Source organism: Cohnella rhizosphaerae, from assembly GCF_029525575.1.
Lineage (GTDB): Bacteria > Bacillota > Bacilli > Paenibacillales > Paenibacillaceae > Cohnella > Cohnella rhizosphaerae.
The window spans coordinates 2187737-2245407 of sequence record NZ_JAPDIA010000003.1 but is presented as its reverse complement, the minus strand read 5'-3'; the positions used below and the strand labels follow the sequence as shown (position 1 = coordinate 2245407).

45 protein-coding genes and 1 pseudogene (1 of these 46 cut by a window edge) are annotated in these 57671 nt (G+C 55.3%); 10 read left to right on the top strand and 36 right to left on the bottom strand.

Annotated features, from left to right (window positions below):
- The 15 genes from OMP40_RS15695 to OMP40_RS15625 form a co-directional block, all read right to left on the bottom strand.
- Positions 1–1257, bottom strand: the 5' portion of a protein-coding gene (locus OMP40_RS15695) for an ABC transporter substrate-binding protein (RefSeq protein WP_277532613.1). Its footprint begins 432 nt before the window's first position; 1257 of the gene's 1689 nt are visible here — the first part of the coding sequence; its start codon is at positions 1255–1257; the stop codon falls past the left edge of the window.
- Positions 1258–1274: 17 nt separating this feature from the next.
- A complete protein-coding gene (locus OMP40_RS15690; protein ID WP_277532611.1) occupies positions 1275–2174 on the bottom strand; it encodes a carbohydrate ABC transporter permease in 900 nt (299 codons plus the stop codon).
- 12 nt (positions 2175–2186) lie between these two features.
- The gene (locus OMP40_RS15685) at positions 2187–3137 is read right to left on the bottom strand and encodes an ABC transporter permease (protein WP_277532609.1); all 951 of its coding nucleotides are present in this window, start codon (positions 3135–3137) and stop codon (positions 2187–2189) included.
- A gap of 355 nt (positions 3138–3492) precedes the next feature.
- The gene (locus OMP40_RS15680; protein ID WP_277532607.1) at positions 3493–4800 is read right to left on the bottom strand and encodes a helix-turn-helix domain-containing protein; all 1308 of its coding nucleotides are present in this window, start codon (positions 4798–4800) and stop codon (positions 3493–3495) included.
- Positions 4757–5854 (bottom strand): cache domain-containing protein, encoded by a 1098-nt coding sequence (locus OMP40_RS15675; protein WP_277532605.1) that lies wholly within the window; start codon positions 5852–5854, stop codon positions 4757–4759. The genes OMP40_RS15680 and OMP40_RS15675 overlap by 44 nt, the downstream gene beginning before the upstream one ends.
- 337 nt (positions 5855–6191) lie before the next feature.
- Complete coding sequence (locus OMP40_RS15670) at positions 6192–7517, bottom strand: MFS transporter (protein WP_420871941.1); 1326 nt, start codon at positions 7515–7517, stop codon at positions 6192–6194.
- A gap of 356 nt (positions 7518–7873) precedes the next feature.
- A complete protein-coding gene (locus OMP40_RS15665; RefSeq protein ID WP_277532601.1) occupies positions 7874–8356 on the bottom strand; it encodes a MarR family transcriptional regulator in 483 nt (160 codons plus the stop codon).
- A gap of 148 nt (positions 8357–8504) precedes the next feature.
- Entirely contained in the window at positions 8505–9101 is a 597-nt protein-coding gene (locus tag OMP40_RS15660; RefSeq protein ID WP_277532599.1) for a glycoside hydrolase family 2 protein, read from the bottom strand.
- The gene (locus OMP40_RS15655) at positions 9004–9375 is read right to left on the bottom strand and encodes a hypothetical protein (protein ID WP_277532597.1); all 372 of its coding nucleotides are present in this window, start codon (positions 9373–9375) and stop codon (positions 9004–9006) included. The genes OMP40_RS15660 and OMP40_RS15655 overlap by 98 nt, the downstream gene beginning before the upstream one ends.
- A gap of 13 nt (positions 9376–9388) precedes the next feature.
- The gene (locus OMP40_RS15650) at positions 9389–11074 is read right to left on the bottom strand and encodes a glycoside hydrolase family 2 protein (protein ID WP_420871982.1); all 1686 of its coding nucleotides are present in this window, start codon (positions 11072–11074) and stop codon (positions 9389–9391) included.
- Positions 10959–12347 carry a helix-turn-helix transcriptional regulator gene (locus OMP40_RS15645; RefSeq protein WP_277532595.1) on the bottom strand — a complete coding sequence of 463 codons (1389 nt, stop codon included), beginning with the start codon at positions 12345–12347 and terminating at the stop codon, positions 10959–10961. Before OMP40_RS15645 ends, OMP40_RS15650 begins: the two co-directional genes overlap by 116 nt.
- A complete protein-coding gene (locus OMP40_RS15640) occupies positions 12235–12828 on the bottom strand; it encodes a response regulator (protein ID WP_277532592.1) in 594 nt (197 codons plus the stop codon). The genes OMP40_RS15645 and OMP40_RS15640 overlap by 113 nt, the downstream gene beginning before the upstream one ends.
- 23 nt (positions 12829–12851) lie before the next feature.
- Complete coding sequence (locus tag OMP40_RS15635) at positions 12852–13655, bottom strand: sensor histidine kinase (protein WP_277533221.1); 804 nt, start codon at positions 13653–13655, stop codon at positions 12852–12854.
- Positions 13561–14556 carry a hypothetical protein gene (locus tag OMP40_RS15630; protein ID WP_277532590.1) on the bottom strand — a complete coding sequence of 332 codons (996 nt, stop codon included), beginning with the start codon at positions 14554–14556 and terminating at the stop codon, positions 13561–13563. The genes OMP40_RS15635 and OMP40_RS15630 overlap by 95 nt, the downstream gene beginning before the upstream one ends.
- Positions 14557–14654: 98 nt before the next feature.
- Positions 14655–16379, bottom strand: coding sequence for a type 2 periplasmic-binding domain-containing protein (locus OMP40_RS15625; protein ID WP_277532588.1), 1725 nt, complete (start codon positions 16377–16379; stop codon positions 14655–14657).
- Positions 16380–16721: 342 nt separating this feature from the next.
- Between OMP40_RS15625 and OMP40_RS15620 the strand changes: the two genes are divergently transcribed.
- Together OMP40_RS15620 and OMP40_RS15615 are read left to right on the top strand one after the other, a co-directional pair.
- Positions 16722–17579, top strand: coding sequence for an ABC transporter permease (locus tag OMP40_RS15620; RefSeq protein WP_277533219.1), 858 nt, complete (start codon positions 16722–16724; stop codon positions 17577–17579).
- 21 nt (positions 17580–17600) lie between these two features.
- Positions 17601–18479, top strand: coding sequence for a carbohydrate ABC transporter permease (locus tag OMP40_RS15615; RefSeq protein WP_277532587.1), 879 nt, complete (start codon positions 17601–17603; stop codon positions 18477–18479).
- A 1229-nt stretch (positions 18480–19708) separates the two neighbouring features.
- Here OMP40_RS15615 and OMP40_RS15610 read toward each other — a convergent pair.
- From OMP40_RS15610 to OMP40_RS15570, 10 genes and pseudogenes are all read right to left on the bottom strand, one after another.
- A complete protein-coding gene (locus OMP40_RS15610) occupies positions 19709–20278 on the bottom strand; it encodes a hypothetical protein (RefSeq protein WP_277532585.1) in 570 nt (189 codons plus the stop codon).
- Complete coding sequence (locus OMP40_RS15605) at positions 20214–21200, bottom strand: hypothetical protein (protein WP_277532583.1); 987 nt, start codon at positions 21198–21200, stop codon at positions 20214–20216. Before OMP40_RS15605 ends, OMP40_RS15610 begins: the two co-directional genes overlap by 65 nt.
- On the bottom strand, positions 21187–22302 hold the full coding sequence (locus tag OMP40_RS15600; protein WP_277532582.1) for a GH39 family glycosyl hydrolase: 1116 nt from the start codon (positions 22300–22302) through the stop codon (positions 21187–21189). Before OMP40_RS15600 ends, OMP40_RS15605 begins: the two co-directional genes overlap by 14 nt.
- A 393-nt stretch (positions 22303–22695) precedes the next feature.
- Positions 22696–23878 (bottom strand): annotated as a pseudogene (locus OMP40_RS15595) (IS256 family transposase).
- A 286-nt stretch (positions 23879–24164) separates the two neighbouring features.
- Entirely contained in the window at positions 24165–24809 is a 645-nt protein-coding gene (locus OMP40_RS15590) for an S-layer homology domain-containing protein (protein ID WP_277532580.1), read from the bottom strand.
- A complete protein-coding gene (locus OMP40_RS15585; protein ID WP_277532579.1) occupies positions 24712–29124 on the bottom strand; it encodes a fibronectin type III domain-containing protein in 4413 nt (1470 codons plus the stop codon). The genes OMP40_RS15590 and OMP40_RS15585 overlap by 98 nt, the downstream gene beginning before the upstream one ends.
- Positions 29125–29368: 244 nt before the next feature.
- A complete protein-coding gene (locus OMP40_RS15580) occupies positions 29369–30844 on the bottom strand; it encodes a 3'-5' exonuclease (RefSeq protein WP_338131127.1) in 1476 nt (491 codons plus the stop codon).
- Complete coding sequence (locus tag OMP40_RS40145; protein WP_338131126.1) at positions 30816–31253, bottom strand: NERD domain-containing protein; 438 nt, start codon at positions 31251–31253, stop codon at positions 30816–30818. Before OMP40_RS40145 ends, OMP40_RS15580 begins: the two co-directional genes overlap by 29 nt.
- 433 nt (positions 31254–31686) lie before the next feature.
- A complete protein-coding gene (locus OMP40_RS15575) occupies positions 31687–32280 on the bottom strand; it encodes a P-loop NTPase family protein (RefSeq protein WP_277532578.1) in 594 nt (197 codons plus the stop codon).
- A gap of 987 nt (positions 32281–33267) precedes the next feature.
- Entirely contained in the window at positions 33268–34293 is a 1026-nt protein-coding gene (locus OMP40_RS15570; RefSeq protein WP_277532576.1) for a hypothetical protein, read from the bottom strand.
- 81 nt (positions 34294–34374) lie between these two features.
- Here OMP40_RS15570 and OMP40_RS15565 point away from each other — a divergent pair, with 81 nt between their 5' ends.
- Positions 34375–34800: a PH domain-containing protein gene (locus OMP40_RS15565; RefSeq protein WP_277532575.1), complete on the top strand. Its 426-nt coding sequence runs from the start codon at positions 34375–34377 to the stop codon at positions 34798–34800.
- 6 nt (positions 34801–34806) lie between these two features.
- Positions 34807–35544, top strand: coding sequence for a hypothetical protein (locus OMP40_RS15560; RefSeq protein WP_277532574.1), 738 nt, complete (start codon positions 34807–34809; stop codon positions 35542–35544).
- 96 nt (positions 35545–35640) lie between these two features.
- Here OMP40_RS15560 and OMP40_RS15555 read toward each other — a convergent pair whose 3' ends face one another.
- On the bottom strand, positions 35641–39684 hold the full coding sequence (locus OMP40_RS15555) for a DUF4073 domain-containing protein (RefSeq protein WP_277532572.1): 4044 nt from the start codon (positions 39682–39684) through the stop codon (positions 35641–35643).
- Between the two features lie 85 nt (positions 39685–39769).
- Complete coding sequence (locus OMP40_RS15550) at positions 39770–44440, bottom strand: choice-of-anchor Q domain-containing protein (protein WP_277532570.1); 4671 nt, start codon at positions 44438–44440, stop codon at positions 39770–39772.
- Between the two features lie 291 nt (positions 44441–44731).
- Here OMP40_RS15550 and OMP40_RS15545 point away from each other — a divergent pair, with 291 nt between their 5' ends.
- The 3 genes from OMP40_RS15545 (at position 44732) to OMP40_RS15535 (ending at position 46896) form a co-directional block, all read left to right on the top strand.
- A complete protein-coding gene (locus OMP40_RS15545) occupies positions 44732–45715 on the top strand; it encodes an aldo/keto reductase (RefSeq protein ID WP_277532568.1) in 984 nt (327 codons plus the stop codon).
- A gap of 331 nt (positions 45716–46046) precedes the next feature.
- Positions 46047–46190: a hypothetical protein gene (locus tag OMP40_RS15540; RefSeq protein ID WP_277532567.1), complete on the top strand. Its 144-nt coding sequence runs from the start codon at positions 46047–46049 to the stop codon at positions 46188–46190.
- 289 nt (positions 46191–46479) lie between these two features.
- Positions 46480–46896: a VOC family protein gene (locus tag OMP40_RS15535; RefSeq protein ID WP_277532566.1), complete on the top strand. Its 417-nt coding sequence runs from the start codon at positions 46480–46482 to the stop codon at positions 46894–46896.
- 32 nt (positions 46897–46928) lie between these two features.
- On the opposite strand, the gene OMP40_RS15530 is transcribed toward OMP40_RS15535, so the two are convergent.
- Complete coding sequence (locus OMP40_RS15530) at positions 46929–47456, bottom strand: hypothetical protein (RefSeq protein WP_277532563.1); 528 nt, start codon at positions 47454–47456, stop codon at positions 46929–46931.
- Positions 47457–47779: 323 nt separating this feature from the next.
- On the opposite strand from OMP40_RS15530, the gene OMP40_RS41810 reads away from it, so the two are divergent.
- The 3 genes from OMP40_RS41810 to OMP40_RS15520 are packed head-to-tail and all read left to right on the top strand — an operon-like array spanning position 47780 to position 49234.
- Positions 47780–48028 (top strand): DUF6444 domain-containing protein, encoded by a 249-nt coding sequence (locus OMP40_RS41810; RefSeq protein WP_420871910.1) that lies wholly within the window; start codon positions 47780–47782, stop codon positions 48026–48028.
- Positions 47916–48578: an IS66 family transposase gene (locus OMP40_RS15525; RefSeq protein ID WP_277532561.1), complete on the top strand. Its 663-nt coding sequence runs from the start codon at positions 47916–47918 to the stop codon at positions 48576–48578. The genes OMP40_RS41810 and OMP40_RS15525 overlap by 113 nt, the downstream gene beginning before the upstream one ends.
- A 20-nt stretch (positions 48579–48598) precedes the next feature.
- On the top strand, positions 48599–49234 hold the full coding sequence (locus tag OMP40_RS15520; RefSeq protein WP_277532559.1) for an IS66 family transposase: 636 nt from the start codon (positions 48599–48601) through the stop codon (positions 49232–49234).
- Positions 49235–49879: 645 nt separating this feature from the next.
- Here OMP40_RS15520 and OMP40_RS15515 read toward each other — a convergent pair.
- From OMP40_RS15515 to OMP40_RS15480, 8 genes are all read right to left on the bottom strand, one after another.
- Positions 49880–50305, bottom strand: coding sequence for an SRPBCC family protein (locus OMP40_RS15515; RefSeq protein WP_277532555.1), 426 nt, complete (start codon positions 50303–50305; stop codon positions 49880–49882).
- A gap of 76 nt (positions 50306–50381) precedes the next feature.
- Positions 50382–51350 (bottom strand): sigma-70 family RNA polymerase sigma factor, encoded by a 969-nt coding sequence (locus OMP40_RS15510; RefSeq protein WP_277532553.1) that lies wholly within the window; start codon positions 51348–51350, stop codon positions 50382–50384.
- Between the two features lie 164 nt (positions 51351–51514).
- Complete coding sequence (locus tag OMP40_RS15505; protein WP_277532549.1) at positions 51515–53368, bottom strand: GH39 family glycosyl hydrolase; 1854 nt, start codon at positions 53366–53368, stop codon at positions 51515–51517.
- 345 nt (positions 53369–53713) lie between these two features.
- Positions 53714–54139 carry an HD domain-containing protein gene (locus tag OMP40_RS15500; RefSeq protein WP_277532547.1) on the bottom strand — a complete coding sequence of 142 codons (426 nt, stop codon included), beginning with the start codon at positions 54137–54139 and terminating at the stop codon, positions 53714–53716.
- A gap of 116 nt (positions 54140–54255) precedes the next feature.
- Positions 54256–54357, bottom strand: a complete 102-nt coding sequence (locus tag OMP40_RS15495) for a nuclease-related domain-containing protein (protein WP_277533217.1) — start codon at positions 54355–54357, stop codon at positions 54256–54258.
- A gap of 300 nt (positions 54358–54657) precedes the next feature.
- On the bottom strand, positions 54658–55614 hold the full coding sequence (locus tag OMP40_RS15490; RefSeq protein WP_277532545.1) for an endonuclease NucS domain-containing protein: 957 nt from the start codon (positions 55612–55614) through the stop codon (positions 54658–54660).
- Positions 55615–55924: 310 nt separating this feature from the next.
- On the bottom strand, positions 55925–56662 hold the full coding sequence (locus tag OMP40_RS15485; RefSeq protein WP_277532543.1) for a hypothetical protein: 738 nt from the start codon (positions 56660–56662) through the stop codon (positions 55925–55927).
- A gap of 13 nt (positions 56663–56675) precedes the next feature.
- Positions 56676–57194, bottom strand: a complete 519-nt coding sequence (locus tag OMP40_RS15480) for a hypothetical protein (protein ID WP_277532541.1) — start codon at positions 57192–57194, stop codon at positions 56676–56678.
- Between the last annotated feature and the right edge of the window lie 477 nt (positions 57195–57671).

The following is a 57671-nucleotide window of genomic DNA, read 5'->3' as shown; positions in this document are numbered from 1 at the left end:
GCCGATCTCGCCTTTTTCCGCCCAGCGCCAGTCGACGTCCGGCTCTCCGATCGTGGAGCGAAGCGTGATCTCGCGGTCGTACAAGGCGTCGGCGAAGCGGAAGGCCGCTTCCGGATTTTTCGCTTCCTTCGTGATGACGAACTTGCCGGGAGCGACCTGGTACGGATCGTATTGGGTGAGCTGCACGCCGCCCGGTCCCTTCAGCGGAGGTACGGCGACGTACTCCTTCCAGCGTCCGCTCGCTCCGTTCAGCTGCGTGATGACGCTCATGTTCGGACCGGAGGCCGCGCCGAGAATGACCGTATCCGGATTCTCCCCGAGCTGAACGAGCTGCGCCGGGTCGCGCGTCAGCGCCTGCGGATCCATCAGGCCTTCCGCGTACAGCTTGTGCAGGTACTTCATGCCTTCCTTCCAGCCGTCCTTGGTGAACGGCACGTCGACCTTGTCCTGCTCGTTCACGTAAAGGCGGGTGAACGGCGCGTAAGTAAAGGAATTCATCAGGAAATTCTCGACGCTCGTCGTGAGCGTGGAGCCTTGCGATTGCGCCGGCGCGCCCGAGAACGGAATCTCGTCCGCCTTGCCGTTGCCGTTCGGGTCCTGCTCCTTGAACGCCTTCAGGACGTTGTAGAACTCGTCGGTCGTCGTCGGCATCTTCAGGCCGAGCTTGTCGAGCCACGGCTGGTAGATCCACATCTTCTGGCGCATCGAACAGTGGTAGCATTCGTTAGGCGCGGGCAGCGCGTAGATGTTGCCGTCGGCGGACGTGATCGTCGGCTTGACGAGCGGGCTTTCCTCGAACATCTTTTTCGTATTGACGCCGTATTTCTCGATATAATCGTTAAGCGGAAGCAGCACGCCTTGCTGTCCGTACAGCGCCTGCTGCTCCGGCGTCACGTCCATCATCATGACGACGTCCGGCAGGTCGCCGCTGGCCAGGGCGAGGTTAAGCTTCTCCGCGACCATGCTGCTCGGCACGATCTCCCATTCCACGTGGATGTTGGTGAGATCCTCGAAGTACTTCGTGAATTCGTTCGTGTTGAAGTCCTCTACGGCGGGGTTGGCCCCCGTCATCACCTTCAAGGTGATCTTATCCTTCACGATCGGGAATTCCCCGGCCGGCGCGACCGCCGCTTGCGTGCTCGCGGAAGCCCCTCCGGAGGCTGCGTTCGAATCGGAGTTGCCGCCGCTGCAGGCTGCCAGAATCGTAACCAGCATGACCAGGGCGAGCCCCATCGAGACCATCTGTTTGATTTTCATCGTATCTATCCCCTTCTTTATCCTTTTAATGAACCGATCATGACGCCTTTGACCAGATATTTCTGCACAAAAGGGTAAACCACGAGCAGTGGTACGGTAGAGATGACGATCAGCGAATACTTGAGCAGCGTCTTCAGCGCTTCGCGCCTCGCGGCGTCCATCGGGTCTCCGGACAGCATCGCGACGTCGACGTCGTTTTTGACCAGAATATCCTTCAGCACGAGCTGCAGGGGATACATGTGCTGCGACTTCAGATAGATCATGGCGTTAAAATACTGGTTCCAGTTCGCCGCCGCGTAATAGAGCGTGATGACGGCCAGAATCGGACCGGACAGCCGGACGACGATTTTCCACACGAACTGAAAGTCGTTGCAGCCGTCCAGCTGCGCCGCCTCGAGCAGCTCGTCGGGAATCGACATCTGGAAGTAGGTGCGCGCGATGATGACGTTCCAGACGGTCAGCGCAGTCGGGATGATCATCGACCATACCGTGTCCAGCATGTGCAGCTCGCGGACGAGCAGGTAGTTCGGGATCAGGCCGCCGGTGAACATCGTGGTGAACATGAACAGGAACATGAATCCATTCTTCCCGTAAAAATCTTTGCGCGATAACGGATAAGCTGCCAGCACCGTCATCAGGACGTTGACGGCCGTCCCCGCTATCGTGTAGATCACCGAGTTTTTAAAGCCCGTCCACACCATCTTGTAGTCGAGCACCGCCGTGTAGCCCTCGAGGCTCGGACGCACCGGCCACAGCCATACCTCGCCGGATACGACCGCCTGCGAATCGCTGAACGAGGCGCTGACGATGTAGATAATCGGATACAGCACGCTGACGAACAGCACGGTGATGAAGATCGCGTTAACGATGGTGAACAGCTTGTCCGTGAAGGACTCGTTGCGAAACCGGATATCCATGCGCACCCTCCTTTACCATAAGCTCGCCTGCTTCGTTCTCTGCGCAAGTTTGTTTACCGCCAGCAGCAGCGCCAGATTGATGACGGACTTGAACAGTCCGATGGCGGTGGAGTAGGAGTAATTCGCGACCTGCGCGGTCAGGCCGACCTTGTACACATACGTGTCGATGATTTCGGATGCCTTCAGGTTGATCGGATTTTGCAGCAGCAGCACCTTTTCGAAACCGACGTCCAGAATGTGTCCGGTATTGAGGATGAGCAGGATGACCGCCATCGGCATAATGCCGGGCAAGTCGATGTGCCACATGCGCCTGAACTTGCTCGCTCCGTCCACGACCGCCGCCTCGTGCAGCGCAGGGTCGATAGCGGCCAGTGCTGCGATAAAAATGATGCAGTTGAACCCGGCATGCTGCCAAACGTCCGACCAGACATAGATGGAAGAGAACATCGAGATCTCGCCCATGAAGTTGATCGGAGCGACGCCGAAGAAGTCGAGCAGCTTGTTCACGATCCCGATCCGCGGATCGAGCAGCTCCTTGACGATGCCGACGATGACGACGATGGAGATAAAGTGCGGCGCGTACGTCACCATCTGGACCGCCTTGCGGTACGTCCTGCTCCTCAAGTAGTTGAGGCCCAGCGCCAGCAGGATCGGGAAAGGGAATCCCGCGAGCAGATTGTAGAAGCTGAGCAGCAGCGTGTTGCCCAGAATCCGGGTGAAGTCGTACGAATGAATGAATCGTTCGAAGTGATCGAGTCCGACCCATGCGCTCCCCCAGATTCCCTTGGTGACGATGAAGTTTTTGAACGCGATCTGGGCGCCGTACATCGGCACGTACTTGAAAATGATCAGGTACGCGAAGGGCAGCGCCATGAGCACGTACAACTGCCACGCCCGGATAATCTTTTTTGGAGACGGCCGATCTGGGTGCGACGCGCGCTCTGGTTGCCGGACGCTTGACATCGGGTACGCTCACTTCCTCTCACCTCCCTTGCCTAAACTTAGAGTCCGTAGCCCTTGATCGGGTTCGCCGGGCACGATCGTCTTGGATCGTCCGGGCTGCTCTGCGGCTTAGGGCAAGCTTAGGCGCCGGTGGCCGGGGAAGTAAATTGCGTTGTGGCCGGATGATCGCCATTCGTTCAGAATCGGGCATTGATGTTTGCGTTTTCAGTGTGCAATTGATCAGAAATCGCACTTCATTTCCCATTTTTGGGGCGAATATGAGTAAAAAAGAGCCCTTCCCCAGCTTCGCCGCGACGAAAGCAAAGAGCCGCCGGCGCAAGCCTGGCGGCTCGGGGAACCCCCGTCTATGCGACTGTCAAGCCTCGCCCACCGCTCCCGGATGTCCGGCGGAGGACGGATATGCCGTCTCGTTGCGTGCCAGCTCGCGGAACACGGTCGCGCTCAGCCCCGTCCCTCGCTTGAACGCCCGGCAGAACGTGCTGGACGAATGGTAGCCCACCTGCTCTGCGATCTCGCGGATCGTCAGCGACGTCGAGGCCAGCTTGCTCTTCGCCTCGTCCATGCGCATATTTTCCAGATACTCCGAGAAGTTGATGCCCGTCTGTTCCTTAAAAAATTGGGACATGTAGCCCTTCGAGACATTCATATTGTCGGCAACGGCGTCGAGCGTCAGGTTGGCGTCGTCGTAATGCCGCTGCAGGTGTGCCAGGATGTCGTCAAGCAGCCGGTGATTGCGGCTCTTCTTGCGCCGGTCGAGATCGCGGGCGGTCGCCAGGAACATCTCCGAGGCGCTGCGGTAGGACAGCTTCGGATTGTCGACGGCGCTCGGATGCTGCAGGAGCTGCGGGATATCGATCGCTTGGTCGAGCGCGAGCTGCTCCTGCAGCTTGGCCAGACAGCTTACGATCTCATAATAGAAGAGCTGCTGCAGCGCCAGAGGCAGATGCCGGTCGCTAAAATTCTCCTTGTACAGCTGGCGGAGCACGGCCTCGACTTCCTCGGGCTCGCCCGCCTTGGCATAATTGATCAGGCGGTTCTCCAGCTCCTGCGGGAAGAAGAAGCGGGCGTTCGTATGCGGCAGATCGGCAAACCAGATGGTCTCGTTCTTGCCCTCGTAGCCGATCGAGGACAAGCATTGTCTCGCCTCCTCGTAGGAGCCGGATACCTCAAGCAAGGTCGACCGGAAGCCCCCGATGGCGAAGTAAAGCTGCAATCCCTCTCGCCCGCCCGTCTCCGCCTCGATCGCGGCCACGCTCCGGTCGATCATATGCCTGAACGAAGCTTCGTCGCCCAGCTCGTCCACGAACAGCAAAGCGATCTTGTCCTCCGCGATATGATGGGCGTAACGGTCGTCCCCGAGACCTCTGCGGATCGCCTCCGTCACCCATACGCGATTGACGTCCAGCGCGTTCAGCTCCGCCTCCGTATTGCTCTGTCCCGCGCGGCTGAAGTGCACGATCCCGATCGCATAGCCTTGGCCGTACAAGCCGATCCGCTGATGCGCGAGCAGCGAATTGATCTCGTTCATCGACAGGAAGTCGCCCTTGAGCAGCCGCTGGAAAAACGTATCCCAGACGAGCGGAACCTGCTTGTCGATCTCCTCCCGCAGCTCGGCGTTGTTATCGAGCAGCGAGGACAGCGACTGCTGGATGTAGCCGTACATGTCCTTCGGCTTCCTCGGCGCGCCCGCTGCCTGATGACTCTCCCGAAGCGTAGACATAATGCGCACGAGCGGACGGCCGCTTCGCCTCGCGAACAGATAGGCCAGCACGATGCCGAGCCCGAGGAACACCGCCACGATCGAGAATGTCAGCTTTTTTGATGGAGATGACCTTCCCCAGCACGATATGCGGCGGCTGGGCTACGACATAGGACCATTTGTTGTACGAGGAAGTCGTATAGGTCACCATGCGTCCGCCCGTTTTATCCGAAGCTTCGATCGTGCCGGACAGGCCGGACAGCGCGACGCTTCCGCCAAGCGCGGGCTCCGAGCCGTCGCCGGAGAGGGAAGCGACCACGTTCCCTTTGTCGTCGACGATCGATGCCCAGCCGCCGTCCGAGATGTCGATGCCGCTCAGCAGCGAGTTCAGTTCGTTGCCGTCCACGAGCACGATCAAAGCGCCCTGGATGCGTCCCGGATAACCGAGCGATTGCACGTAGGTGATCATATCGTACGTCTTATCCTCGTACCGGGCCGGTCCCGTCGGCATGATCTCCCGGTTGCGGTATTTCGAGAGCAAGTCGTCGCGCCAGTTTTTATAATCGATCTCATTATAAGTAAGGACATGATCGTAGAAGTACGGCAGCTCATACGAGGAATTGGACGATAACGCCAGATTGCTGTTTTTGAAAATGAGGAAATAGTCCAGCACGAAATTGTTGGAGGCATTGTAGCTGTACAGGCTCTTCTGCGTGCGCAGAACCTTGTAAGCGTTGGTGCTGCTGAACGGATCGGAGACCCGCTGGAAGCTGTTGACGCCGGGATCGTTGAGCAGCTGCAGGGAGATCGTGTTGATCTCGGAGAAACGGCTGTCGAGCGTATTCTTCACCTGGTCGAGAATCTGCATGTTGTTGCGGACGACTTCTTCCTTCACCACATGATACGTCTTGTTATAGAACAGCCATCCCAGCGTCAGCGCCAAGAGCATAAACAGGAAATAAGGAAGCATCATTCGGAGAAATAAAGGCTGCTGGCCCAGTCGATTGCTCAAGCGCATGACTCACGTTCCTCCGTTCGTCCCAGGTGTGTTGTTAGCTATTATAACATCTATCCGAAAATTCTTAACATGAAATTAACAGTGCGGAGCTTGCGCAGCCCCGGTTTCCGACAGCAATAGAAGTATAGCGCTTTCAAGAAAGCAAATTTAATCATAACATACGAAGTCAAGAAAGTGGGAAAGCCGCGCTCGAACGCAAACGACCCGCAAACGGCGCTTCTCGCATAGCGCGTCTTGTGGGTGGCGGGTCAGACGGGTTAGGCGGGTTAGACGGGTTAGACGGGTTAGACGGGTTAGACGGGTTAGACGGGTCAAGCGGGTCGGGCGTCGCAGCCTCTCACTGCTTCATCGTCTGCCGGTAACGTTGAAGGACCGCGAAAGCGGCGGCGATCAGGATCATTCCCATCGCGGCCGGCGCGGCGTGTCCCAGCGAGACATAGATTTGTCCGCCGACGATCGGGCCGATCATCCGGGCCAGCGCCTGGATCGACTGGCTGCCGCCTTGAATCCGTCCTTGCTCGCTCGCATCGACGGACTTGGACAGCATCCCGTTAAACGAAGGCCCGAAGATCGAGTCGCCAAAACCGAAAACGAACATGCCGGCGATCAGAAGGGGGTAAAACGAAAGCAGCGCCGAGGCTGCGATCAGCGCGTAGCCCGCCAGCTCCGCCGCCATCCCGAGGCCGGCGATCCGTTTATCGCTTAGCTTCTTCAGGAGCTTGGGCATAATCAAGCTTTGCGAGACGATATCCTGAACGCCCATGATCGAGAACATCAGTCCGATCAGCGCCGGCTTCCATGCGAACGTATCTATGGAAAATTGCGAAAATATGGCCTGCAGCGAACCGTTGGGAACCCAGAGCAAGAACGCCGCGACAAGCAGCCTGTTCAAATTCGGGGCGGAAAGGATGCCGGCAAGCTGCGCAAAAGGATTAAATCTGATGAGGGCGATCCTCTTCAGTCTGTGCGGTTCGGCAAGGCTCTCCGGCATAAAGCGCCATCCGAAGGCCGCATTCAGCAGCGTGACGGCGGCTCCGAAATACAGCGGCGCCGCATAGCCGAACTTGGCGAGCAGGCCTCCCAGCGTCGGGCCGATGACGGTGCCTGCGCCGACGACCGCGCTCGCCCAGCCGAAGTATTTGGTCCGCTGCTCGTGCGGGACGATATCCGCGAAATAAGCGAAAATGGTGCCGATGCTCCCACCCGTTATCCCTTCGACGATACGGCCGGCGAACAGCACCCACAGCGCGCCCCCGATGCCGAAGACGAAGTACCCGGCGGCGGAGCCGAGCAGGCAGAGCAGCAGCAGGGGACGCCTGCCGTATCTGTCGCTCAATGCGCCCAGCACCGGGGCCGCAAAAAATACGCAGGCGGCGTAAACGGCGGTCAGCAGCGTCACCGCCGTCGCTTGCGCGCCCGGATCGCCAATATACGGCTTCACCAGGAACGGAACGACGGGCGCGACGATGCTGAAGCCCACGCCGCACAAAAATACGGACGTCAGGCCGAATAGCAGCGCCTTCCGATCTATGGTCGACATTGTATTGTTGCTCCTCACTTCGCGTTTTTGTTTCCTCGGAAACACGTTAATCTTAACGCGATTTTGTTTCCTCGTCAACAAAGATCGAAGAAAAAGGCGCTTGGGGACGTTAAATTTACGCATTATCGTAAGCGAACGGACAGAGCGGCCGTTATTATTGTCCCAACCGCCATTCGCGGTCCGCTCGCGGACTCAGGGGCCGCTATTGCGGATTTGTCGCCCTTGTTTAGCCTTGATCCGGGCCCATAAGGTCCCTCCGGTCCGAAAAGGTCACAAAGGGAACCGATTTTTACAAAATAACGTCTCCTGAGTCCTATCCCTCCGTATGACTGGCATTCAACCGTCTCGGCTTTTGTCAGTTGCACCAACCCGCTGCCTTCGAACGGATCGTCGCCGTAAGCGGCGAACAAAAAAAGACAGCTCTTCTCATCCGAAAAGAGCTGTCTGCGCCTTGTGCCTTGCTTTTTGCGTCCGGCGCGTCAATCGTCCGTTTCAGCGGACCGCTCGACGCCGTGCTTCTTGATCTCTGCTTCCAGGTGGCTGCTATACCGCTCCACGAAGCGCAGCATGCTGTCGTATTGCGCCTCGGTTACCTGCTCGAATACCGCTTTGTCCCGCTCCCGGAACGCGTTGTGCAGTTCCTCGTGGATTCGGCTCACGGCTTCCCCTTGCTCCGTCAGCTTAAAATAAATTTCTTTCTTGTTTTCCGGCCTCTGGTAGCTCTCGATCAGCCCCTTCTCCATGAGCTTCTTCGCGATCTTGCTGATCGCGCTTCTCGTCATGTAAAAGCGCTCCGCCAGCTTCGTCACGTTGGCATCCGCATGCTTGCCGATGTATTCGATGCAGTGCACCTCGGAAGGCTTGTGCCCCTTCAGGGCGATTTCCATCTTCGATTTATTGAGCCACGCCAGCTTGTTGTAAAGCTCCCTGAAGCCTTCGATGACTTGATCTTCCTTGTTCATGGCATGTCCTCCTGCCGGTTGGCGCGATAACCGTAGTATAACATTCCATGAATCCGGACACCGTCCCAATCCGTTTTCGCACGCAGCGTCAGATCGTCGCCAGCCTCGATAACTCGGCAAGGCATCGACGCTCGCCGTTAAAGCCCTTTTATGGCGCCTCGTTCCAGCACGTGACGACCGGCATACCAGTCCACTCGACGCCGGTCATCGTCCTGTAAGCGACTTCCTTCGTCTCGCCCGGCATCAGATCGAAATAGTTGTCTTCGAGCAGCAGCTCATTCTCGATCGTGACTACGCGGGCATAAACGTCCGTACGAATAATGAGGCGGCCGGACGTCGCATCGTGCCGCACGCATTCGACCTCGAGCTTCGCAGGCGGGCAGACCAATTCCTTCGGTAGGACGTCGAAGAAAACCGAGCTGTCGCTTTGATTGCCTTGGAAACCTTGAAAGCTTTGAACGCCTTGAACGCCTTGAACGCCTTGATCGTCTTGATCGTCTTGATTGCTTTGAACGTCTCGAACGTCTCGAACGCCTAGATCGCCCCGGTCACCCCGACCGCCCTCCGAACCGTCTCCCGTCGCATAAGGCTCCCAAACCGCCTGGACAACAGCATCGGCTGCCCCTTCCGTCAATCCCCAATCCCGCTTAACGATCGTATGAATCAGCACGGCCTCGTTCGCCGGAACGACGGCTTCCGTTTCCCATGATTCCCCGTATGCCCCCGCTGTCGTAGCTGCTCGCACCCGGACCACGCCCCGCCGCTCCGTCAGCGTATCGTTCACGACCCATACGCCGAGCGCTCCCCCCGCGGTCCTCCAGCGAGATCATGACCGGCTTGGACGCCCGCTTGGCCCCGTAATAGCCGGCCTTCGGATACCCGTAGTAATCGACCATCGACCAGCCGCTCGCGGGCCAGCAGTCGTTGTACATCCAGAAGAGGACGCCGCTCGAATCGTATTTGCGCCGGCGGTAATGCTCGATTTGCATGCGCTCGAACTCGTACTGCACGTACTCCATCTTCTTGACCTTCTCATGCGGGCCCGCGCTCTCCCCCGAACAGCGCCGCAGCCGTCTTTTCCAGCAGCCGGTAGTGGGTCAGCTCGTCCTGTCCGTTGTACGGATTGTCCTTCGTCCTGAACTCCCAGATGTCCGCCTGCTCGTCCGCCACGTCCGCCATCGTCATCATCTTAAGCAGCGAGGACAGCGGCGGCGAGCCGGGGATCGCCGATTCGCTCAGAAACCGGCCGCGTCCCTCGCGGATGCGTTCGCGGTAGTCGCGCATATCGCCGAGCAGAAAGTCCACCTCGTACCAGGGCGATACATGGCAGTCTCCCGCATCCTGGCTGTTGAACGGACGTCCGTAAATGGGCGAGGTCGGGAAAAACGGACGGGACGGGTCCAGCTCGGCGCATAGCGGCGTCGTTACTTCGGCGCACACCCGCTTGCCCCAATAATCGTCCTCTTCGTTGTTGTTCATCGCCAGCTCGTTGTCCCCGTACCAGATGACGAGGCTCGGATGGTTGCGAAGCTGCTTGATCGTCGAGGCGACTTCCTTTTTCATGGCCGCGATGAACCACGGCTCGTCGTCCGGATATTCGGCGCAGGCCATCATGAAGTCCACCGACACCAGAATGCCCAGCCGATTGCATGTCTGCCAGAATGCCGGCAGCTCGTACGTGCCGCCTCCCCACACGCGCAGCATGTTCATATGGCCGTCGACCAGCAGCTGCAGCAGGTGCGAATAGCGCTCCGCGGTCACGGCGGACGGGAACGGATCGGCCGGTACCCAGTTGCCCCCTTTGGCGAAAATGCGCTCGCCGTTCACGACGATGGTGAAGGAGCTGCCGCGATCGTCGGGGATTTGCTCCACCTCCACGATGCGTATGCCGATCTCGTCGCTCCGGGTATCCAGCGCCTCGCCGCCGCTCGCCGTCAGCGAGACGGAGAAGCGATACAGCGCGGGCTCGCCGTAACCGGCCGGCCACCACAGCTGCGGCTGCTCCACCCGGAGTTCTCCCTTGACGACGGGCTGCGCCGGACTTATCCCGGTGACAAAAGACCACACGGGTTCCCCGCCGGGCGCGGCGAGTCCCAGGCGGAGCACGCTATCCTGCTTCAGACCCGCCGCTTCCACTTCCCAGGCCAGCGCAGCGGCATCTTCATGGATCGCCAGCGTGCGGACCCAACTGTGGGCGATCTCGCCGGCCGGCTTCGCCTCGATATATACGGGCCGCCAGATCCCGTAGCTCACCAGCCGGTGCACCCAGTCCCAGCCGAACGTGCACTGCATCCGGCGCACATACACGCGATCCTGGGAAAACAGCGATACGTATTTGTCCTTGTCTTTATCTTGCAGATAGACCGGGATCGGCGTAAAACGCACCTTCAATCGGTTAATCCCGGGCTGCAGCGCATGCGCGACGGAAAAGGCATGCGGAATAAACATATTGTCAGCCTCGCCGACCGGGCTGTCGTTCAAGTAAACCGCCGCGATCGTATCCAGACCTTCGAAGCAGATCCGCGCCGAAGTTCGGTCCCGGTCGGCCGGCCACTCGAATTCCGTTTCATAAATCCACTCACAATGCTCCACCCATTGGCATTCATTCGCCTGATCCCGCCACATCGGATCCTTGATCAACCCGTGCCTGAGCAGATCCGTATGGACATGCCCCGGCACCGTCCCCTCGAAGGGGCCGACAGGCTGTCCTTCCGGCATGATGCCCGTTACTTTCCAGCTTCCGTTCAAATCGATGCGTTCGTTCATGTGCGGCTCCCTTGCCTGTATTCGGCATGGCGCCGGGCGCATGCGGAACCGTCTTCAGCGATGAAGCTGTTCGCGATACTCCTTCGGCGTCCATCCGGCGTGCTTTTTTGAACACTTTAATGAAGTAAGGCGGATTGTCGTAGCCGAGCAGCTCGGCGATCTCGTGCACCTTCTTGTTGCCTTCGGTCAGCAGCTTCTCGGCCTTCTCCATCTTCAGCCGCAGCACGTAGCCGCTCAGCCCCTCTCCGGTCTCGGACTTATAGAGCCTGGATAAGTAGACGGGATGCAGGCAGACATGATCCGCCACCGCCTGCAGCGAAGTATCCCCAGCCAGATTCTGCTCCACGTATTCCTGCGCCCGTCTGACGAAGTAGGCCGCGGTCTCGCCCTGCTTGCCCTGAATATCGTCCGTCCGCACCAGATCGATGGCGCGCGCCGACCACTCCCGCAGCTGCTCGACATGGCGCAGCTGCGACGGCTGCAGCAGCGCGCCGAACGGCTCGCCGATGACGTCCTCGAGCCGTTTGCCGTTCTTGTGGCAGATCGAGATCAAGGCGCTGCCCAGGGCAAAGACGACTTCCATGATGTGCTCTTGCGACAAAGACCGGTCCAGCCGTCCGATCGATGAAAAAACGGCCTCCAGCTTGTCCGCGAGCATCTCCCAGCGCCCGGCCTCCAGCAGTTGGACGAGCGTCGGCGTATCGTGCAATCCGGTCAGGCCGTCGACCGGCGGCGCCTCGCCGAACGCCTCCGCCGAGATCAGAAACTCGCCCTCCTGCCCGAACCGCTGGCGGATCATGGCAAGCGACGCCTGGTACAGCGCCGGCACATCGCGCGGGAAGGTTCCCCTGCCGCTGATCAGGACGGATACCGTGCCGTGCAGGTAAGCTTTGACGCCGCTCTGAATTTCGCTCGCTTCGCGCTCCAGCATGCGCGGCCGCCGCGGCGGTCCGGACGCGTGCGCCTCCTCCAAGCCTAACGATTTCTTTTCCTTGACCAGAAATACCAGATAGCCGTGCGTATCCTTGCAAAACCAGGCTTCGTAGCCGTCGCGGAAAATTTCCTCGGCAATGTTGCCGATGGCGTATTCCATCAAGCCCAGATCGTGACGGCTATAGGCAAAAAACGCCTCGTCCGGACGCAGCAGCACGAGCCGCACCTCGTCTTCGGCCGCAAACGCAAGCTCCAGCGATTCGAGCCGCTGCGCCAGCGCAGACGGAGACATGGCGCCGCCTGTCAGCAGCTCGCCCAGCAGTCCGTCCCTCAGCTTGGGGAAGCTCTCTCTTAGCGCGGTCAACGCCCGCTGTCGGGAGCTGATCTCCTCCCATTCCCCCGTGGATCAATTCCGTCGCCTTGCGCAGGCTCGCGACGATCTCCTCGTCCTCCGCCGGCTTCAGAATATAATCGACGGTATCGAACTGCAGCGCCTGCCGGGCGTATTCGAAGTCGGCGTAGCCGCTCATCACGATACATTTGATCCGCTTGCGCGCCTGCATGACGCGACGGATCAGCTCCAGCCCGGACAGGCCCGGCATCCGGATGTCCGTCACGAGGATGTCGACCGGATACGTGTCCAGCACCTCGAGCGCAGCCGGCCCCGAATAGGCTGTATGAACCTGACTGATTCCGAGCGATTCCCAAGGGATGGACTTGACCAGACTGTCTACCAAATGCGCGTGATCGTCGACCAGCAGAACCTGGAACATGCCCGCTTCACTCCTCTACGCTGTCATGCCAATGCAGAATGGTCGTCAGCCCGCCGGCCGCGGAGGCTTCGAACCGCAAGCCCGACCGGTCGCCGAACTGGTAACCGAGCCGCTGATGCACGTTCCACAAGCCGCAGCCGATCTCGTCCGTGAGCGGCAGGTTGATCTTGCGGGACAGCGCGCTTCGCGCTTCCTCCGTCAGCCCAGTTCCGTCGTCCTCGACGACAATCGTGTTCTCCCCGTCCGCCGAGCTCCCCCCGGATGACGATCCTTCCCGCCGTCTCGCACGGCTCAATGCCGTGCACGATCGCGTTCTCGACGACCGGCTGGATGAGCAGCCGCGGGATCTGCTTGTCCAGCAGCGCATCCGGCAGCTCGATCGATACGCTGAGCCGCTTCATCTGAAGCCCTTGAATGCGCAAGTAGTTCTCGACCAGCGCCATCTCTTCCCGCACGGAGACGAGCTGCTGCTCGTTGCGCGTCGTATACCTGTAATATTTGCTCAAGCTGACGGACATGGCGATGATCGCTTCCTTCTCCTCCAGCACGGCCATGCTCTTCATAAAGGCCAGGCAATTGTACAGAAAGTGCGGATTGATCTGCGATTGCAGCTGCTTGAGCGTCGCTTCGCGCGAGCGGAGCTGCTCGGCGTAAACTTTTCCTACGAGCAGGTCGATCTCCTGGGCCATGTCGTTGAACTTGTGGAACAGGAAGGTGAATTCGTTGTCGCCCTTAACCGGGATCCGCGCGGCATAGTTGCCCTTCTTCAGCTGCTGAACGCCGCGGATGAGCGCCTTGATGGGCCTGCGGATGTTCTGGTACAGCACGTAGGAGATGAGCAGGCTCACGACGAGCAGGATGGAGGCAAATAAAATGAAATAACGGCGCGAATCGGTAATGGGCGTGAGAATATCCTGCACCGGCACATAGTCGACCAGGTACCAGCCTAGCTTCTCCGACTGCATGTAGTTGACGAAATACCCCACATCGTCGATCTCGATCGTATCGTAGCCCCGGCTCTGGATCGTCTTGCCGCCCAGTTCGGCCTTCAACCGATCGGCCATGGACGCCGAGCCGACAGGCACAATCGACGCCGTCCTCCCAGGATCGAGCAGGAACGTCCCGCCCCCGCTCTGCGCGCGGTCGTTGTTGTCGAGCAGCTTGACGATATTGTCGGCCGTGAAGCCGACCTCGACGATCAGTCGGGCATTCTCCGCAAGCCCCCCGCTCGCTGATCGGATCGAAGGCATACATGACGAATCGGTCCCGCGCCGCGTCGTACCGCCAATCCGGCAAGGCCCGCTGCGCGATATCTCCCGCATCGTAGTAGACGAGCGACGACTGACCGACCGCCTTGCCGATCTTCGGCGCGTAGATGACGACCGAGTTGGTAAACGCATTCGCAACGCTTTGCAGCATCAGCTTCTGACTGATCGTCTGCACCGTTTTCAGCGCGTTATAGTTCATGTCGTTCTCGTACAGCTCCATGTCCCGGAATTCCTTCACGGTCGGATCGCGCAGCAGCATGTTCGCCATCATCGACAGCTGATTGACGTTGTTGTCCAGCTGCTTGTACAAGTAATTCAGCCGGTCCATCTGGGATTCGCGGATATGCCGCTCCAGCACGGAGACGCTCGTTCGGTTGGAGATCATGTACAGGGTCAGCAGCGGCACCAGCAAAATGAGAATCAAGATGTTTACTTTCGCGAAGCTGTTCATTTTGACCATGGAGGATCGCCTCATCCGCGCTTTTGCATTCTATTATGAGCGGTGCCGGAAAAACGGACAAGAGAGACGGACGATCCCGCCTCCGCTTGCCCGCCCCGTTACTTTTTAAGCACGTTCTTCGCGTACCAGTCGTTCACTTCCTGCGTGATCTTGTCCCCGCCGCCGGACTTCCACTTGGCGACGAACGTATCGAACTCCTCCAGCGGACTCGTGCCGAAAATGATCTTGACGATCGTCTCGTATTCCAGCTTGCCGAGGAAGTCGCCCTGCGTCTTCTGCGTATCGGTCGTCGGACCGACGAAGGCGTTCATCGTGTCGGCGTCCTGCTGCGTTTTCCAAGCCTTCATCGCCTCGATCTGGCCGTCGATGCAGAGCGGATTGTTCTTGCAGGCGTCGAAGCTCTCCTGTTCGCTGTCCGTCCGGCCCGGCTTGCCTTGCGCCATGTAGTCGAGATAGCCGTCGACCTGCTCCCACGGATCGACGAAATAGTTGGGCATGAAGCCGTACTTAGCCACGTGGAAGAAGCTGCCCTGCGCCGCGTAGCCTTGGTCGATCAGGCTGTCGCGCGTCATGTCCCAGATGCCGCTATCTCGGGCGAACTCGTACATCGCCTGGGCGTACTTGAACACGGCGTCGGGATGCTCGTAATTTTTGTTGATCAGAATCGTCGCCCCGACCAGCGGGAACGCGCGCCTGCCGGCTTCGCCGTCCGGACCGGTCGGCACCGGGTACACCTTGTACGTCGCGCCCTTGACGTTCTTCTCCAGGTCGGGCAGCGGGAAATAAGGGAACCAGTTCGGTCCGAACACGACGCCCGCCTTGCCGGAGGTGAACAGGCCCGTCGCCGTGGCGCCGTCCTGCTGCGGCGCGTCCTTGGAAATGTAGCCCTTGGCCATCCAGTCGCGCAGTTCGGCGATCGCGCTCTTCATCTGCGGCTGCACCGGATCGTAGACGAGCGATTGTCCGTCGGCTGCCGGTCTCCAGTTGTTCGGAATGGCGCCGAACGCGCCGAACAGCGCCGTCGTGTCGGCAAAGATGTCGCCCGACAGGTTCTTAAGCTGAAGCGCCAGCCCGACCGTATCCTTCTTGCCGTTGCCGTCCGGGTCCTGGTTCGTGAAGGCGTCCAGCACCTTCTCCAGCTCGTCGATCGTCGTCGGCGCCTTGAGCCCGAGCTTGTCCAGCCAGTCCTGGCGGACGTACATAACCGGCGAGCCGTTCGGGCCGAAGGACGGAATCGGCAGCGCCATGATGCGGCCGTTGCGGGTGACGGAGTAGAACAGGTCCGGATTGGCGTCGTACACGCGCTTGACGTCGTCCGTGGCGTACTGCGCGATCGCGTCCGTCAGATCCATGAACTTGCCCGAATCGATCAGTTGGTTGGTCAGATCGGTGTCGCCCATCGTGTTGATGACGTCGGGCAGCTTCTCGCCCGACGACAGCGACAGCAGCATTTTCGTCTTGAAGCCTTCGTTTTTCGTCGGCGCCGTCCAGAGCACCTTGATGTCCAGCCCCAGATTCGCCTTCACTTTATCGAACAAAATATTTTTTTCCGCGGTCTCGCCGTTGAAGTACTGGATGTCGTCGCTGATCGGAATAACGGTGTTGATCGAGATCGGCGGATCGTATTTGCCGTTCTGGAAAGGCGCGGTCTCCTTCGCTGCCGGCTCGGAAGCGCTTGCGCTTGCCGTCGAGGCGGCGGTGGATGCGGCCGGAGACGCCGTGCTGCCGGCATTGTTGTTCGCATTGCCGGAGCATGCGGCCAGTATCGATACCAGAAGCGCCGGCGCCAGCGTGGCCGCGATCCGTTTGTTGCGTACGTTCATGTGTGGACCTCCCGTGTATTTGATTTTGCAAACTCAGCATATCGGAAAAACTTCGGCGAAAATAGAAAACAAATTCAAGAAAAATAGCAATTCGTCAACATGAACGGGCGGCCGCCGCACAAAGTTGAGAGAGTGCTTTTTTTGTTGAGAGATTGGCGTATCGGGGAAAAAACGTCTCTTTTACAATGAATTTATGCCGCCCGCAGACCGCCGCCCGATGTTCGTCCGAACCGAAATTCCGTTCGAAATTCCGCTACCGTAAATTTTTCCGCGCAGGAGGAACGTCCATTGAATTTGATCAAATCTCTCTTGGATTCCCGGCAGACGTGGCAGCTCCACGCGATGCTCGTGCCCGGAATCGTGCTCGCCGTCGTCTTCCTTTATTTGCCGATGCTCGGCCTGGTCATCGCCTTCCAGGACTTCAAGCCCTGGCTGGGGTTCATTCATTCGCCCTGGGTCGGGCTCGACCACTTCCGCCTGATGCTGTCCAGAGAAGACAGCGTGCAGGTCATCCGCAACACCTTCGCGATCGCCTGCCTCAAGATCGTGTTCGGCCTGCTCGTGCCGTTCGTGTTCGCGCTGCTGCTGAACGAGCTGCGCCATATGTTTTTCAAGCGGCTCGTGCAGACACTCGTCTATTTGCCCCACTTCATGTCATGGGTCATCCTGGGCGGCATTCTGATCAATCTGCTCGGCAACAGCGGCCCCGTCAACCAACTTCTGTCTTCGCTGTTCGGCATCGAGCCCGTGCCGTTTCTGGCGGACGGCGACTGGTTCCGTTTTACCGTCGTGGTCAGCGACATCTGGAAGGAATTCGGCTTCGGCACGATCTTGTTCCTGGCCGCGCTGACGGCGGTCAATCCGTCCTTGTACGAAGCGGCCGAGATGGACGGCGCGGGACGCTGGCAGCAGACGCTGTACGTGACGATCCCCGCCGTGACCCCGATCGTGATCGTACTGGGCACCCTCTCGCTCGGCAGCATTTTGAACGCCGGCTTCGACCAGATTTTTAACCTGTATAACGCGCTCGTCTACGATAAAGGCGACATCATCGATACGTTCGCCTACCGGGTCGGCCTGCTTCAGACGCAGTTCAGCTTCGGCGCGGCCGTCGGCATGTTCAAGGCGCTGATCAGCTTCGTGCTCATCGTGGTCGCGTACCGGATGGCCTTCAAATTCGCCAACTACCGCATATTTTAAACCAAGAGGGGCCGAGCGACGATGTATTATAAATCCAGAAAATATCGCCTTTTCTATATTTGCAACTTTGCCTTTCTGCTTGTCGCCTCCATTGCCTGCGTGCTGCCGCTCATCCATATTCTCGCAGTCTCGTTCAGCGCCAAGGAACCGGCCAACGCGCAGGCGGTCGGCCTGTGGCCGATCGGCTTCAACACCGACGCGTACAAACAGACATTCTCGAATCCGAACTTCCTGAAGTCGATCGTCGTCTCGATCGAGCGGGTGCTGCTCGGCACCGTCATCGGCATGGCCGTCACCGTCCTGACCGCCTACCCGCTGTCCAAGATGAACGCGCGGTTCCGCGGGCGGACGATGTACACCTGGTTTTTCGTGTTCACGATGCTGTTCAACGGCGGCCTCATTCCTACTTATATGGTCATTCAGAAAATGCATCTCATGAACTCCATCTGGGCGCTCGTGCTGCCCGGCGCGGTATCGGCGTGGAACATGGTGCTGCTGCTTAACTTCTTCAAGACGGTGCCTCGGGAGCTGGAGGAAGCGGCGCTCATCGACGGGGCCAACCACATCAAGACGCTGTGGTACATTTATTTACCGGTCTCGATGCCCTCGCTGGCGACGCTCTCGCTCTTCACGATGGTCGCCCACTGGAACTCGTGGTTCGACGGCATGATCTACCTCACCGACGCGCAAAAATGGCCGCTCAGCACGCTGTTGCAGACAATCGTCGTCACCGAGGACTTCAGCAAGATCAACATGCGGCCCGAGGACGTCAAGCTCATCTCCAACGAAACCGTCAAAGCCTCGCAAATCTTCATCGGCGCGATCCCGATCCTGCTGGTCTACCCGTTCCTGCAAAAGTACTTCGTGAAGGGGATGGTGCTTGGGGCGGTGAAGGAGTGAGGGCGATGCACGGACAGGTCGGGGCGGGATAGTGCCCGAATGCGCTTATCGCAGGCGATGCGCGGGCAGGACGGGGCGCGTTAGTGCCCGAATGCGCTTATCGCAGGCGATGCACGGGCTAATCGGGGCGAGATAGCGCCCGAATGCGCTTATCGCAGGCGATGCACGGGCAGATCGGGGCGCGTTAGTGCCCGAATGCGCTTATCGCAGGCGATGCGCGGGCAGATCGGGGCGCGTTAGTGCCCGAATGCGCTTATCGCAGGCGATGCACGGGCTAATCGGGGCGAGATAGCGCCCGAATGCGCTTATCGCAGGCGATGCATGGGCAAGTCGGGGCGAGATAGCGCCCAAATGCGCTTATCGCAGGCACTGTACGGGCAAATCGGGGCGGGATAGTGCCCGAATGCGCTTATCGCAGGCGATGCGCGGGCAGATCGGGGTGCGTTAGTGCCCGAATGCGCTTATCGCAGGCGATGCGCGGGCAGATCGGGGCGCGTTAGTGCCCGAATGCGCTTATCGCAGGCGATGCACGGGCTAATCGGGGCGAGATAGCGCCAGAATGCGCTTATCGCAGGCGATGCGCCGGCAGGTCGGGGCGCGATAGTGCCCCAATGCGCTTATCGCAGGCGATGCGCGGACAGGTCGGGGTGTGTTAGTGCCCGAATGCGCTTATCGCAGGCGATGCGCGGGCAAATCGGGGCGAGATAGTGCCCCAATGCGCTTATCGCGGGCGATGCGCCGGCAGGTCGGGGCGCGATAGTGCCCGAATGCGCTTATCGCAGGCTCGTTTGTGGTTCTACGTGTGTACTTCCGCCGTCTAGCCCCGCGAGCCCGCCCAAGTATAGATCTATGTTCATACTTTAGGCGTTTAACCTTGCGAGCCCGCCCAAGTGTCGATCTACGTGCATACTTTGGACGTCTAGCCTCGCGAACCCGCCCAAGTATCGAGCTACGTGCATACTTTGGCCATCCACCCCCGCAAACCAACTTGTGTGTCGATCTACGTGCACACTTTGGGCGACTAGCCTGCCGAGCCCACTCAAGTGTCGATCAACGTGCATACTTTGGCCGTCTAGCCCCGCGAACCAGCACAAGTGTCGATCTACGTGCATACTTTGGGTGACTAGCCTCCCAAGTCACAATCAGCCCCCCTGCCTCCCGGCGCGCGTCATCGACGCCTGCCAGAGACAGGGGGCCTTTCCTTTCGCGCCTATCGCGTGCGCCTAAAGCTACTGCGTAATCGTGACCTGGCTCAGCTGCGGATTCCAGCTCAGCGACCCGCCGACCGGATATTCGACCTTGACGTAGTTCGTGCCTGACGGGATCCGCTCGGGCGGCAGCCGGTACGTTCGCTTCGTCCACAAGCCGCCATTGATCGGCGCGTCGGCGTAGTCGGCTCGCACGGGCAGCCAGACCTGGCCGTCCCGCGAAGCGTAGAAGTTAAAATCGCGAATCGCCTCTTGATCGGTGGCGAACAGGCCGACGGCCTGCACCTCGTTCACGTGACTGCGATGGTAGGTGATGTATTCGGCAGTACCCGCGCTAGTGCCGGTTCGCATCGCCCGGCTGGCATCGCCAAGCGCGGTGGCATTGGACGTATCGAACGCAAGTCCGGCGCTGCGGGTGGTGACTTTGCTCCAATCATTCAGATGATCGGTGTCCGCCGTCGGCGTATACCTCACCGATACACGGCTGAGCTGCGGATTCCAGTTCAACGTGCCGCCCGTCGGAAATTCAATCTTGATATAGTTGGTGCCGGCGGGCAGCGAAGCCCAGTTGTAGTCGCGCTTCGTCCACAAATTGCCGTTGATCGGCGTGTCGGCCGTCGTATAGCCGCTCTGCAGCGTCCACGTTCCCGCTCCCCCCGCTCGGCGACGAATAGACCTTGAAGTTGCTGATCGGCTCCGCGGACGTATCGAACAATCCCGTCAACGCCATGCCTTTGGCATTGTCGTACCGGTAGACGACATACTCCGGCGTCGTCCCCGTTCCCGTGCGCGCCAGCCGTCTCGTATCTCCGAGCGCGGAGACGTTTAAGCTGTCGAAAAACAGGCCTGCGCTATGGCTGTCCATTTTCGTATAATCGTTGACTTCGTCCGTCGCCGTGACGGTATTGGAGAGACTCGCGACGTTCGTAATCTCGTACAGGACGACGCCGTGCCGATTCAGCACGGGGGACAACGAGATGGCATTGCCTGCGACCGTGACGGCCGAAGTCGAAGAGGCGGTCAACGCAGCCAGCGTCTGATAGGTGCCGAGCCTGCTGTTCCAATACGTTCTCGCGGCCGCATTCGTCAGCGTCGCCGAAGCCTCGACCGTCTGCGGCGACCATCCGCCGTAGTCGGCCGACGACAGCGTCGAGCCCTTGTCGCTCCACCACTGCGGCCAATAGTTCGCATGGGTGTCGTCCACGGTCCAGCTCCGCACATTGACGGTACTGCCCGCGACGGGCGCGATCTGGTTGATGCCGAGCGTGAACGTCTCTCCGCTCGTCGCCGCCGGATTCGGATTATAATTGTGCAAAAAGATGCGCAGCGTCTTGGTCGCGTCGTTGTAGCCGGCATACCCGTCGATGTAATTGCCGGCGTTCGTCGCGCTGCCGCCGATGGAGAGACCGGCTCTTCGGTCTCCCGCCAGCTTGTGGGCAAGCGAGATGACGTTGGTCGATATGGTGGGTACGCTCGCGCCTCCCCATACGCCGTTCGCATTAAGCGCCCACACCGAAAACCAGTCGATGCCGTTGTCGACGGTCTCTTTGATTTTTTTTAGCCAAGTAAGCGCCTTGATACCCGGTTCCCGTCGACCGCGAATACAAGTCCTTGCCGCCGCTGTCCGTCAGAAACCAGCCTTCGTCCACGCCGACCTGCAGATTCGTCAGACCCTGCGTTATCGCGCGATCGCGCAAGCTTGCGATGACTGTCGGCAGCGAGTTGGCGGTATAATTGCCGGGCGACTGGTCGTAATAGGATGCGGTGATGAAATTAATCTGCGTGCCGGTTGCCCCGGTCTTGTAGTTGGTCCCGGTCGCGCAGTGATCGATCAGGTCGCGGGGATCCCAAAGGCCCGGCGTCACGGCCATCGCATGCGCGCCGACGATCAGATTGCCGGCCCCGACGGCGTCTTGAAGCGCGGCGACCGTATAGTCGTACAGCTTGAAGTAAGCCGTGCGGGAAGCCGCCGCGTTCGGCGAGCCGGTTCCGTCCCAGAACCAATCGGGATTCTCGTACTCCGACAGTACGCCCCACCGCCACGACTTCATCTCCTGCGCGCCGAATTGCGAGACCAGCGAATTCGCCAGCGCCTTGATGTAGTTGTAGTAGACCGTATAGTCGGCCGGCGGCCTCGTGTTGACGTTAAAGCCGCCGATATTCGGCGACGTCGAATACTTGAGCGGCACGTTGCCGGTGACGATGTAGGGTTTCAGCCCCTTGTTCAGCACGTTCTGGATCGCCGCCTTCAAGTCGTCGAATTTGTAATCGGTCATCGTCGACGCGTTGGCCGGATCCACGAACAAGTCCCGGTCGTTGCAGCCCGCGTACCCCGCATAGCAGCCGCCCGTCGCCGCGAACAGACGCACGTATTGAACGAACGGATAGTTGTCGGCAAAATAGCCGTTGGGCTGGCCGGACGCGGCGGAAGTCCAGTCGCTTTTGTAAAACCAGCTGTTTAGCGTGTTAAACGTGTCTAGCAGCGTATCGCTCTGAACCGACGCGTCCACCGTGACTTGGTAAGCCGCATCGGCAGATGCGGGCAGCGATACGGCGCCGACTGCGACCGAGGCGGCGATCAGGCAGCTTAACAAGGCTTTGATCCGGATTTTCATGCACAGCGCTCCTCGTAAAAAAGATGTTAATGAAGCTCCATAACTTGAGTAGGGTTTCGAAAGTCCGGCGGCGGCCAGCTACATTAAAGGAAATTAGTTCCGCTATCGCTTCGCACACCCGCTCGCCGACCCGGCTTAGCGGAAATGAGTTCCGCTATCGCGCCCATCCCCCCCCCCTCGCCGTAGCACATTAAAGGAAATTAGTTCCGCTATCGCTTCGCAGAACCGCTTGCCGACCCATCATAGCGGAAAACAGTTCCGCTATTGCACCGATTGCCCCCGCGCCACAGGTAGTGTCAAGTGGTCTGTGTAGTAAGATTATCCATCGGGAACTGTGCCCGGTATGAAGTTGTTCTGCAAAGGTGCATCGCTCAAGCGAAGGCGCGGGAGGCTTTACTCGTTGCTCCCGTATCTTTCCTTGTACATCTTCTCGAAGACAGCCTTCGTCTCAGGATCACTAAAGCCTCGGATCGCTCTACCGTACCATTGCTCGTTATAATCCGTGGCTTGCAGGTAGATGATCTTCTCTGCCGCTTCAATGTTTGTTAGGCTGTTCATGGGTCGTAGACGTTTGCGCAGTTCTTTGTTGGTTCGTTCAATGGCATTGGTGGTGTAGATGGCCGCCCAAGTGAGCTGTGGATATTTGTAGAAAGTCAGCAGCGTCGGCAACTGCTCTTCCCAACTCTTCACTTCTTTGGGATACTGCTTACTCCACTTCGCCTTAAACCCGTCAAACACGGCCCTTGCGACCTCTCCATCCAACGCCGTGTAGACCAGCTTAAGATCGCCCAAGAATTCGGTTTTGTCGGCAACCCGGATTTTAGGGAACGTGGCACGGACTTTGTGCACGATGCAGTGCTGGACATCGGCTTTCGGATAGATCTCGCGGAATGCTTCTTCGAGCCCTGGCAGACCGTCGAAAGCACCAACCAGCACATCCGTTGCTCCCCGTTGTTTTAAATCCTTTAACACCTCACGCCAGCCGTTTGAGCTCTCGTGACCGCCGACGTAAAAGCCCAGGATCTGCCGGTAACCTTTTTCATCGATGCCCATGGCCAGGTAGACGACCTCGCTGCTTACGGTGTTGCGTCGCAATTTCACGTAGAGGCCATCCAAATCAATCACGGAGTAACGCCTCTCAAGCGGACGCTTCTGCCAAGCCTCGATGTCCTCCATGACGGTCCGTGTGATGTTGCTGACGGTAGTGGGCGAGTACTGCGCGCCGTACATGCTCTCGATAAACTTAGCGACCTCACGCGTGCTCATGCCACCCTTATACATCTGGATGACTGCCTCTTCGAGCCAGCCCCTCGCGGCGCTGATAGGGCTCGAAGAGCTGGGTATGGAACTCACCGTTGCGGTCGCGAGGTACACGAAGATCATCGATCTTGCCATAACAGGTATCGTAGGTGCGTTCATAATAACCGTTACGGAAGTTACGGGTGTTCTCGGACTGTTCGACTTCCATAAAGTTTTTGATTTCTTCACGCAACAGTAGCTCGAGTTTGTCTTTAATCAGTTGCGTTACAGCATTATCCAGTAGATCGTTATACGCATTTTGGGGTACATTAGTCATCGAGTAGGGTCCCTCCTTGGTGGTGTCGCAATCCCGAGGATACCCTACTTTTTTTGCATGCTGCCTAGACGCCAGATGCTGGTACACAGACTAATTTACATCATCGCGCCACACCGCATTAAAGGAAATTAGTTCCGCTATCGCTTCGCACACCCGCTCGCCGACCCGGCTTAGCGGAAAGAAGTTCCGCTATGCCCGGACACATAATCCGGCGGCACAAAATAGCCCGCTTTATTAATGAAGAAATACAGATACCGCGCTTGCGGGCACGGCATCTGTCGATTTCTTATTGCGGCAGGAAAAGCAGTCTCTGAATGATCGCAGCGGACTCGGCGCGGGTCGCGGTCGACTTCGGCTGGAAGCGGCCGTCGCTCATTCCGTCGATGACGCCGGCTTGTCGCATGACCGCGATCGCTTGCACGGCGAAGGACGAGATCGACGCCTGATCGATAAATGAACCGATCTGCGAAGCGGCGCCATCCGTTGACGCAAGCGCCCCCGCCTTCTGCGCCGCCCGGTACGCAAGGACGGCCATCTCCTCCCGCGTGATCGGCGCCGCCGCGTCGAACTTGCCGCCGCTGCGGCCCTGCACGATGCCCAGTGTCTGGGCGCTGGCCGCCGCCGCGTAATACCAGGCACCTTCCTTCACGTCGCTCAGCGTGCTCGCGGCGCTGCCGTCGATCAGACCCAGCCCCTTCATGAGCATCTGCACGAATTCTGCGCGCGTGACCGTTCGATCCGGCTGGAAGCTGCCGTCTCCGCTGCCTTGCACGATCTCCTTCGCCGCCAGCGCGCGGATGTAGGTCTCCGCCCAAGGCGCCGTTTGCAGATCATTAAAGCCGACATCCGCGTAAGCGACGACGAAGCGGCTGAAGTGCCCAGGCCGGAAAGTGACTTGCCCCGTCGCCGGATCGTAACTGGCGTTCGTCACAGCTTGCGGCAACCCGTTTTCCGGCAAGTACCAGACGACGACCTGCTCGGGCCGCGCCCCTTGCGCCAGGCTGTAATCCAGCGATACGGCAATCGCCCCCCGACGGCTGCCAGGAGGTGACGGCGCTGCCGTTCGCAGTCAACGCAAAGTCATACACCGGATTGTCGCCAAGCTTTTCCTTCGTTCCATCCGGCAGCGTCGAGGCGTCGACCCGCTTTAAAGTCAGCATCAGCAGCCCCGAGGACGACGGTTCGCCGAGCAAGCCCGGCGCCTTGTCGAGGGCCATCGTCACGACGCTTGCTCCCGCCTGAATCTTCAGCGTCTTGACGCCGCCGGTACCGGATTCGCCTACCAATGCCCGGATCGGAATCTCGAGGCGAATCTCGGCCGGCGAGGCAACCGCGTCGACCTTGGCATCGATCGTCAGCGTACCTGCGTCAACCTTGGCCGATTCGGCCGCCTGGCGAACGTCCGCCTCGGACAGTTTGAATACGACTGCGCCCTTCTCGTCCGCTCGCGTCACCGCCGTTAATCTGCCGCTGCCGATAGTCACGGAGGTACCGCCCACGCCCGACGTCTGGCCGCCAGATCCCGGACTCGGCGTCGGGTCGGGGCTTGGGCTTGGGCTTGGACTTGGACTTGGACTCGGACTTGGACTCGGGCTCGGGCTCGGATCGCCGCCACCCGGCTCCTCCGCCGAAGCCGTCGTGCCCGCTGCCGCAGCCGACAGTCCGGATTCGCCGCCTGCACCCAGCGCTGACACCTTATAGTAATAAGTCGTGCCGGCCGACAGGCCGGTATCGCCGTAGACGACATTCGCCACAGAGGCGTCATTGATCTTCTCGAACGGACCGGTCGAATCGGCGGCCCGGTATACGTTGTACCCGGTTGCTCCGGCCGATGCCGTCCAACTGACGTCAAGCGCCGATGTACCTTTCTGGCCGACCGTCACTCCCGCAGGCACCGGTGGCGCCCCGTATTCGGTCACCTGAATTTCGACTCTGCTGAGCTGCGGATTCCAGAACAAGGTGCCGTTTTCCGGATACGCGATTTTCAAATAAACCGTGCCCTGCGGCAAATCCCCAAGCGTATACTTGCGATTGGTCCACAGCACGCTCGCGATCGGCGAATCGAGCACGGCCGCGTCTTCATACGCCGTCCAGGTCTCTCCGTCAGGCGAAGTCGAAAACGCAAAATCGTAAATCTGCTCCTGATTGGAGGCGAAGAACCCGTTAATCACGGCCTTGGACATGCCCGCGAATTGGTAGACGACGGACTGCTCCGGCTCCTCTCGGGTCTGAGACCGCATGAGCCGGCTCGGGTCTCCGAGCACCCCGCCGTTGCCCGTATCGAATTCCAGCCCGTCGGTGTGCGCGTAAGCGACGCTCCAGTCGTTCAGCTCGTCCACGTGCGTAACCGTTGCCGTGCTCGCGGTCGTCGCGCTTACCGGCGCCGAAGGCGAGGATTCTCCCGCGCTGCCCACGGCTGCGACTTTGTAATAATAAGTCGTGCCCGCGTCAAGACCGGTATCCCGATACACGGTCGCGGTCACCGGAGCCGCGTTGATCTTGACATACGGACCATTGACGCCAGTAGCCCTGTACACCTGGTAGCCGCCGGCGCCCGGCGACGTCGCCCAGCTCAGTTGAACGGCCGCCATGCCGTCCGCGCTCGCGGTGACGTTAACCGGCGCAGGCGGAGCCGTCTGCACGGCCACCCGGCCCAGCTGCGGATTCCAGAAGTTGTTCCCGCCCAGCGGGAACTCGACTTTAAGATAGACGTTCCCTGCCGGAATGTCCGTCAGCGAATACGTGCGGCTCGTCCAGAGCAGGCTCGTAATCGGCGTATCCGCATGCTCGAATGCCGTATGCGCCGTCCAGTCGGCTCCGTCCTTCGACGTATAAAACTTGAAGTCGCTGATCGCTTCGTCGTTCGAGGCGAACAGGCCGGTCACTTGGGCGCTCGTCATCTCGTCGAACCGGTAAACGACGTAATCGGCGTTGCCCGGGTCGGCCGTCGACCGCATGACTCGGCTGCCGTCGCCCAGCAGCGATCCGTTGCCCGTATCGAACTGGAGCCCTTCGCTATGGCTGTCCGCCATCGACCAGTCGTCCAGCTCGTCGACATGCGAGAGGCCGTCGTCGCAGGCGCATGCCGCGTAGACGAGTTCCACCTTGGACAACTGCGGACTGTAGAAAAAGGCCTGCTCCGGCGGGTACTCGATTTTCACGTAATTCGTCCCGGCCGGTACCGTGTCCAAACGATACTCGCGCTTCGTCCACAACCCGTCGTTAATCGCCGTATCCCGGCCGTTCCAGCCGAGCTGCCGGCTCCATGTCGCGCCGTCCGGCGACGTGTACAGCTTAAAGTCGCTGATGCGCTCTCCGTTCGTGGCGAACAGTCCCGTCACCGCCGCGCCGATCATGCCGGGATAATGATAGGTGACCGTCTCGCCGCCTTCCGGACGGAAGGACGAACTGCTGCGCATCACCCGGCTGTCGTCCCCGAGCAGGGCGGCGTTGCCCGTATCGAACGTCAGCCCCGCGCTATGCGTGTCGGACTTGCTCCAGTCGTTCAGATCGTCCGTAACGACGGTCGGCTCGGCCGTGCTTACGGCATTCTCGATCTCGTAGAACACGACGCCGTGATGGCCGAGCGTCGGATGCAGCGTGAGCGAGCCGCCGCTGACCGTCGCCGTCGTCGTCGTGGGCGTCAGCGTGGCCAGATTTTTATAAACTTCCTCTCTGTCGTACCAGTAATCCCGATCCGCCTGGCCGACGAGCGCGTGCGGCACCTCGACGGAATACTTGGACCAGACATTGTAGGAGGCGTCGTTTAGCCCTCGACTCGCCTGGTCTTCCCACCACGTCGGCCAGAAGTTGGCGCGCTGATCGTCGACGACCCACTGCTTCACGGTGACGGTATTGCCCAACAGCGGCGCGATATTGCGGATCGTCACCGCCGGCGCTTCGCCGGAGGTTGCGTTCATATTCGCGTTGTAGTTATAAAGCATGAGACGCACCTTGTTGTCCGCGCCGTCATACCCGCCGATCCCGTCGACCTCGTTGCCCGCGCCGGCCGGCGTTCCGGACACTTGCGCGCTAACCCGTTTGTCGCCGACCATCCGGTAAGCGAGATTGGCGACGTGGGCGCTGACGGAATCGACCCCGCCCCAGATGCCTTCCGTGTTCATGCCCCACATCGAAAAGTAATCCGCGTTCCAATCGTGCAACTGCTTGAACAGCCTGGCGTCCGCGGACGCCTGGAAGCTGTGGCCGACGACGCGCGAATACAGGTCCTTGCCGTCCGGCCCCTGCAGGATTCTCCCCTCGTCGATGCCGAACTTCAAGTTCGTCAGTCCGTTCTCCTGCGCGCGGAGGCGGAGCATGTTGATCGTATCCGCCAGCGTCTTAGAGGACGGCGCCGGCACGCCAGGCCGCTGGTCGTAGAACGAGCCGCTGATAAAATCGATCTGCGTCCCGATCGCGCCCGTCTTGGCGTTGACGCCTTTGGCGACGTGGTCGATGAACTCCAGCGGACTCCAGATGCCAGGGGATACGGCCATCGCATGCGCGCCCACGGTCAGGTTGTCCGCTCCGATCGCAGCCTGCAGCGCGGCCACCGTATAGTCGTACAGTTTAAAATAGGCGCTGCGCGTCCCCGCAGGGTCGACCGCGCCGTCGGTGAACCAATCGCGATTCTCGAACTCCGTCAGCACGCCCCAATCCCACGTTTTCACCTCGTCGATGCCGAACTCTGCCACAAGCGCGTCCGCCAGCGCCTTGATGTAGTCGTAATACACGTTGTAGTCGTCCGGGGGGCTGACGTTCACCCCGAAGCCGCCGATCGCGGGATGGGCGCTGTACTTCATCGGCACGTTGCCCGTGACGATATACGGACGCAGCCCCTGCCGAACGACATTGCCCGCCGCCTCGATCAGCGCGTCGAACTTGTAGTCCGTCAGATTCGACCGGTCCGCAGGATCGACGAACAGATCGCGATTCGTACTGCAGCCTGCATAGCCCTCATAGCAGCCGCCTGTCGCCGTCATCAACTGGACGCGGTCGATGAACGGATACCGCTCCGCGAAAAAGTCGGCCGGCTGGCTCTCCGCCTCCTCCGTCCAATGGTCGTTCAAATCCCACACTGTCAGATCGTAAAACTTGTTCGATATCGTCTGGCCCTGCGCGCCCAGGTCGAACGTGAGCTGCAGCCCTGCCGTCTCCGCGAACGACACCCCCGGCGCCGGTACCCCAACCGCGCCAAGCGCCATCGCCAAAGCGAGTACAGCGCTTACAAATTTTCGTTTCAACATCGCCGTGCTTCCTCTCCCCCATGAAGTTTTTCCCCGCATGAATGCCGACTACGGGCGAATTTCCACCCAAGCATAACGAAATCCGGAGAACGGCGATAGAAAACAAAATCAATAAAAACAGCATTCCGTCAACTTCTTGCCAGGCAGGAAGCCAAAGAGGCAGCCTCGAATCAGCATCCGCTGGAGAAAGTGGAAAAGCCCTCCACGAATGGAGGGCCCTAACACCGTCTATATTTAACCTGTCTCAACCCATCTTCTTCGAAGCCTTCCCCTTCCTGCTCCGCTGCTCCAGCACCTCGTCCAGATACGCCGTAAACTTCGATTCGCCGCTGTAGGAGAGGAACAACCAGTCGAGCGCCCGCGTCATTGCGATGTAGAGCAGCGACACTTCCTTCTCCTCCGACTCCTCGAGCGGAAACGGCATGCTGTCGGCATTCACGACGAAGACCGCTCTAAAATCCAGCTCCTTCGCGCCGTCGATCGTGGAGATCTTGATCGAATCGTGAGCGCGTTCCAGCCGCTTTTTCGCATCCTCGTTTTCCGTCGCCCAGTAATAAGTCATGTCCGCCTCAGTTAGCGCTCTGCGAATCGTATCGACGTAGGAGAACTGGTAGTTATCCTTCACCCGGTACAGAATCGCCATGTCGGCATACGGAATGCTCTTCTCGTCGCGCAAATAAGCGATCCGTTCGCACACCCGCTTGATCTCATCGGTAAAGCGATCGCATCGCGCAATGACCGGCTCCGGCCCCTTGCGGTGCGTGCTGTAGGGCGGGATGATGTCTACGCCGTCGACGGAACCGCTTCTCACCGTATCCTGCAGAGCGGAATGCCGCTGGTAAAAATCCCACGCGAACTGCGCGATCTGCGCCGTGTTGCGGTAATTCATCGAGAGAATACGGGGCCTGCCGCGTAGTGAATGGGTCTGCGCCCGATCCCCCGCCAGCGGGTTCCCCTGCGGCTCCGGGTTCAAGACGAGGCCCAGCAGCTTCAGCCATTCCGGCTCGAAATCCTGCACGTTGTCGATCAGGATCGCGTCGTACGTGGGGAGAATCGCCTCATTCTGATCGAGCTTCCCGATCAGGATCGGTATATCCGTCACCCGCGCATTCAGGACCGCCCTCAACCACTCGTGAAAGCCGTACACCGCGATGTTCGACGCCGCGGCGGCGCCGGCCTTCTGCTCTTCGAGGCGGATGAGATCCAGCAGGTCCTCCGGCTCGTTCATCAGCCGTTCGATCGTCTGCTGGAGCGTTAGCGACCGCGCGGCATCGCGGGAGAGCACGAGAAGCTTCCAGTCCGGGTACTGCTTGGCAAGCTTCCGCGCCCGGTCGGCCAGTTTCGCCGCATTCCCGCTCCCCGCCGCCCCTCGTCTTTTCCGCTGATCGTCGCCCGATTGCCCGGCTCTATTTTCCGCATACGAATCTGTGGACTTGATATAGCGAAGCGAGAGGAGCAGCTGATCCTGGTCATCCGGCGGCTGCCTGAACTCCGCGCTGATCCGCGCCTCGGCGAACAGATGCTGGCGAATCGCCCGAATATCCGCCGTCGTCAGATAATAGCGGCTGCTGCTCCACACCGTGAACATCGCATGTATTTTCTCGATCAGGACATCTGCCGAAAAGGCCGCATCCTCCGGATCCACCTCGTCGCGACAGAGCACGAACGCCGGGGCAATCGCCTCGTAAAGGTCATACTTGATGAAGTCTGCCTGCTTCAATCTCGTAAATACGGTCCCGTTGCCGCACGCAAATTTGAGCTGGCCCCGAAGCTTCCCCCGCGGGCTGGATGAGCCGGTCATCCTGCTTCAGCTGCTCCGAGACAAACCTCGCATTATCTCTCGCCTCGTTGTACGGATTCCGCACGATCTCCACGCGGCCGGCCGCGCCATGCAGCTGCCATTGATCATGCTCGACTTGGAGGAGCGCGGCCGGCGTATAATCCTTCACGTCCAGCACGACCAGTCCGAGATCAGGTCCGATAATGACGAAGTCGAGCCTCCGCCCCTCGATCTCCGGTTCGTAATACACCATATAATCGCTTGGCAGGTATTCTTCCAATGTGCGAAAAAGTAGACGTTCTCCCGCTGCGGCACTCGTCCGAATAACCTCCGGGACCATATAGGCCATCTTTCGTCACACCTTTAACGGATTGATTGCATTTGACACTAGTATATATTTAATTGCGGTATCTAACAGAGAATTATTCGAATTCAATCGTCAGATCGCCGAAGCCAGAGCGCCGACCCGATGCGTTGACTATCGTTGCCCGCCAGAAGCTGCCCGGATATCGTTACTAGAAAGCAACTAATGCGCTGACTGCCGCCGACCGCCGGAAGCTGCCAAAAAATAATTGCTAAAAAGGAAAAGCCTAATCGTGTATAAATCACGATAGTCTAAAATGTTGACTTCTTGGTCCCAGTTTCTTATGGTTTCATCATTAACTTAAACACAACTTAATTATTAAGGCCCCTTATCATCAGTCGCTCGAACATAAATAAAATCATCAGCAATTTGAAGTAGATTTTCAGATTTGGTGGTTGGAATAATTATAATTGCACCCTTAGATTTTAAAAATTCTAAAAAAAATTTGAAATCTCGCTTTATGTCTGAGTAACCAGCCTGAACTTAACCATGGAAAACAAAATATTTGCCTTGAGTGTGCATATCCGATTGCAGCCGATGCGTTCCATCGCTCATTTCCGATATGACTTATTTTTCTTTTTATTCGATTGTCCGTCAATTTAAAAACATCCAAAATTTCTTGATAATTCCCACCATTTTTTTTAATACCTTTTATAATTTGAGCATGAACTGATTTGGCGAAAATATTTTTAGTCTTCATATCATCTTTATAGTTATCATCTCCCAAATACCAGCCAAGTTGTTTGAACAATGTAAACTCTTGCTTCTTGTCATCAGCTAAAACTTCACCGCTAAGTGGTTTATGTCTACCCGCAAGTACATAAGATAAAGCCCACCCACCCGCACAGCATTCTCCAATCAATCCATAGATCATTCCCTTTTTAAAAGTGTAGCTAAAATCATCAAGAGAGTCCCTCATCGATCCATAGTTAAACAATTTAGGATCACAGACGACATTCAAATTCTTAATTGTTAGCTCATTTATTAAAACCAAGTCATTGGATTGTACCATACCGTTTTAAAACTCACCTCTTTGGGTCGCCTTTCTCATGCTGAGCGATGTAGCGTACGCGTCCAATGTCGACGCCAGTATAAGCTAGAATTCATTTACCAAGCTCCTTTGTCTCCGATTCTTCCCTAAACTTTTGAAATAAAGCATAGCGATCGCGAGGTGGATGATATCGATCCCCCAATAGACGACAATCGCATATTTATAGTCCCCGAACAACCAGACGCCTAATAAAGAAACAAGGACAATAAAGATCCCGTGCATGCAGCCCATCAAAAGAAAGAATATCCATTCAGATAAAAAATTTCTGGATTGTATCCGGTAGAACAAGTAATTAAGGAAGAGCGAGCCTGCACCTAAACCTAATAATTTGATCAAGTAGGCTTCGGGGTCATACGACACAATGTATTGTCCCATCAGGTCAACAAGCGAGACGTATTCTAAAAACTCATAAAGCATAACCCCGATTAAAACGATAAATAAAATTAATCTAAATACAACGCGAATGTAAATAATGATAACGCTCCTTTAGTTGAGCGAGATAAATACCTTTTTCAGTAAATACAAGCTTAACATGTGGTAAGATACAAGATCATATAATCGAAGTCGACTCTTCGAATTCTTGATTTAATGCTGCATCCAATGACCCGCATAAATTCTTTCTCCAAGTATCTTTTAACAAACAATTATTTTTCCTTTTTTATTCCTTTCCATTAATATCCAAATGTAATAACACGCCCAAAAAAAAACCAGGAACCACCAAAGCATAACCCCTATTATTTTCCTTAAGAAAGAAAAAGTATAAGAAAATAAAAATTAAAATAGATGGAATTAGTAGAATTAAATACTTTTTGATGTGCACACGATTCCTCATTCTTATTTAATTTAAAAAGCTTAAGAGTACCTGTTGCAAAGTCATCCCGGAGCCCCTAATGTGTTGATACACGCTGTACCTCTGTTCTGTTACCCCAGGTTGACTTACGGCATTGGTCACTCAATCCAGACAAACTGGCTCGAACGATCTAAACCAATATCTTGAATAGCAGTTATCGTTTTCCCAGCTTTATAATCCCAAATTATTAAGTCTCTCCCCTTGGATAAAGATTTCTTACTTTGAATTTGAAAGGCTAAAAAATTGTTGTCTGGTGAAAACTGAGGGTATATGTGCTCCCCTTTATATGTCCATTGTCCCCCAGTTGAAATCTCTTTAACTATCAGCTCGTCTCTAGACGAACTATAGAACATATAGTGACTGTCTGGTGAAAAGCCTGGATATCGTCCAATTCCCAGCTTCCTCAAATCTCCAGTATCTATATTATAAAGAAAGATTTCTATTCCATTACTATAGACAATGGACTCACCCTCATTAATCCAGCTATATCCCGCCAAGAAATTTTTTTCACTCTGAATATTGGGCAGTCGAATAGTGTTCGTCTTTAAAGTAGAAATATCCAGCAGCATTAATTCATTTCCAATCATATAACTTACTGAATTATGGTGGTTTCTCATTGCAAACCCAATTGCACCAGTTGGAATTCCAGATAACCCCTTCTTAGAATTTGCTGTTTTCATATTTAATTGGACAATATTCGCTCGTTCGTCAGAGGCAATCATATTCTCGTTTTCATCAAAATAAATAACATGATTGATTTTTTCATTTCCTATTATTTCTTTGTTTTTGCTTAATGGATTAAAAAGTAGAACGCCGTTTCCATTATTAACTTTGAATGTGGGGTTAGAAACTATAATTTTGCCGTTTAAACGACTAAATTCATATTTATCTTGAGATTTTGAATAAATCAAATATATGACCATCGCGCAAAATAATAAGAACAATAAAAGCATTATATATAGTTTTTTTGCACGCAAAGTTAGAATCCCTCTTTCGTAATTAATTATAAAATGAAGCGTGTGGATTGTTACTTTTCCAGTACATAGCAAAGCGCTACTTAAAACCATTGAGACCGCATACACAATTTTTCGACGGCATCCACCCGCTCTTCTTCTATTATACATGAACGTTTTACCATCTCAGGAGGGTTTTGGCGAGTCGTGCCGAATTGTGTATTCATCTCAACCTTCAGGGGGTCATCGTTCATGGGTCTTTTCAGCGGATTGTTCAACAACTACTCGGAAGTATCGATACAGGAGCTGCAGGAGAAATACGGTGCTTATCTAACGCCGAACGAGACGATTCAGACCGGCTTCAAGCTGGTTCGGGACGCCTTCGTGTTCACGGAAGAACGGCTGATTCTGATCGATCATCAAGGCGTGACCGGCAGCAAAACAAGAGTTGTATCGATTCATCTGGACGCGATCTATGAAGTGACGATGGAGACGGCGGGTACCGGGTTCGACGATAGCGAAGTTACGATCCACTACATCACTTCCCCTTATCACAAGAGCAACAATATTTCAGTCGCTTCGTACAAATTTGAATTCGGTAAAAAATTTAACGCGAAGCCGATCTACACGACCTTGATGTCCATCGCCCTTGCCAATAACAAACGGTTGAATGGGTGAATGACAATGCAGATCGTCACACGGCTTAGCGTGACGCTTCTCGTGCTGGCAGCGATGCTGTCCGCGGCCGGCTGCGGATTGAAGGATGGGCTGCCCGGATCGCTTAGGGGAGCGTGTCTTGGAGAAATCGAATGGGCCGACTTCCTCATGCTGAACGATGTGACGTACACGGCCAATTCCGAAGGAACAAAGGAAGTCTCGCCCGCCAAGCAAGGAGAGAAAGTCGGCGAAGTCTCCTATATGCTGAACGATCATGCCTGCACGGACCATCAGTCGAAGAACGGCGATGCCGCCTTTCTGCCGATCGGCACGGCGATCTATGCGATGGACGGCTATAAACCGTCGTACCGGGTCATGGCGGGCGGCATAGTGTATGAGGCTCATGCCAATCCGAATGCGAAGACGCTCGGCGACCTGTGGGATATCGACGGAAAAATCGCCAAGGTCAGCCTCGAGAGCGGCATCGACGGCAGCCCGATCGGCGACTTCGCGCCGGAAGCGTCGGCCGTCTTCGCCAGGGATCTGCCGCAGCTGAAGCTGGTCGGCTTTGATGCGATCTACAAAGACAACAAGCCCGAATACGGCATTTTCCTGCGGGTGCACCTGCAGGACGGCACTTCCTTCCGAATGGTCTTCTACGAGAACGCGAACGCCTTCACGGCCGGCGCCTATGGCACCGAAGCGATGAAGTCGGTCATCGTCGGCGAGCGAACGCGCATTAAGAAGGCGGCCGGGTTGATTTAGCACGACAAAAAAACAGGACCAAGCTGAGAAACGTCTCAGTCTCGGTCCTGTTTCATTTCTATAGCGGCCGCGCCTGATGGCGAGCTACTCCCTTTTTTATACGACCGTCTCAATAAATCTTTGCAGCATGGCCGCGACTTCCGCGCGCGTTGCCGTTTCCTTCGGCGCGAAGGCGTTGTCGCTCCGTCCGGTGATAATGCCGGCTTGCTGCGTATACAGCGCCGCTTGGCGTGCCCAAGCATCGATCGCGGATGCGTCGGAATAGCTTAGCGTCTTGCCTGCAGCCACGCTTGTGTCAACCTTGATGAACTGCGCGAAGCGGTAGAGCATCGCGGCCAGCTCCTGGCGCGTCACCTGACGATCCGGTTCGAACCGCGTACCGCCCACGCCTTGGATGATGCCGCTGCCAGCAGCCCAGTCCAGATAAGCGCCGTACCAGCTGTCGTAATCTACGTCCGTAAAGACGTGCTTGGCACCCGCGCTCAGTGGGCCGTAGCTTCTCTCGTACAAGCGGCCGATGACGGTCGCCAGCATGGCGCGCGTCATGCCCGTGTCCGGCGAGAAAATCCGTTCATTCGTGCCGACGAAGATCTCGCGCTCCGTGACGAAGTCGATGTAGGACTTGCCCCAATGGCTCGCGATGTCCGTGAACGCTTGGGGGTTCGCCTGGAACTGGACCGTCTTGCCGCTTGGCGCGATATACTTCATCGTGCCCGTGGCGTCGGCGGCGAAGCCGATGAATACCTTGCTGCCGCCTTCTTCTTCGTAGTATGGCAGTCCGGCCGCTTGAATCTTTGCGAACTCGGCCTTGATCGTATGCGACTCCGTGACATGGGAGAACGTGTAGCTGCCGACGGCGCCTACGCTCTTCCCGTCAACCGTCACATCCGCGATCGCATAGCCTTCGTCAGGCTTGATCGTGAAGGTCTGGCTGCCGCCCTGCGTCACGGTGATGTTGCCCGCAGGACTCATGCTGCCGCCGACGCCTGCCGCCGCGGTAAGCATGTAGCTCGCGATCGGCGCGCCGATCGGACCGCCAGCAGGCGGCGCGTCGACCGTTCCGTATGCAATGGCATACGTGGAAAAATTCTGTGACCAGATGACGATTTGATTGCCTTCAGCGTCCAGCATATAGCCCTCTGTCGATGGCGTGGCCGCTGCATAAGGCAGCAACGTCAATTGCTGAGCTGCGCCGTCATGGTAACGGTAAATCACGATATTGTTTTTGCCCGTCAGATCGTAAGGCACGATAATCTTCAGCAAACTTCCCACCGTAGACAGCGTGCTCCGTGTCGTCTGATTGGACGTATCGACGCGCGTCTTGGTCAACGTCATGTCCAGGTACAGATCGAGCGTTTGACCGGCCGCCAGATTTTGCAACTGCAGAGCGCCTGGAGCAACGGCAGCGTCCAGCTTCTCCACGCCTAGCGTAATCTTTACCGACCCGCCATCCGCGACCAACTGTCGATCCTCGGACGTATATACGTGTTGCGTATCCGCGAACAGATCGTTGAGACCGTCGACGACAACGCTTGGCGTGTCGCCTTTGATTTCCAGCGCGCTGTTCTTGTTGCCTCTCGGCAGCACGATGAACCGTGGGCTGAAGTCGTAGTCCTGATCCTTCACCGTCACGGTGACCGTGATGATCTGATCGTCCTTGGTGACGACCAGGTTGTAAGTTCCGTTCGGCACGCCAGTCACTTTGAAGCGTCCGCTCGCATTCGTCGTCGCGGTCGAACCGATCTGGACGTTGCCCATCATCACCTTGACGTTCGCACCGGCGCTGAAGTTCGCATCCGGCGTGTCGTCTACCACCGTGCCGAGGACGCTGTAGGTGCCGTTAATGGTGAAAAAAATCGTCTTCTCTTCGCCTGCCGGTACGCTGCCGCTGGCCTTCACGCGAACCTTGACCGTGTGTTCGCCGCTCAGAGCCGGCGGGTTCGCCGGATTGTAGGCGACCCAGTTGCCGTCGTCGATCGCGTACTCCATCGTCGCATCTGCGCCGACAATCGTATTTAAGGTGTCGTTCGCCGATACGTTTGGCATTGCCGGCGCATTCGGCGTGAAATGCAGCGTCGCCGCTGTACCAGCTAGCGCTGTAGCGGTGGCGGACATGCGCACTTTTACCGTATGCGTGCCGGACAGGTCCGGTGCGTTCGTGCCGTTGTACGTTGCAAAGTCGCCGTTATCGACCGCGTACTCCATGCCGAGGGCAAGTCCGGCAATGGTGTTGGCTGTATCGTTGGCCGTAACGGTCGGCGCAGCTGGGCGAGAGGGAATGCCCAGCGTCTGCGGTGCCGAGTTCGTCGTCGACGTGCCGTTGCCGACCTTCACGATCGACAGCGAGGTGCCGAGCCAGCCAGCTTCGATCGCGAGCTTGCCGCTGCCGTCGGCCGTCTTGCTCACGCCGCCGATGAGATAGTCCGCTCCTGCCGTCAGGCCGGTTAGCATCTCGTCGCTGTAGCTGATTAATGCCGTCGGCGTTGTTTCCGGCGAGGCCGTGAATGCACCTACCGTCACCGACGTCGCTTCCGACGCAAATGCCGTTGACGTTGCAGCCGTGCGCACATAGTAGGTGTCCGGTGCAAGACCCGTCACTGTCGTACCGATAATTGGCGTCCACGAACCTGCCGCGCCTTTTTTGTACTCCAGCGTGCTGGTTACGCCGGTGAGCGTGCCGTCGCCGCCGGCCGATGTCTCGTCCGTCTTGCCCACGCCGGTCGGCGCTGTCGGACGCGCTGGCACATCCAGCGTCTGCGGTGCCGAGTTCGTCGTCGACGTGCCGTTGCCGACCTTGATGATCGACAGCGATGTGCCGAGCCAGCCGGCTTCGATCGCGAGCTTGCCGCTGCCGTCGGCCGTCTTGGTCACGCCGCCGATGAGATAGTCCGCTCCTGCCGTCAGGCCGGTCAGCATCTCGTCGCTGTAGCTGATCGCCGCATTCGGCGTCGTCTCCGGCGCTGCCGTGAACGCCCCTACCGTCACCGACGTCGCTTCCGACGCAAACATCGTTGCCGTTGCCGCCGTCCGCACATAGTAGGTGTCCGGCTCAAGGCCCGTCACCGTCACGCCAGTGATCGGCGTCCACGTACCTGCCGCGCCTTTTTTGTACTCCAGCGTGCTGGTTACGCCGGTGAGCGTGCCGTCGCCGCCGGCCGATGTCTCGTCCGTCTTGCCCACGCCGGTCGGCGCTGTCGGACGCGAAGGCACAACCAGCGTCTGCGGCGCCGAGTTCGTCGTCGACGTGCCGTTGCCGACCTTCACGATCGACAGCGATGTGCCGAGCCAGCCGGCTTCGATCGCGAGCTTGCCGCTGCCGTCGGCCGTCTTGGTCACGCCGCCGATGAGATAGTCCGCTCCTGCCGTCAGGCCGGTCAGCATCTCGTCGCTGTAGCTGATCAATGCCGTCGGCGTTGTTTCCGGCGCTGCCGTGAACGCCCCCACCGTCACCGACGTCGCCTCCGACGCAAACGTCGTTGCCGTCGCCTCCGTGCGCACATAGTAGGTGTCCGGTGCAAGCCCCGTCACCGTCACGCCAGTGATCGGCGTCCACGAACCTGCCGCGCCTTTCTTGTACTCCAGCGTGCTGGTTACGCCGGTGAGCGTGCCGTCGCCGCCGGCCGATGTCTCGTCCGTCTTGCCCACGCCTGTCGGCGCGGTCGGACGCGAAGGCACAACCAGCGTCTGCGGTGCCGAGTCCGTCGTCGACGTGCCGTTGCCGACCTTGATGATCGACAGCGATGTGCCGAGCCAGCCGGCTTCGATCGCGAGCTTGCCGCTGCCGTCGGCCGTCTTGGTCACGCCGCCGATGAGATAGTCCGCTCCTGCCGTCAGGCCCGTCAGCATCTCGTCGCTGTAGCTGATTAATGCCGTCGGCGTTGTTTCCAGCGAGGCCGTGAATGCACCTACCGTCACCGACGTCGCTTCCGACGCAAACGCCGTTGACGTTGCAGCCGTGCGCACATAGTAGGTGTCCGGTGCAAGATCCGTCACTGTCGTACCGATAATTGGCGTCCACGAACCTGCCGCGCCTTTTTTGTACTCCAGCGTGCTGGTTACGCCAGTGAGCGTGCCATCGCCGCCGGCCGATGTCTCGTCCGTCTTGCCCACGCCCGTCGGCGCGGCCGGACGCGATGGCACAACCAGCGTCTGCGGCGCCGAGTTCGTCGTCGACGTGCCGTTTCCGACCTTAATGATGGAGAGCGATTTATTGAACCACCCGTTTTCAATCGTGATCTCCCCCGCTGCCGTTAGCTGTCTTGCTCGCGCCGTCCACCGTGTAAGCAGCTCCGGCCACGAGGCCCTTTAAGCGCTCGTTCGCGTAGTCGATCGTCGCCGTCGGCACCGCTTCCGGCGTCGTTCCCGACCTCGGTACCTGGAACACGACCGGCAAACCCTGCAAGTAAGTCAGCGCCACGACGCCCGAAGCCTGGTTCTTCCCGCCGACGATCACAATCCTGCCGTTTTTGTCGACAGCCATCCCATACGCGTCATAGGTGTTCATCACCTCGTTGAGCAAAGCAATATCGCTTCGGCCGTCGATGAGCGTGCCATTGCTTTCAAGCGTCACGACTCTATTCGTTATGATTCCATATGCGTCCATCTCGGATTGAAGAAAATAAGCTGCGCCATCGGCGCCAATCGCGACGGAGCTTCCGGGATGCAGGTTGTTGGATATCGTTGGCGCATACACGACGTAGCTGCCCTCTCCGCTTTGAACGTTGCCGGTAATAACCTGCTTGCTTCCCCAAGTTACGCCGTCGAATTCCTTAAGATTAACAGAGCTTTGCACATGATCGATATCGGTGTAATCAATATCCGTATAATAGACCTTTAATCTTCCGTTGCGGGAATCGATAGCCGCACCCGATATCGATAATTCGCCATCATGTTCAAACGGTGTCGTCTTCGCGCTGAAGACTCCGTTTTCGTACACGGAGAACTCCCCGCTCGAATAAATTAAATAAAGCTTGCCCGCTGCCGGAGAAAGGACGTAAACGGGCGCATACACGTCGGTCGGGTTTGCGTAGTACTCGATGTTGCTTGTCTGCCACGAACCGCTAATGTTCGTAGTCAAAATCGCCGAGTAGTAGCCGTTGGCCGTGTACAGCGCATTGTTGTATTTTTTGGCTACAATATACACCTTGTTGTTGGCGTCCACTTCAATCTTGACTTCGTCGAAGAAGTCCCTATCCATTGAATTGCCGCTGTAGCTTTGCCCCGTTATCAAACGTTCCGGATGCCATATCGATCCATCATAGTAGGCGTAATCCAGATAGTCTACGCCTGCGGAGCTGCGGGTCATGAACCCGACATGTAAATGCCCGCTTCCGTCGACAGCAAAGGAACCGCGGTTGACAAGGGAATACGGATTGGATGCCGGCGGCGTATACGTCGTGAACTTGGTCCAAGACGATCCGTCGAATTTATAAAACACGAATCTATTGGCGCTATCCGTCACCATCGTGTACAAATTGCCTGCAGCGTCCCGGTTGATATCGAGGAAAATGGGGTTGCCATTCTTTAAGTCACCGGTTTGAAGGTCGGAATCCACTACTCCGGTATCCGGATCCGTTGCAGTTGGAACCCCCGCCGCCCGATGGATCGTAACGGCATAGTAGAGGGAATTATCGCTGCCGCTGCTGTCGATTTGAATATAGGCAGTCGCAGAATCGCCCTCCGGCAGGTTCAAATACGAAATGCTGAAGCCTCCGCTGTTCGTACCCGCATAATCCGGATCATCGTAGAACCAGACCGTGCCGCTGCCCGCGGCAGGTACGATATCGGCCATGTCCAGCTTCGTCACGCTGTTCGCCACGTTGATCGACCAGGTGATCGGATCTGCGGCCGTACCTGAACCGCCTCCGGGAGAGGTATCCGTTTGACCGAGTACGCTTGCCAGCGAAGGACCGTCGCCGACCGGAACCGGATCGGACTCATACGCGCCGATATCGACGTGATCGCCCTGCTTGCGCGTATTGCCATCCAGATCTACGGTGCCGATCACCTGGGTGTCGTGACCCTTGTCGATCGCGGCAGTCGCCGCGCTCGACAGGCGGAAGTCGCCGCCTGCAGCGTCGACGAACGGCGAGCCTGTGTACAGGTTGTTGCCGTCCTGTGTTAAGGTAGTCGAATTCTCATTGTAAAAGGCATCTTCGAAGGTCGCGACCGTCAGGCCGTTAACCTTGTTGCCGATCGCCAGGTTATTATAGAAGTCTACGGAACTGTCTGCATTATCGGCTACATAGCCAACCGGACCGAACGCTTGTCCGTCACCGCTATTGGTTACGCTGTTGCCGGTAAACGTATTGTTTACCACCTTCAGATGAACGCTTAGCAAGCCGCCGAACGCGCCGCCATATGCCTTGCCGCTCGTGTTGCTGATGGTCTTGTTGTTCACGAACAATGAATTTGATATCTTGCTGTCTTCTGCCAAAAGGTGCACGTAAACAGCCGATTGCTTCGTATCTCCTTCAGATTCCAAAGCATGAAGCTCATTGTCCGCAAATACGACCCGGTCCAACAAAATCTCGTTGGGAGAAGAAATCGCGGCAAGAGACGCTATCGAGGTCAAGTATCCCGATGTCATCGCATTATGATCGAACTGTACGTTGCTGATATGAATCGCACTGTAATCGTCTCCGCCAACGGTCAGCACTGAGCCAAAACCATTAAACTCTCCATCTGCATCGTTCAAATCGAAACCGGTAAACCGAATGTCTGAAAGGCTAAACGTCCCCGAGCCCCTTGCCCATAGCCCCAAGTGTCCATTGCCGTTCACCGTAATGGCAGGCTTGCCATTCGAATCCTTAAGTCCGGTCAGCGTGAAGTTCGTCGAGTTGTCTCCGATCGTCATATTATTGCTGGATTCGGTGTCCCACGTCGTGAGGTCCGACAGCAGCGTGATCGTCTGTCCCGCCAACGCCGGATCGAACACGACCTGGCCGTCGGCAACGGCGCCTGCCTGCGCGATCGCCCAGCGCAGCGAGCCTGTGCCGCTGTCGTTGGTGTTGACGACGGTGAAGGTGGTGCTGCCTGAGCCGCCTGCCGGCTTCGCCAGCACGATCTTGGCATTGTCGCCGCCAACCGCGTAAAACTTGCCGTCCTTGAAATACACATCGGTCAGCGTGCTGCCCGCTATGCCAAGCTCCTGTTCGGAGTTGGATATCCAGTTCTCGGCATCGGTCGAATAATAGACTCCGGGATGAACGTTGTTGTCGGCGTCGTAAACCGTTCCGACGACGACAAAGTAACCGTCACCGTAAACCATGCTGCTCAGCTCGGAATATGCAGGATCGATCTCGTGCTCGGTCCACGTCATCGCGCCCCCGGTCAGCGCGTCTGTCGACGACAGCGCCTTGGCCGCTCCCGTGTTCCCGTCTACAGCGATCAATACATATTGGGAGCCGTCGAATGCAATATCTCTAAAGCTATAATAGGAATTCGTGACATAGTCGTCCAAAGAACCCATATGGGTCCAACTAGCGCCGTTCGAATCCGATGTCCAGACGCCGCCTTCATCAAAAGCGAAGAACATGCCATTGACAAAGGCAAGGTTCAAGGCAAAAGCGTCGCTTATTTCCGTCTCATGAGACCAACTGATTCCGTCCGGGGAAGTCAGCACCTGGTCGGCGTCAGTCACAGCTACAAATACGCCGTTGCCGTACTCAAGCCCGACGACTTGGCCGGAAGCGCCCGCAGGCAGATCGTAAGTCGCCCAGCTGACGCCGTCTTCGCTTGAGCCGAGTTTGGAGCCGCCGGCGACGAACCGCCCTTCGCCATATACAATCTTGGAGAAAGTATAATAAGGAGGCAGACCCGTTAGTGGGGCAAGCTGGTTGAAGCCAGCTTCGGAAGTAAACAAGCCGCCGTCGGCGCTTTCATTGCCATTTGAAGGCATCGCTTCGCCAACGGCCACCCATTTGCCGCCACCGCTCGCAACGCCCTTCAAGTCGATCTCGATTCTCTGCCATTGGTTGCCGTCTGCGGTCACGAGCAAGCTGTTCAACGCCGCTGTCACCGCGACGATACTCGTACCGTTAGAGGCGAACGACAAGATCGAAATGTTCGATATCTTGGCCGACGGCGTCCAATTCACGCCGTTGTCCGTGGAAATATCCAGCTTTCCAGCTCTGCCGTAACGATAAAACGCAGATCCTGATTGGCCGACTCCGATCGTGCCGTCGAATGAAGCCGCTCGCGTAAAGCTGACGCCGTCCGTGCTGATATAACCTTCTTGCCAATTATAGTTCGCGTACAACTGGTTATTGTAAATGGAAAATTCAAGGGAACCGTCGCTGAGGATTGCTGTAGCAAATGCAGTGGTCCAACTCGACCCGGTCGTCGAGTAGGCATAGCCGGTAAACAAATTCGTGGATGCAACATATTTTCCTTTAAACTTAACAAAGTCTATTAAATAGAAGGCACTTGAACTGCTTGAACCGCTTTTTACAAATCGGGGAATATTGCCCCATTGGCTCCAAGTCTCCCCGTCCGCAGAGCGCAAAATAATGCCCTGATCCTGACTGTTATTCCCGTTCCAGGTTGCGCCGGCTGCGTAAAACGCCGCATCCTCGGGAACATACCGAACTTTTTGTAACGTACTTCCGGCAACGGCGTGCTCCGTCCAGGACAAACCGTCGGGAGATTCGATCAGTTTGGCAAGAGCTGTTCCAGACGAACGATCAGTGCCTACCGCCACATACTTCCCGCCGCCGTAAGCGACGCTTTTCCAGTCCGATTTGTCAAGAGATCCCGGCAAGACGATACGCGTCCAATTCAATCCGTCTTCGGATCGGACGACGCGTCCTTTTGCGCCCACCGCCACGTAAGCACCGTCGCCGTTGATATTTTCGCCGTAAACGACGCTCGCCAAGCTGCCATCGACATTTGACACACTCGCGGACTCTACGATGAGTCCAGGGCTGCCCGCATGCGCGGATGTCAAATGAAGTTGAGGAACTATCAGACACAACAATAACAAACCAATCAAGTATCTGCGCGCAGCCAAAGTATTCATGATTGTCCTCCTCGGTATTCTAAGCTGAATAGCATAAAAACTTTAACTATAAAGAATATACTGGATCTTGATTAACAAACGCTTAACAGGCGTGATAGCGCATTCAACTCCCCATCTGCTACAATACGGTTGATATCACTTCGCGTACTGACATCGGAGGATGAGCACATGAACTTACGTCCGCTCGGGAAATCGGGCTTGCAGTTGAGTGAGGTCAGCTTCGGCACGTGGGCGATCGGGGGCTCATGGGGGCAGACGAACGACGCGGAGTCGCTCCGCGCCTTGGACAAGGCGATGGACGAGGGCGTCAACTTTTTCGATTCGGCCGATGTGTACGGCGACGGCAAGAGCGAGCGGCTGCTCGCCCGCGCCACGAAGGGCAAGGCAGACAAGATCCACATTGCCACGAAGTTCTGCCGTCAGGGCGACATTCACGATCCGCAGACGTATTCGGAGCAGCGGGTGCGCCAGTGGTGCGAGGACAGCCTGAAGCGGCTGGAGCGCGAGACGATCGATCTGTACCAGATCCACTGCGCGCCGTTCGAGATCCTGAAGCAGGGCGCCGTGTTCGAGGTGCTGGACAAGCTGCAGCAGGAAGGCAAGATCCGCGCTTACGGCGTCAGCGTCGAGACCGTGGAGGAAGGCTTATTCTGTCTGGAACAGTCGGGCGTGCAGGCGCTGCAAATTATATTCAATATCTTCCGGCAAAAGCCGATCGCGGAGCTCCTCCCCCGCGCGGCCGAGCGCGGCGTCGGCCTGCTCGTCCGGCTGCCGCTCGCCAGCGGTCTGTTGACCGGCAAATTTAAGGCGGATGCTTCCTTCGAGGCCGAAGACCATCGCAGCTTCAACCAGAACGGCGAAGCCTTTAACGTAGGCGAGACGTTCGCGGGCCTCCCCTTCGCCAAAGGCGTAGAGCTGGCATCGCAGCTCGGCTGGATCGCGGAGGGCCGCGGCAACATGACGCGCGCCTCGCTTCGCTGGCTGCTGGACTTCAAAGAGATCACCTGCGTGATCCCGGGATTCAAGAACGTCCGTCAGGTCGAGGACAATCTCGGCGTGCTGGCCACGAAGCCGTTTACCGCGGAAGAGCATGAGCGGTTGCGGGCGTTTTATCGGGAGCAGGTCAGCGAACATATTCGGGGCGCTTACTAAAGTTAGCTGGGAGTTGGCACTCGTGCAGCAGCGGATCCGCCGTATGGGGGATCCGCTGCATTTATTTAATGGGGGGTATTGATGTTATTCTTTCCCTCTAACTCTCTTACTCTCTCTTCTAATTGTGCGATTCTTTTATTCATTTTACCGATCACCGGGACGCCAAATACAAGAATTAAAATAAACAAGACCACGGCCATACTCAACACACTTCCCTTTCAGATTCATCGGCAGTGCAGTCACATCATTTCAGATCGTCGTCAGCCTTTAATGAAAAACAGAGCCGAGACGATATACGTTTCAGCTCTGTTTTCGTTCCGTCGCGTCAAGGATGAAGCGCCTGCAAGCGCTTGAGGATGTCGTGTCCCTCCATGGCCTGATGGTGCAGGATAAGGTGATTCATCTGATGGATTACGACGATAAAACGGATCTTGAAGCCATTCTGGGCAACCGTTCGTTACACCTGCCGGCATAGGAGTAGGCAGTATATTGGACGATGTAAAAAAAAGCCTATCCAGACCTCAGTATCTACGACCCTTCTACACCCAACGATTCAACTTATAATCTGAGCGATAAAGAAGGACGTAATATAGATATTATTGTAAAGAACGGCGTTGTTACTGAATTCCAAGTCTTTTACCTTATTCCTTAGTTAATGAAGGCTTCCAGCACAACTCGACCGATGAATTCCCGAATCTGCTGTCGTCTATATAATCGAAGGCATCAATCACAACCAACCAATTTGACGAAGAGGTGTTTGGAAAATGGCATTGACGTCCACATTCACGAGCTTGAACCTGCCTGTCAAAAACGTAGCGCAATCGAAGGCGTTCTTCACCGGAATCGGATTCGCGCTCAACCCGCAATTCCCCGATAATGAGAACTCGGCAGCCATCATCATCGGCGACAACCTGCAGGTCATGCTGATCGCCGATTCATTCTTTACAACGCTCACGGAGCGGGAAATCGTCGATACGAGCAAGTATTCGCAGTTCACGATCGCTTTGGCCTTCGAGAGCCGGTCTAAGGTCGATGAGATCGTGAATACCGCGGTCTCCTTGGGCGGGAAGTTGCACGCAGAACCTGAGGATCATGGGTTTATGTACCATTGGGGCTTCGTGGACTTGGACGGCCATCTGTGGGCGATCAACTGTATGGACAACGAGCCGGCTCAAGCTTAAGACTAATGAAGGGCAATGCCTCATACTTGAGTTCAAATTAAAAGGCGCCAGGAACCTTTCCCCGGCGTCTTCTTTGCAGATATTTGAGGGCTATGCCCCGTCCATGTATTGGACCCCAAGCTCGGATTTTGCCACCACAAGATATCTTTATATACAAGATCGGCACTTAAATAAACGAGAAGATTTTTAGCGTCATCATATATATTTAAATTATATTGAGTAACGCCTGCTCCCTGTTCTTTGTTTAATTGCGTTATCCATTGTTCAAATTGCGGAATTATAGCGTTTACTCCAGCTGCGTTAGAAATGAACGATACGGATGCGAGTTTCCCGCTCAATTCGTAGTCTGCAACTTCAACGGAAGTAGGGAAAACGCCATGCGCAGATATCTCCGCTTCCAGCCGTTTTTTCGAATCATCGCTTGCCAGCTTCACTTCAGGTATTTCTGTGTACTCCGGAATATGACGAATGTCATGAATCGTTTCTTTGTAAAAGCTTTTTCCTTCATCGAGTTTTAACTCCACTGTTATGGAGTCAATGATGTTTTGATTTTCCGTCATCCTTGCCGCATTTCGAACTGCTCTTATTCCTCTAATATCTTCGCTTGTTGCTATGGAGCCATCACTCGCTGTGTGCAAATCAACTTTTAAATTCGAATCATTAAAATCGACGGATAGGACATCGACCTTATTTGAAAGAAGTTCTTTTTTTTATCGCGTCCGTATGAACAACGCTTTCAGCGGATGAATCGATAAAAAATAAAGAAGCTGAAATCGGTTACTACTTAGGTCCTCTCGTGTCGTGACTCTACAAAAAAAGGATTTTTAGAGATTGGTCTTGAATTAGTTATTCCATCATCTTCCGTTAGAAAGGAGAGACGTTTGTGGAGCTGAAGCCGGATCAAGTATTGCATATTTGCAAAGGTGACACCGAAATCGCAGACGTCTTTACCCTTCTTTTGGAGCAAAATCGGACCCTTCTTGAACAGAATCAAAAGCTAGAAAGGCGCGTACACGAGCTTGAACGACAGCTCGGACAAAACAGTCAAAACAGCAGCAAGCCGCCTTCCAGCGACGGCTTTCGCAAACCGAAAAATTCCCGGGTCGCAGGTGGTAAAAAAAGGCGCGCCTAAAGGTCACGACGGTCATACGCTTCGCTTTGCGGAATGCCCGGATGAAATCATCGTCCACACGCTCGAAGTTTGTTCCTGTTGCCAGACTGCCCTTCAGAGCGTTCCTGCTTTGGCTCATGAAGCACGGCAGGTGTTTGACCTGCCGGCTCCCCGCGTCGTCGTGACAGAACACCGGTCTGAGCATAAAATCTGTCCAGGCTGCGGTGTCAAAGCCCGAGCACCTTTTCCCGAAGGCGTCCACGCCCGGACCCAATACGGAGCCAGCTTCTCTGCCTGGACGACGTATCTGAGCGTGTACCAACTGTTGCCGTTGGAGCGAATCGCTCAATGCTACGAGGATCTGTGCGGTTGCCGTCCCAGCGAAGCGACGCTGCTCGCTCAGCTTGGTAAGGCTGCAAGCGCGATGGAAGCGACCGAAATTCAAATCCGAGAGCAGGTACGAAAGCTCCCGGTCCTCCATGCGGACGAAACCGGGCTGCGCGTCGGCAAACAGATTAAGTGGATGCATGTGGCCTCCGATTCGCAGTGGACCTTTTTTGCAGATCCATGAGAGCCGGGGGGAGCCGAGGTATGGACGAAGCGGGCGTGCTACCTCACTTTACTGGCGTGCTGGTGCATGACAGCTACGCATCGTATTTCAAGACCCACTACGACTTTGAACATGCGCTGTGCGGAGCGCACTTGCTTCGCGAATGCCAAGGCATTGTGGAACACGACAAGCACGAGTGGGCCAAGCAGATGCATACGTTTTTGCACGAAGCCTGGAAAGCAGCCAAAGCGAGTCGCAACGCGCAGCAGCCCCTGACAGCGGATGGGCTTGACCAGTGGAAAGACCGCTATGACGCCATACTAAAAAGCGGCGAAGCGGAGTGGGCCCAGGACGCGCTTCGTGAAAAAACCGGACCCCGCGGACGAAAAATGGGTAGCAAAGCGAGCAATCTTGGTAAGCGAATGAACGCGCAAAAACCGGCCATCCTCCGGTTTCTTTCCGATGCAAGGGTTCCGTTTGACAACAACCAGGCAGAACGGGACATTCGAATGACCAAAGTGAAACACAAAATTTCGGGTTGCTTTCGTACCGAGCAAGGAGCGAAACAATTTGCTCGGCTGCGCTCCGTCATTTCGACCCTGATGAAACAGGGCAAGCCGATCCTCGATTCGTTGACCTACGCGTTGCGCTACCGCACCTCGCTGGTGGAGTGCTAAGTAGTAACTGAAATCGCACCTATAATACCTGTCCAGATGAATTTATTTTTCATAAACGCACCTCCCACATTGAAGTGACCGGCTGCGATAAGCCCGTAGCGTTTCTACAACCAAAGCTGAATGGAACATCTTAAAGGGATGGGTAAGCACCCACTTATTGATCACCCTTACTTTTTTTTATATTTTAAATAGTTAATAATTGAAATTGGAAGATTAATGACCCCTAACAGAATTGCGCAGTAAATCGGAAACAACTGTTGAAAAGATGGCGTACTGTCTCCATCTCCTACAGGCCCGGTTTTAGGCTGGTTAGCATCCCACAATCCATAAAGCATTGCACATAACGGAAGTATTATCATTAGAACCGACATAGCGATATAAAGTACATATTTGTTCATTATAGCCCTCTCTTAGGAAATGTTGTGTATATTATACACGTTTAACGATGATTAATCGTTCTTCTCTACAAGCAAGTATGAACAGATGGGCTCACATTGGCTTTTAACAACCGGGCATAGGTCGACGAATCGTGAATACCGCAGTCCTGGTGAGCAGGCAATTGCACACTGGACCCTGAAATGCACGGGGTTTTGAATCTAAAAGAAAGACGCCGGGCACGTTCCCCAGGCGTCTTCTTCGCATTTCTTAATTTTGTTCCGTATAAGCTTTGAAATTATCCATAATCGCCTGCCAGCCCGCTTGCTGCATCTCAACGGGGTTGGTGCTTTCCGCGTCAAACGTTTCAACGACCTTCGTGGCATCGCCTTGATCGACGAACGTAATATCCACGCGTCTCCCGTCTCCGATCGTGTAGGAGATCGCCTCATGCAGATTCACGACATCGTACACGCCGCCAAAATCAAAGCCCATGCTGCCGTCCTTCGCTTCCATCCGTGTCGAAAACTTGCCGCCCACCCGCAGATCGTTCTCGGCTCTCGGCGCATGCCAGTCTTCGGACGCTTGATTCCACTTCGTGATGTGCGCCGGCTCGGTCCAATAGCGCCATACCTTCTCGACAGGGGCTTGAATGACCGTTTCTACGGTTACTTTCGTCGGTTGGTTCGTTTCCATTTAAATGGACACCTCTCTCATGATATTTGTTCGTTTGGTTGGTCTCAATCCTATAGACGTAAGCCAAATACGAAATTCATCGGTCGAGTCGCTCAGGAAGTCCAAATCGCGAAAATAATTCGGCGTTGATGAAATTTTGAACGTGCAGGATTTGATCTTCCTTGGTCTCGATGACGTGGATGCCCCAAGGCACCAGGCCGGCGTCCTCCTTGCCCGGCATATACTGGGCCAACGCCGGATAACCGCCGTTGACCGTAACGGGCACAAATCGCGAGCCCTCGCAATGCCAGCGCGTAAGCGAATAAAAGGCGGACAAATCGTCCTTGCCGCGAATCCACATCTCGAACGGCGGCATCGACATGCAGCCTTCCTCGTGGAACAACGCGACGAGCGCGTTGATATCGAATTGCTCGAAGGCTTCCACGTACCGGGACAGCAGCTCCGGCTCCGGCTGAACGTCCATGCTGCTAAGCTCGTCGGAGCGAAGCTGCGCCCGGTCCATCGTCTCTCGGGCTCGCTGCAGGGCGCTGTTCACCGCCGCGGGCGACATCGCGAGCGTCTCCGCGATCTGCTTGGACGACCATTCGAATACATCCTTCAAAATGAGTACCGCACGCTGCCGCGGAGGCAAGGTCTGCAGGAGCGCGATGAAGCACAGCTGAAGCGTATCTCTGCGTACGAGCCGATCCTCCGGATTGCCCCCAAAGTCGGGAGAAGGCCAGATCCAGGCGGAGTCCGGATGCGTGTCGCGTGGCTCAACGATGGCGCCGGCCGGATCGAACAGGTCGACGGGAAGTGCGCGGCGCTTCGACTGCCTCAGCTTGTCCAGGCACAGGTTGGATGCGATCCGATAAACCCAGGTTTTGAACGAAGATTCCTGTCTGAACGTGCTCCCGCTCTGCCACACCCGAATACTCGTCTCCTGAACGGCATCGTCCGCATCGTCCATCGAGCCCAGCATCCGGTAACAGAACGACGTTAAGCCCGGCTTCAAGCTTGCAAATAAAGGTTCGTCAAATGCGGTCTCGTTCATCGTCTGGTTCATCGCGGCCTCCCTTAACGATCTCCCCAAAGGGCTACCTTCAGTATAATTCAAGGGGGCGGAGAGGCTCAATTGAATTCCGCGTCCGACTTATAACAAAGAAAAGCGATTCGGTGTCCCCCCGAATCGCCGTTCATCGCTCTCGCTACGCTTTTCAACTGACTCCACTATTGATAGACGGATATTTCAATCGCCTGTATCGGCAGCGCTTGACCTGTTGTCCCTGCTATCGCACCATCCGATACCCAGCTTTGCCAGCCTACATTCGCGACATGGGCCCTGTATTTAACATGGTAGCCAGCCGGCGCTCCTTCAAGCATGATCTTGATCGCTTCCATTGCGTTTGCCTGACCTGTTGTCCCCGCCATTACGCCATCGTATACCCAGCTTTGCCAACCTACATTGGAGACATGCGCCTGATATTTAATATGCGAGCCAGCCGGCAGTCCAACCAGTTGTATTTTTAACGCCTCCATCGACAAGCCTTGCCCAACCGTTCCTGCAGTCGCTTCGTTATTCACCCAGCTTTGCCAGCCTACGTTCCCGACATGCGCTTGATAGGTTGAGCCGGTTGTAACGGCACCAAGCTTAATACCAACGACCGATCTTGGTGGGAGCGTGAATACAAGGCTTCCGTTGCCGCTCGAGTTCGTGGTCAATGTCTGGACGATCCATGTCGATTGTGAAATGGTATTGCCGTTATTCGAGGAGTCGGCAAGGTACAGTTCGGCTTTATAATTCGTATTCGGCGACAATTGCGTTAAATTTACAGTCATCGCGTCGCTGTTAGGGGCCTCGTTCACAACCCATGCGACATTTTTGCCGCTCGAATTGGTCGCGCCTCCGGCTACAATGGACGCCGCGCCGTTCGACCAGGAGCTGCCTCTTAAGGTGAACGTCCCGTCTCCGAGCCCAAGCCTTTTCGACAACAAACTGTACGTGTTCATTTTCGGCGTTAAGCTGCCATTGGCATATATCGAGTAGAAATCGGACGCCGAATCGTTTTTGTTGAACGCGAAATACCCGGTACCTGCCGCATTATAATAAATCATGTCATGCAATCGGTGACCAACGTAAGGAATTGCATCTGTCGAACCGTCATTCATAGGTGAACCGATGTACTGCCAATCCCAATTCCATTCCGTGACATAGACGGGCATGTTCGCAACGCCGTTCGCCGTGGCTACGTTTTTAAGGTCCGTTATGGCCGACTCTCCATTGGGAATTTGCTTATATAGGTGATAAGATAAAAAGTTCACGTTCGGCTTGATGGTCGCATCTTGAAGCATAGCGTTCGCCCAGCTCGTATCCCCATTGGACAATGCGGGTCCGCCAATCGGAATCGTCGCATTCACGCTGCGCACCGCACTGGCCGCATGCTTATAAATGTCTTTATACGCAGCCAGGCTGTTCGCGTATCCGCTGCCGGACACATTTAGAAACTGAAGCAGATCGGGCTCGTTCCAAACTTCGATATACTCGATTTTCCCTTGAAAGCGTTGCGTGATTTTCTTGATAATATCTTCGTACACCGTCCAGTTCTTGGGAACGCCATTCGTCGCATTATTGTAGGAAAGCCAAGGAACATTGTATGACAGGATAATCATGGTTTTTAGACCTTTATTTTTGTAGGTGTCTATCCAGCCATACTTGCTCCAATTCCAGTTGTTCGGATCGTCAACGCCGCCCACAACGTTCATGTCAGCTAGGTATTGCGCAACCGTCGTATTCGGCAAAACTTCCGACAAATACACGTCGCGTCGAACGAAATTGATGCCTACCGAGCGTAAAGAATCGATATCGGACGCGCCGTCCAGAAAGTTGATCGCGCCTCCGAAAATGTTGGGACTGCGAGAGCCTACATTTTGATTGAAACTAATCGTAGCAGATGAAGCTGCTGAGCTGACTCCCGGAAATAACGATATCGTTGTCAGAACCATCGTCAGTATCAATAGCACAGACAACCAGCTTTTCATTGAAAATGCTTGAATCGTTGCGTGAATATCGATTTTCTTATTCATCTCATCTCTCCTCGTCGTATAAGATCATCGCAAACCAACAAATAGAACGCTTTCATAATTATAGGTCTGCAGATATCGAGGATTAAGCGAAAATCTTAAGGGATTCGTTCAATTAGATATGAAATTATGAATGGAAATTCGCTCGCCAATATATGAGCGGCTTCGGACCGTCACCTTACATAAGAAATCGCCGCTCCGCTTCCGTCAACGGAAGTGAGCGGCGACACTGTATGGGATTCGGTGCGCAGACGGCTATAGATCCTGTGCTTTGAGTGTGCCACATTGACATTCGGCCTGTATTTGCGATGCGCCCGCGTGCGAGATGCCGGACCTTCTACAAGCCCATCACCGATCTGCAAGTAATTCCACTGCCTTCTGATAGCGCCTCAATCGATTCTCGTCTTGCTCGGTTACCTCCTGCAAACGAGACAGATCGCTGTTATCCTCGATATCAAGCAGCTTAACCCGTGTAGCCAGCTCATTCTGTTTGACCCGAAGAATGAAGTCGTTGTATGTTTCTCCGCCTCTCCTGGTCAGATGATCGATCGCCGTTACGATGCGCTCATCGAATCCCATCACGCGCAATTCATCCAAGGTTACGTCGGTGTCCTCAACCACATCGTGCAACACGGCGACAATTCTCTCCTCGTCACGCTTTGCCTTTTGCATGACTCTTAACGGGTGGAGGATATAGGGGCTCCCACCCTTATCGACTTGTCCGCGATGTTTGTCAGCCGCCAGTATGATGGCATCGTTCAATTTGGTTTTCATGCTTCACCTCTTACCGTTTCTCGATGATATAAATTTACCACGTGCAGAAGCAAGTATCTAATAGCTTTCTTGGTAAAGTTCCAGGAAGCCCGGAACACCCAGGGAGAAGAACCAAATTAAAGATTACATAAAGAAACTTTGATCACTTGCGTCCAATACTCCGAATTCTCGCTCCCCATGATCCATCCCGTGTAGTTGTTGGTCTCAATGACAAACACACCATAATTTTCACCAAGATACTCCCGCTGTTTGAGCTGCGTGCAGATGTAGTTCAAGATAGGTCGGAATGCGCCCAAAGATCACTTTCCAGATCTAGAAACGACCGAAGCATGCGATCGCGATGCGGCAGCTTCTTGTGGCTCAGCTCTTCCAGCAAATTAAGGACTGCCGTCTCCAAATGAAGCTCGCAGCTCGCAGGCACTGAGGGAATACCGGCTCCTTGGCATTAGTCTGTTTTTATTTAATCATCAATATCGAAGAACTTCGCCAACTTTTCCAAGGTGAACTGGTTGCGTAGTTTACAAGCAGAGTTTTGATTGGCGAACATCCCCCTTTTCCCAGTAGGCCTGGGTTTTAGATACGGTTTTCTGCCACTCTACACGTACGACATATTCGCATAAGTCGGGATCGTTAATATCGATATCCATTCTGACTTCCAAGTCTGCCTCAATGAGTGGTGTTGGTTTTCCTTCGATCTGGACAGTAAAGTCCTTTATTGGGACTACCGTATCTTGAACAATACCTACCCCAACATATCCTGTTTTTGGAATGCAGGCAAATATACGTGAACCAGGGTTTAATTGGCTCAGCGTATTACTATACCAACGGCCTTGTCCAGCGGATATATAACCGTATTTTCTGCAATCCTCCCAACTACGGAATGGACCATCACCCAAGGATACATAGAAGTCTCTACCATTCCAAGGCTGTTTCCCAGTTTTCGACGAGTTCGCCTTACTGCTTTGAGCCTCTACTTGATTCGGATCAAGTAACCAAGACCTTGCCAAATACTCATTTTCTCCAGCTTTAAAGTAACGAAAAAATACAACGTTTAACGGAACTCCATAGCTGTTTAAATAATTAATAATTCTCTCTGTAGCATTATCAAGCTCTGCGGCTACGATGATTAAATTATGACTTTCATTAAGCGTCTCCGGTAAATTAACCTCATATCTCTCGGTAAAAGCCTTTTCGAAGCTTAACCCAAGATTTTTTTCATTAAAAATACGAACGATATCATTGTAAGTTTGGGTTTGAACCCAGCTAGCATAATCCAAGGTTTGTGCAACGACTTCCCTAGGGGTTTTATTGCGCTTCAGCTCAATAATGGTGAGACAGCCTTCAGAATTAATGGCTAAGATATCAATAATCTTTCCAAATGCCGTCATTACCTGCCGTCCAATTAACATTAAGGATGGATCTATGATTCCAATATCCTTGGAAATCGCCTCTTCTAATTTTTGTTCAGATTCCAAACTAGAAAAAAGGCACACGCTCTAACTCACCGTTTATTTTCCATAATCCAAATTCGATCGGCATACGACACTCTCCTAACGAATATAACCTATTGCTTCAATCGCTCCGGATGGTTTGCATGAAAATCCGATCTCCCCCGAAGGGCTACCTTCAGTATAATTCAAGGAAGCGGAGAGCCTCAATTGAATTCATTGGAGGGAGCTTGGAGCCGGTTCCTTGAACCATTATTGACGCAAGCCGCTTATAGCGCTCCGACTTCTTCTTATGTAACATAAATAACCCATCGAAAATGACGGGTTATAAAGCGTTTTACTTCTCAGGTACCGAAGGTATAAACCTCTTAAAATCCAAATCTGACAAATTAACATAGTATAATCTTGGCGCAAGTCCTTCTCCTGTGTCGGGGTTTTTATATCTCATTGTAATTAAGAGATTATTTTTCGTATTTTTCGAAATGTTGATGATATAATACCTTTCGTCATCAACATTAAACGTTGTTCTTTTCAGCGTGCCGTCTGTGTAACTTAGTAGATATAGTTCATTGTTCTTGTTGAACGATTGATAAAACAAACCCGAAAATTTTCCTTTTACAGATTCTGAAGCCATTTCGAATTCTGGATTAACATTCATAATAGGATGCAGGGAATTATTTGTAATTTTCCCCATAAATCTAGTAATGCTAAAATTCGCATAGTATATATAATCGTTTGAAGCGACAAAATTGGATACACCTTGACGTAATTCATTCTCGGGCGAGTCGATAGAATTAGACGGAATCTTAGAAACATCGACAGATCGCAGAAAAGTCATATTATGGTCATATACATCGAGATACATCCGTATTTTACCGCCTGATTCTATTTTTAAACGTAACAATGAAATTGTATTTTCGTCAGATGTTATCTGCCGGATAGCTTCTCCTGTATTTGCTCTGTCATCAAAATCAAATTGCTTTAATAGCTTTCTCTTGTTCGTATCTGAATTATATTCTTCTAACACAGAACCGCCGGTTGGGACTACTCTAACCAATAACAGTTTATTGCCCACAGCAGTCATCGTATTATAGGGAAATCCCCCCTCTTTCAGAAAAAACAACTGACATCGAATTACTGGATAAATCCACTTTATAAAGATAAAGCGTTCTATTTTTAATATCCGAAATTTCACCAGTTGTAACATACATGTATAATGAGTTGCCAATGACTGTCGTATCATACTTAGCTTCGTAAGACCAATTCTCAACTGTACCCAGTTTTATATTTTCTTTTGTTTTAAAAATGTAGCGATAGTAATCCATATCAGTTATGGAGTCAACAGACCCAGTCGGAATCTTATTATAAATAATGCTGTCATCTGTAAGAACTAAAATCCCATAACGTTCAATTTTTCCAATCTCTTTATTATTGATGTCATAAATAGAGATTTTTTCATTGGAAATAGAAGAACCTGTGGTCCGTGTAGTACTAGGGGAAATTGCTGTTTGTTTAGGTTCATTTATTTTTTCGTTTTTAGAATTGCCATTACAACTACATAGAATCATAATAAAAGCCAATCCAAGCATTACGATTAATTTTTTCAAACAAATTCTCCCTTTTTAAACAAACACCTCTTGATTGTTATACTTTTACCAGATCACGCAAATACGATGTATCTCATTCATATCGCAACGCCCGCTTAGACGAAATTGCTGTAAGCTCCCCCCTGACCGCCAGGATTATTCATTTACCGCGACGACCAACTCCAGAAATCAGCCGATGTCCCATTCGCCAACCACTCATCTCTTGTTCTTAAGAGAAATTCTTTCTTAGGTCTCATGTTTGGATCCGAAATTTTAACAAAAGCTGCATATTCATATTTCAACGTTTCTTCCCGGAAATACCCATTTAGTTTCTCAATGTCGTATTGCTCCAGACGCTCCGAGACCCCCCATTTTCTTGACCTCGACCACTAGCAGATTTTCAGAAGAATTTCTTTTATGTACGATGATATCGGGATAAACGGATTTGCGGCCGGATATAACATCTTCTTCATCTAGCCCTCTTGCAAGCCATGAGAT

Bases quoted from the DNA above. Each gene is read 5' to 3' on its own strand.
- OMP40_RS15535 (WP_277532566.1), top strand. From the start codon at position 46,480: ATGGCATTGACGTCCACATTCACGAGCTTGAACCTGCCTGTCAAAAAC.
- OMP40_RS15600 (WP_277532582.1), bottom strand. From the start codon at position 22,302: ATGAAAATCCGGATCAAAGCCTTGTTAAGCTGCCTGATCGCCGCCTCG.
- OMP40_RS15530 (WP_277532563.1), bottom strand. From the start codon at position 47,456: ATGACGGAAAATCAAAACATCATTGACTCCATAACAGTGGAGTTAAAA.
- OMP40_RS15500 (WP_277532547.1), bottom strand. From the start codon at position 54,139: ATGAAAACCAAATTGAACGATGCCATCATACTGGCGGCTGACAAACAT.
- OMP40_RS15575 (WP_277532578.1), bottom strand. From the start codon at position 32,280: ATGGTACAATCCAATGACTTGGTTTTAATAAATGAGCTAACAATTAAG.
- OMP40_RS15665 (WP_277532601.1), bottom strand. From the start codon at position 8,356: ATGAACAAGGAAGATCAAGTCATCGAAGGCTTCAGGGAGCTTTACAAC.
- OMP40_RS15540 (WP_277532567.1), top strand. From the start codon at position 46,047: ATGAAGCGCCTGCAAGCGCTTGAGGATGTCGTGTCCCTCCATGGCCTG.
- OMP40_RS15570 (WP_277532576.1), bottom strand. From the start codon at position 34,293: ATGTATAATAGAAGAAGAGCGGGTGGATGCCGTCGAAAAATTGTGTAT.
- OMP40_RS15545 (WP_277532568.1), top strand. From the start codon at position 44,732: ATGAACTTACGTCCGCTCGGGAAATCGGGCTTGCAGTTGAGTGAGGTC.
- OMP40_RS15645 (WP_277532595.1), bottom strand. From the start codon at position 12,347: ATGTCTCCGTCTGCGCTGGCGCAGCGGCTCGAATCGCTGGAGCTTGCG.
- OMP40_RS15670 (WP_420871941.1), bottom strand. From the start codon at position 7,517: ATGCGTAAATTTAACGTCCCCAAGCGCCTTTTTCTTCGATCTTTGTTG.
- OMP40_RS15585 (WP_277532579.1), bottom strand. From the start codon at position 29,124: ATGTTGAAACGAAAATTTGTAAGCGCTGTACTCGCTTTGGCGATGGCG.
- OMP40_RS15630 (WP_277532590.1), bottom strand. From the start codon at position 14,556: ATGGTCAAAATGAACAGCTTCGCGAAAGTAAACATCTTGATTCTCATT.
- OMP40_RS15655 (WP_277532597.1), bottom strand. From the start codon at position 9,375: ATGGAGTACGTGCAGTACGAGTTCGAGCGCATGCAAATCGAGCATTAC.
- OMP40_RS15520 (WP_277532559.1), top strand. From the start codon at position 48,599: ATGGACGAAGCGGGCGTGCTACCTCACTTTACTGGCGTGCTGGTGCAT.
- OMP40_RS15515 (WP_277532555.1), bottom strand. From the start codon at position 50,305: ATGGAAACGAACCAACCGACGAAAGTAACCGTAGAAACGGTCATTCAA.
- OMP40_RS15680 (WP_277532607.1), bottom strand. From the start codon at position 4,800: ATGTACGGCTACATCCAGCAGTCGCTGTCCTCGCTGCTCGATAACAAC.
- OMP40_RS15615 (WP_277532587.1), top strand. From the start codon at position 17,601: ATGTATTATAAATCCAGAAAATATCGCCTTTTCTATATTTGCAACTTT.
- OMP40_RS15685 (WP_277532609.1), bottom strand. From the start codon at position 3,137: ATGTCAAGCGTCCGGCAACCAGAGCGCGCGTCGCACCCAGATCGGCCG.
- OMP40_RS15510 (WP_277532553.1), bottom strand. From the start codon at position 51,350: ATGAACCAGACGATGAACGAGACCGCATTTGACGAACCTTTATTTGCA.
- OMP40_RS15625 (WP_277532588.1), bottom strand. From the start codon at position 16,379: ATGAACGTACGCAACAAACGGATCGCGGCCACGCTGGCGCCGGCGCTT.
- OMP40_RS15505 (WP_277532549.1), bottom strand. From the start codon at position 53,368: ATGAATAAGAAAATCGATATTCACGCAACGATTCAAGCATTTTCAATG.
- OMP40_RS15620 (WP_277533219.1), top strand. From the start codon at position 16,722: ATGCTCGTGCCCGGAATCGTGCTCGCCGTCGTCTTCCTTTATTTGCCG.
- OMP40_RS15640 (WP_277532592.1), bottom strand. From the start codon at position 12,828: ATGTTCCAGGTTCTGCTGGTCGACGATCACGCGCATTTGGTAGACAGT.
- OMP40_RS15675 (WP_277532605.1), bottom strand. From the start codon at position 5,854: ATGCGCTTGAGCAATCGACTGGGCCAGCAGCCTTTATTTCTCCGAATG.
- OMP40_RS15650 (WP_420871982.1), bottom strand. From the start codon at position 11,074: ATGCCGGAAGGACAGCCTGTCGGCCCCTTCGAGGGGACGGTGCCGGGG.
- OMP40_RS15560 (WP_277532574.1), top strand. From the start codon at position 34,807: ATGCAGATCGTCACACGGCTTAGCGTGACGCTTCTCGTGCTGGCAGCG.
- OMP40_RS15565 (WP_277532575.1), top strand. From the start codon at position 34,375: ATGGGTCTTTTCAGCGGATTGTTCAACAACTACTCGGAAGTATCGATA.
- OMP40_RS15690 (WP_277532611.1), bottom strand. From the start codon at position 2,174: ATGGATATCCGGTTTCGCAACGAGTCCTTCACGGACAAGCTGTTCACC.
- OMP40_RS40145 (WP_338131126.1), bottom strand. From the start codon at position 31,253: ATGGCCTATATGGTCCCGGAGGTTATTCGGACGAGTGCCGCAGCGGGA.